Below are 54,694 nucleotides of genomic sequence, written 5' to 3'. Positions count from 1 at the left end.
GAGTTGGTTGCATCAGTTCCGACGGCTCCGCATCCGCTGGGACCGAAACCCACTCGTCCATCAGGCCTTCCTCACCCTTGCCGCAGCGATCATCTGTTATCGTACTTGGCTTAATGAAAGCTAGTTTTGTCCGGTGGCTCTAAATAAGAACCCCCTATAATGAGGAGATTGTCGTGCAAACACAATAAGAACGGCCTGTGGCAAGGAATATGCACTCTGAGATTTCAATCCGTTTTAGAGATGACGTCGACCCATCGCGGATGCTTGTTGGCATGGCAGATTCAAGCGATCCTGAAGAAGTGCTTAAGCAGTCATATCTGAAGTCAGATACAGATCTCTTATCAAATGTGGCCTATTCTCACATTGAGTCATCTTGCTTGTATCTCGCATTCGTTGACGACGATCGTTCATTTCGGGTTCATCTAGAATCTCGACGGGATAGGGGCAATTTAAAGAAACTTGTCCTGAAGTCAGAGGAAGTCGCTGAGCGTTTTTTAGATCAGGCAAAAAGGGCCGGCTATCGCCATAAATCCGTAAGAATCAGTCTCTTTTCCGATGAATATTCTGATGAATATCTCATCACGACAGGACTCCGATTGAGTTTTTTTCTGATTCTATGGAGACGGTTTGCTGATACAATCTATTGGGATGTGGCCATAGCACTTTCTACGACAGTTTTAAGTGTGCTGTTTACGAAACAATGGACAGAAGCTGGCATAGCAGGAATGGCGGCATTTTTATCGATTCTGCTATGGTTGGTAATTGAATTAAAAGTCGAGGGCGAAATATATGATTACGAACGATTCTGAAAACCAATTCATTTCGCTCCTTGGAGCACGTCTCCAAGAAAAACATCCGGGGTTAACAATAGAAGTGCCGGCCTCCGGGGTAAACGTTCCGACGCCAGACTTGATTGTCATAAATCCCAGTACGGGTACATCGTTAGCATTAGAGGTCAAAAGTGGTTTTCAATCCACTCACTTACCCATATCGGCAATATCACAATTGCGTGCACTCCGCAATTCTTGCCAGCTGCAGGGCAAGACCGACGTAGTATTAGTTACCACAGGTGAAATTCCCACCCTCGTTAAGAATGGTCTGGCCAAATCAGGAATCTCAAGTTTTTCTGTACAAACAGCCTATGATGCGGTTGATACTCTTGAGCCGAAATTACGAGAATTGGAATTGGGCTAGGTGTTCAAGTGCTCGTGCCCTACAGCCTTTCTACCGCGTGGTCACATGCGAAGTAACCCGCCGTTCGGCGCGCGATTGATCGGGATCGCGGTGCAACGGGCCCGTAATCAGCCGTGCTCCACGGTCGTACGATAAATACGACCACATCCATTGAAAAGTCACGATGAATCGATTGCGGAAGCCGATCAAAAACATCACATGAACGAACAGCCAAGATGCCCAAGCCAGCACGCCGCCAAATTTAATTCTGCCAAACTGAGCTACCCCCGCCGATCGGCCAATCGTCGCCAGTTGACCCTTGTTGCGGTACTTAAACGGTTGCGGCGGCTGGCTGTGTAGTGCCCGCATAATATTCTTTGCGGCGTGCCGGCCTTCTTGAATGGCCGCCGGAGCGACGCCCGGAACCTGCGAGCCATCCGGCAGCTTCAGACTGCTTAAATCCCCCACCACAAAGGCCTCAGGGTGGCCCGGAATCGCCAGCGTCGGTTCCACGGCAACGCGCCCACAATGATCGACCCGCACGCCCAACATGCGCCCCAGGCGCGAACCGTGGACGCCCGCCGCCCACAACACGGTGCGGGCGCAAATGCGCTGGCCCCCCACAAACACGCCGTGGTCGTCGATGAATGTGACGATTTTTTTCGTCCGCACTTCGACGCCCAGTTTTTCCAACTGCCGCCGGGCCTTATCCGAGAGCTTAGGCGCAAAGGTCTTCAAGACACGGTCTGAGCTTTCCAGCAAAATCACGCGGGCCTGCTTGGGGTCGATGTGCCGAAAATCGTGAGCCAAGGCGTGTTGAGCAATTTCGCAGATCGCGCCGGAGAGTTCCACACCCGTTGGACCGCCCCCCACGATCACAAACGTCAACCACGAGCGCTGCAGTTCGAGGTCGGTCTCGCGCTCCGCCAGCTCAAACGCCGACAGCACGCGGCGGCGAATTTCCAACGCGTCGCCAATGCTCTTCAAGCCTGGCGCGTAGGGTGTCCACATTTCATGCCCGAAATAGGAATGCCGCGCTCCGGTGGCGACAATTAAATAGTCGTAGGAAATCTCTTCGTCGGCCAGCACGACAATCTTGTCACTCAAGTCGACCGATTTGGCCTCGGCCAGCAGCACTTCCACATTTTTTTGATGGCGCAGAATGCGGCGAATCGGCACCGCAATGTCGCTCGGGTTCAGCGCCGCCGTCGCCACTTGATACAACAGCGGCTGAAATAAATGGTGGTTGCGACGGTCGATCAGCGTGATCTGCACCGGTGCACGGCGCAAAGCTCGTGCCGCATTCAATCCGGCAAAGCCGCCGCCAATAATTACGACCCGCGGCAATCCATCAACCATGGCGAGGGAAAATTAAAGTCCGAGTTGGCGGCAAAATTCCTCCGCAGGAAATTCGCTTCCCTCACTCCCCCCCAAGCCGCCAGATCGTTCTCGACATTGCTGCCGGCCGATCTGCCGCCGCCACGCTTCTTTTTTAATCGAGCGCCGCTGGTTTTTCCAGTATTCCGCTTTGAAATTCTGCGGGGCTTAAACTTCTTGTTACAGGCCACTCGCCGACCGGCGTCGCCGGCCGCTCAGCAAATACAAATTCGCCCGCACTTCCAACAGCGGATCGGCGCTGGCTTCGATGCCGTCGACCTGCGGCCGCGGGTCGAAAATGATTTTCTTCAGCTCTGGCTCTTGGTCGTTTTCGCGCTTGCTCAGCGTGACCGTGCCGAATTCAATTTCCTGCCGATTCGCCGGCCAGCGGACGGTGGCATCGTCGGTTTTGTCGCCCGCTTCGGCCAGTTGTACCATCATGCGATACTTCACTGGCCCTTTGGCAATCCGCTGAGTGAATTCATCAAACAAAAAATTGGGCGATTGCTTCGCCGCTTGCTCGTCCGTTAGATATTCATTCCCCGCCTCGGGAAGAATGCGGTACCGGCCAAACCGGCTGGCGCCTTCCGCATTGGTGAATTTAAACGCCGACACGCCAAAGAACGACTCACGCGCAAAGCTGGTCGGAATGGGCTTGGGCATTTGCACAAATGCCAGCGCAGTGGGGTGCGACATCACGAACGCTTCGACCGGCGTGGGATGCGAGGCCGCTGAGAGGCTGGCCGCAACTGCCCGATTCAATTCTAAAAACTCCTCGCCGGTACGGACCGGAAAGCCATCGGCCGAGTGCGCCACAATATCGGTATGCACGTGTTCGGCCAAATAAAACCGAATCGCCATGCCCCGCGGACTGGCAATGTGGGGATCATTATCGGGAACTTCCGGCACGCCGGCAAAGTCCGAAAACCGCACAATCACATTCGTCGTCGGCCGCGCCACATGCGGAGCCCGCGTCAACTGTTTGGCAGCCGCCGTGGGTGTGAACGTGCCGCTGCACATTACCCCCTTGGCATGCACCGGCCGAAAGCCAGGATGCAGGCCGAAAACGTTGTCGAACGATTGCAGCAAATCCTTGATCAGCGGATCGCTCGGATCAGCTTTTCTGCCTATGGTTTGTTTTTCGACGACAACTGGCATCAATCCCTCCTTCGAAATGATTTCGATCTGGAAGTGCGCCCCATTTTTTCCAAAGTGATGGCCCGAGCGCCGCCTGCCGTCTTGCCTTTCGCCTCATTCTCAAATTCAGCCTTGCGGACTCAGTCGTCGGAAATGATTTCCGATAAGAACCAGGTTCGCCGTTCAGTTTCGTCGATCCAAACTTCGATCAGGCTGGCGGTGGCCACATCTTTGTGCTCGTCGCAAATTTCATGGGCTTCACGCAACGAACGCGTCAGGCGCTGATTGTCGTTGCACAGCTCGGCCAGCATTTCGCGCGGTGCGACAAATTCTTCGTTGTTGTCCTTCAACCGTTGATGCTTGGCGATATCGCTGATCGAATGCAGCGTGGTTCCGCCGATTTTCCGGGCGCGCTCGGCAATGGGGTCGGTCATGGCGAAAATTTGGTCCGAATGCTCGTCCAGCAGCAAGTGATAATCGCGAAAGTGCGGCCCGCTCATGTGCCAATGAAAGTTTTTCGTTTTCACATACAGCGCAAACACATCAGCCAGCACCGAACGCAGTGCTTCGCAAATTTCCGACACGCCGCTACGGTTCAAATCTGTCGGTGTTTCCAACGCATGATTTTTTCGCGATTTGGGTTGGGTCGCTGTCATTGGAGCCATGATTCGGATCTCCTATTTGTGGTTTGGTATTGTGTTCCCAATGGGAAAGTTCGTTGTAACCCGAATGGTCGTCGTCCACAACTGGTGCAAATGGTGTACCGTGAAAGTTTCGTATTCAGGGTGAAGCTTTTTTCTAACTCGCAGTTCACAAGGTGACCACAATTTTCCCAATCTGCTGGTTCGATTCCAAGTAGCGATGCGCCTCAACAATTTGATCGAGCGTGAAAGTTTTGGCAATGACCGGCTTGAGTTTGCCGCTGGCCAAGCCGCCCACCACAAAATCGACGCCTCGTTTCAGCCGCGCCGGATCGCTGGTGATTTCCAGCATGACGTACCCGCGAATGGTGATCCATTTGCCCAGCACTTCGAACAGCGGCAGCGGCGTCGGCTCGGTGCTTAGCGCTCCGTATTCAAACAGAATTCCGCTCTTCGACAGGGCAGAAACTAATTTGGCGACCGTTGGCCCGCCCACGGGATCAAATGCCATTCGCGCACCTTTGCCGCCGGTCAAGCGTTTGACTTCCGCGACCAAATCTTGCTCTTCCGTGGCGATGACCTGCGCGGCGCCCAGCTTTTTCAATTCCTCGCGCTTGTTGCTCTTACGGGTGAGCGCAATCGGCGTTGCGCCGACCATGTTCGCAATCTGAATTGCGGCCAAACCGACGCTGCTGGAAGCCGCCGGGATGAGCAACACATCGCCGCCTGCTAATTTGCCGATGTCGATCAATGCGCCGTAGGCCGTCATGTACTGCATCCAAATCGCCGCGGCCTCGGTCCACGACAAATTGGGCGGATGCTTGGCGACAGCCGACGCCGGCGCATTCGCCAATTCGCCATACAGGCCGTACTGATTCAGCGAAAACGACGGAATCGTGCTCACCGCATCTCCCGGTCTCACCTGCGTCACGCCGGAGCCGACGGCCGTGACGGTGCCCGCCGCTTCGTAACCCAGCCGGGCCGGAAGCTTCGGCTCTTCCAAATACTGGCCCAAGCGAAACATCGACTCGGCCCGGTTCAAGCCCAGCGCTTTCACGGCAATTTGCACCTCGCCGGCGGCCGGCGGCAGCACGTCGACATTTTCAATCTTCAACACTTCCGGACCGCCTGTTTGATGGAATCGCACGACGCGCGCCATGAAATTTCTCCTTTGATTTTGCGGAGACTGATCGCAGTTATTTGGCAACGGCGAAATTTATCGCACGCCGCCGGAAATGTAGAACGATTCGCCGGTGATCCAGCTCGAATCGGCCGAGGCCAGAAACACAGCCGCCCCAGCGATATCGCCCGGTTGACCGATGCGGCCCAGCGGCGCTTGGGCTTCGTACTGCTTGCGGAAATCGCTCTCGGTGATTCCGACGGTATGTGTGCCTTCGGTTTCAACCATGCCAGGGTTGATGCTGTTGATCCGAATTTTCCGCGGACCTAATTCCTTGGCCAAAGCGCGGGTGACGGCGTCGACCGCGCCCTTCGTACCACAGTAAACCGCAAAGCCAGGAAAGCCGGTGGTGCTGGCGACCGAACTAAGATTGATGATGCTACCGCCGGCGCCCATGATTTTGGCCGCTTCCTGCGTGGACAAAATCAGGCCTAGCACGTTCAGATCGAACTGTTTGTGGAAATGCTCGGGCGTAATTTCGGCGAGCGGCGCCGTGTAGTAAATGCCGGCGTTATTCACCAAAATGTCGAGTTTGTCGAACGCTTTCTTTGTTTCCGAAAACAGGCGCTTAATTTCTTCAGGCTTGGTGACATTCGCCTGCACAGCCACGGCTTTGCCCCCTTTGCCGGTGATTTCCTTGACGACTTTATCCGCCGCTTCCTTGCTTGAGCTGTAATTGACAACGACGGCGGCTCCTTCGGCCGCCAGGCTTTTGGCAATGGCCGCGCCAATGCCTTTCGATGCCCCCGTAACCACCGCCACTTTTCCAGCCAGCTTACCAGCCATGACGCGGCTCCTTGTTTGAGTGATAGATTCAGAATCTCAAACTCGCTTGACCGAATTGCCGAACGAAGCCAATAAGCATCGACATCGTTCCGCCAACCAATCAATCCGCCTGGCATTCATCTTTCGCGTTTGGCCACGAAAGGCAACCCCTCACACTTCGTACACCATCCGCCCGTGGTGTTGGCTGCGGGAGATTTGCTCGGTGGCGTACAAACCGGCTAACACAAATTCCACACAGCTTGCGCGGACGGCGGGATCGGCGGCGGCGTTGACTTCGAAGGCTTTGTCCCAGGCCGGCGGCACGCGCTTCAACCGTTCGGCGTAGTGCGACGAGGGGAGCATGTCGCCGACTTCAATCTTCACCCCTTCGGCAAAGATCTTGGACACTTCGTCCAGCCCGTGCTTGTCGACGTATTCTTCAAACACGGTTTTAATCGCTTCGGCGATCACGGCGTCGAGCACTTGCCGCTCGGTCATTTGATGGCTCCCCATCAAATCGAGTTCCAATTTGCCCAGCGACGAGGCGTAAATGTGTCCCAAATCGCTGATGCGCGGCACCGCCGGCTTTTCGCCCAGGCGAATGGCCCGCTGCCGGGCGCTGGCCACCAGGGTGCGATAATTGGCGATGCTGAACCGCGCGCTGACGCCGGAATTGTGGTCGATGTATTTGCTCCGCCGCGCGGCCACCGTAATTTGCTCCACAATTTGCTTCATGAAGTACGGAACCACGACGGGAAAATCGCCGTCCAAATTCAGCGCCGCCTCCTGCTCCATAATCGCAATGCCCAAGTCGCGCTCCTTGGGGTAGTGCGTGTGGATGACCGAGCCAATGCGGTCCTTCAACTGCGGAATGACTTTGCCGCTGCGGTTGTACGTGGCCGGGTTGGCCGAGAATAAAATCAGCACATCAATGTCGAACTTCACCGGGTAGCCGCGAATTTGCACGTCGCGCTCTTCCAGAATGTTGAACAGCCCGACCTGCACCAACTCGTCCAGCTCCGGCAATTCGTTGATGGCGAAAATGCCGCGATGCAGCCGCGGAATCAGCCCGAAGTGCAGCGCTTCTTCCGCGCCCATGCTGGTGCCGCCGGCGAGTTTGGCCGGATCGATTTCCCCAATGATGTCGGCGAATTTCGTTCCCGGGGCCAATCGCTCCGCATAACGATCTTCCCGCCGCCACCAGCCGATGGGAACCATTTCTTCCGAGTGGCTTTCTACAAACCGCCGGCACACCACCGTGATCGGTTTCAGCGGATCATCATGCAGTGGGGCTTCAGGAATATCGATGTACGGAATGGCTTCGTCTAGGAACCGCACCAACAGCCGCATCAATCGGCTTTTGGCCTGTCCCTTCTCGCCCAGAAACAGCATGTCGTGCTTGGCCAATAGGGCGATGTTAATTTCCGGAATCACGGTGCTGTCGTAGCCCAAAATGCCCGGAAACAACTCGTCGCCGCTGGCCAGCATCCGCAAAAAGTTATCGTGAATTTCCTGCTTGACAGTTTTCGATTGCCAGCCGCTGGCGCGAAGTTCTTTCAGCGTGCGGGGCTTGGTCAATAGCGGCGATGACGTAGATACGTGCATGATGGTAGATCGTGGTTGCGATGAAGAGTAGAGAATGAAAACGATGGCGATGTCTCGATTATAGCGCGCGATGCTCCGGAGGGAACGGCGTCAGCGCCCGCAACTCATACCCAAGGAAGACCGCTGGGCGACCTTAACGGCGACGGCCAATTTACTGCCGCCGATTTGCTATCGCTGCTCGCCATGCTCCAATCCGGCGGCGGCTCCGCCAATCCAGTGCCCGAGCCATCGGCAGTCGTGCTACTGCTCCTAATGCTCTGGTCATCGAAGCTCTGGCATCCTCCAAAGTGGTATGACCATTGATCGCGCGGCTGATATTTCTGTCGGTCGACGCTATTTTCTTGAAATCGTTCGATATTCCGGATATTATGGCGACTTAGTTACCAGCGTTTGGGTTGCGCAATGCCGGGGGGATTTACAGGGGGAATAGGCTTCTGTGGGATTCTTCCCATTCTCTATCTGCCTTTGAATCAGCCACCGAGGGGAGAGGGTTGCGCTGAATCAGGCGGCGGTTCCAGGCAATTTTTGGGAGGAGAATAGGCGTGAAAATCGATAGCTGTTTGCGGATTTGTTTTCCTTCCGCGGCAATCGCGGCAATTCTGTTGACAAGCTCTTCGGCTTGGCCGCAAAACTTGCCGTCGTTTAACGGCGCCACGGGATACGGCGGCGTTTTCGCCCCGACCACAGCCGACCCGATGCCCGCTGGCGGCTGGCTATCCAACGCCACCGTGTATCACGTGACCACCACGGCCGATACGCTCGACGCCAGTGGCAAGCCGCTGCAGGGCACTTTGCGCGGCGCGTTTTACGATTACAGCGGTTCGGGTGAGCCGAAAGAGCAAATATCGAACGAAGTCGTGGTGTTCGACGTGGGGGGTGTTTTTAATCTCACCAACGGCGAACTGGCCATCAAACAAGTCAACAATATCTATATTGCCGGACAAACCGCGCCCAGCCCCGTGATTGTGTACGGCGATACTACAGAGATCACGCACAGCACGGGCTCGACCAAACAGAACAACAACGTGATTTTGCGGTACATGACCTTTCGCCGCGGATCGGCCACTATCGGGAACGACGATTCGCTGGATTTTGCCGGCGGTGGCGATTCCGCCCAGACCGACCCCAGCCTGGTGTCGACCAACATGATTGTCGATCACGTATCGACCTCCTGGTCTACCGACGAAGATCTGTCGCTGGACGACGGCAATACCGACGTCACGGTCCAATACTCCATCATGGCCGATTCACTCCGCAGCGACCACGCTTACGGTTCGTTGGTTCGGGCCCGCATCAATTCCAACGTCACCTACTCCAACAATTTGTATGCGAATAATCTAAGCCGCAATCCTCGGCCCGGCAGCTACAACAATCAGACCATGAATTTCGATTTCCGGAACAATGTGATTTATAACTGGGCGAATCGAGCCGGCTACACCGGCGGCGCCAGTGATTCCGGCGACCCCACCGAAAACGTGAACATGAACTATGTAGGCAATTACTTGGTCGCCGGACCTTCCACTCCGACGGGCAGCACATCCAGCACCGCCTTTACGCTCGACACTAGCGGTAACGACCCGGTGAACTTGCACGTGTATCAGAGCAACAATGCCATCGACAGCGACCACGGCACGAATCCCGGCGGTGTGCCCAATGGCAGCGACACCGGCTGGGCTATGTTCGCGCAAACCAACGGCACCACAACGACGGCCTTTCCAGCGGCATCGCAGTGGACCAGTCCGATTGGCACAGGCAGTAATACGGGTGCGCCGGCTAACACCGTTGCTGCCCCAAGCATGGCCACGATGACGGCGGCGAACGCTTACAACCAACTGATCCTGAAAAACGGCACCGGCTATGTCGGAAACTTTTGGTGGTCGCGCGATCCCATCGACAGCCGCATCATTAACAACGTGATTAACGGCACCAATCCACCGCAAGGCGTAGCCGCGGCTGCACCGGACCCCACGGAGTTAAGCAATTTGCTCGCCACCCCGACGACTACCCGGCCCGCTGGCTGGGATACCGACGGCGACGGCATGCCCGACATTTGGGAAAAATCGATGGGGCTGAATCCCAATTCCGCCGCCGACGCCACGCAGGATGTCAACGGTTCAGGCTATGTGAATTTGCAGCAGTATCTCGACGAAATCGGCGCTTTTGCCGCCCCAGGGGTGATTACCTTCACCGGGTCCAGCGGCGGAAACTATGCCAGCATCTTGAATTGGCACGTCGCCAGCACGGATTCGTCGGGTGTCAACTGGCAACCGACGCGGCTCGATGCCGCGCAAATTAACAGCGGAATCGTGGTGTCGAATCAGGTGGGCATGCACGCCGGAGTGCTCACGATTGCTAATGGCGCCAGCGACACCGCCCAATTGAATGTTTCCGGCGGCTGGCTGCAGGTGGACAATCAATTGAATATCGGCGGAACCGACACATCGCACGCCACGCTGAACTTAAGCGCCGGCGATTTGACCGCGCCCATTTTGAGCAAAGGCGCCGCCAGCACGTTCAACTTCACCGGCGGCACGCTGCACGCAGGTATCGTCACGTTCAATTTGTTGAATCAAGGTGGCACGCTGGCGCCGGGTTACCGCACCAACGCCGTGACCATTGTGAACGCCACGCCCGTGGCATTAAGTTCCATCGGCGCGACGCACGTCATGGGCAATCTCACACTGCAAAGCGGATCAGTTCAGATCGAAATGGCTTCCGCCTCCAGCTATGACCAGGTGGCAGTGGACGGCTTATTGAGTTTCGGCGGCGCGTTGCAAGTTTCGTTGCTGGGCGGTTACGTGCCGACGGCAGACACGAAGTTCAACATTTTGGATTGGGGCAGCAGCACCGGAAAATTTGCGTCCCTTTCGCTGCCGGCGCTCGGCGGCTCGCTGGTCTGGAGTACGACGCAGTTATACACGTCCGGCGCGCTGGTCGTGGCCAGCCTGAACGCGCTGCCCGGCGATTTCAGCCGCGATCATCACGTTGACGCCTCCGATGTTCTGGCGATGGAAGCGGCGTTGGCCAATCCCGCTGCGTTCCAAGCGGCCAACAGCAGTCTCTCTCCCGCCGATTTGCTGGCGATCGAAGACGTCAACGGCGACGGCAAATTCACCAATGCCGATTTACAAACCCTGGAGAACGATTTGCACTCTGGCGGCGGTTCCATCGACATCGTGCCCGAGCCAGGCTCGCTCGAGCTGCTCGCACTGGCCGCGGTCACGGTAATGCTGGCGCGATGTCGCCGCTTGGCGCCTGTCGGGGCACTTTGAACCGTTTGGTGCGAGATTTCCTAATCGCTGCGAAAGTACATTACGCGCGAAAATTCAATTGTCCCACCACCAGTTGAGGCAAAAACTTGACATCGACGGCGAGGTTTTTGTAGATTATTCGACAGGGGCGCAATCGCAGAGGAGGGCTCCGATGAACCGCATCTTTTCGCTCTGCTGCGTCACTTCGATCGCTTTGGTTAGTGCGGTTGCTGTTCATCAAGCTGCCGCGCAGGATTCATCCGATCAGTCGGCGGGCGGACAAAGCATTGTCGCGAATCCGCCAATCTTTTTGCGCGATTACCGGTTCATTCCCATCGACACCACCGTTCACGTCACAGGCGGCCCGCAGAATTACAATTTGAACTTGACTATCGTCGGCGGTTTCGGTCTGGAAACCGGATACTTGGCCGAGCCCACGCCGGTGGCTTCCTCGACTAGCTCATCGGGGCTGGAGCCGTTTGCCAAGTTCGTCAATGTGCATGGTATTCTGGTCAACCCCATCAGCGCATCGCCGGTACCGGTCACTACGGTCAGCACCACGCCGCTGCCGACGCCAGGCTGGGATTTGGACAAAACGTTAAACCTAAGCGGCCTCACCGGCACGTTCACCCCCGGCGATCCGAACGATTTGTTTTTCTTGGGCGCCGATGGCCAAGGAGTGGCCGAGCGATATGAAGCCACGCTGAGCGACGGCTGGCTGCACCTGACCGGCGGCACGACCGATCCGCCGTCGACGAACGCCGTTTTATACCAAGTGAACGCTTGGGCCCATCTGCTGCCGTTTCCCGATTTTAACGCAGACGGCGTCATTTCTGCCGCCGACGTTGTTGAAATGGAGCAAGCCTTGGCAAACCCCCAGGCCTTCGAAGCCCAAAACGATTTGACGAGCGACGATTTACTTGCCTTGGGCGATGTCAATGGCGACGGCAAATTCAACGGCGCCGATCTGCAAGCGCTGCTGGCCATACTCAAAACCGGCGGTGGTTCCGCCGCTGCTCCCATCCCCGAGCCGGCCGGTTTCACTCTTTTCGTGCTGGCCGTTTCAGGATGGTGTATAATCCGCAGGCGGGTCTGATTTTGGCAACCCAGACAGTTCGCACATTGCAGCAATAACAGCGCAACCTGATATTAAGTCGTCTACCATGGGCCGGGGGGATGGAAAGTGGCAAATATGCTGCGGCGAATAATTCTGGCCTGCGTGCTCCTCGCCGCTTTAGCCTTCCAGGCTCGTGCTGCCTTAGTCGACAGTTATACGTTCGACGATCCCGCGCCGGGCGATCCTTTTACCGAAACCGATCAGGGTTCCAACGCGGTCAACATTTGGATGTTCTATGGTGGTCTGCAACGAGTTAGCCAAGATGCCTTTCCCGGCGGCGGCAATGCCCTGCAAGCCGGCGCCGTTTCGACTCCTCCCGGTCCGCTGAGTCCCCACGCAACATCCCCCGGCAACGACGACATGAAGGCTGGCGTTTCGTTCGCCAGTTCCAGTGTTTCTCCACTCATCGGTACCAAGCAAGTAACAGGCATTACCATCATGGGTTGGTTCAAGCCCACGCAGCCCATCACCGGAACCACTTCGCTCATGGCTTTGCTCCGCGGAGATTCCGGCGCGGACGATACGCCTCACGATGGCCGGGCACTCATGGAAATTGAAAACGTCAGCGGCACCTACCGCATCACAGGCATCGGGCGGCGGCTCGACAGCGACGGCCAGCGACTGACTTACTCCAACCTCGGCATCGATAACACTTCCAATAGCCAAACCAGCGCGCTGCCGTTGAATACGTGGACCTATTTGGCGGCCGTGTTCAACTACGATACCGGCTCCATCACCCTGTATCGCAACGGCGCCGTGCTCAGTTCCACCGCGCCCACCGGCGATTCCTGGCAGCTAACCTCGGGAACCGATCGGACGTCCAACACCGCCTCGTTGGGCATCAAAATTGGCGGACAAATTAACGACGACACCACGCCTTTTACCGGCTTCATTGACGAAGTCCAAATTTACAACGAAGCCTTGTCCGCCACGGGGTCAAACAGCATTCAAAGCATTTATCTGTCCCAAGTGCCGGAACCCAGTACCCTGGTGCTGGCCGCGTGGGGAGGCGCTATTTGCTTGCTGAAAGCCAGGAGATTGTTTTCGTCCCGGTTAAGGACTCCGTTTTCTGTTGCGGCCGAAAGAGTGCGACCATCCCACGCCGAGCATTCCTAGTCCTAGCAGTGCCCATGTTGCCGGCTCCGGCACGGCCACCAATTCGCGAATCATGCCGTCGCTTTTGCTGATGATATAGATTTCGCCATCGTCCCCTTCGATCAAGCGAATATCGGCCCGGCCGCCGCCGTATGCAACGCCGTAAGGATCGTTGCCGGCCGTGACTAAGCTGCTGTCGGCCCCCGGCAACACATCTCCGTCCAGCACACCGTCATTTCGCAAATCGAACGTGGTGTGTACCAAATCGAACAGGCGAATCGGCGCGCCGTTTTGCACGATGTTCAATTCGTGAATGTCCGACATCGGTACCGGCGTATTGGTGCTTTCGTACGCCAACATCGTGGCGTAATCGACGTAAAACAGCCGGGCCGAAGTAATGTCGCCAAATACATATTTTCCGTCGAGCTGCGGAATGCCCGTCCCGCGATACACAAATCCGCTGGAAATTGCGTCGCCATCTTCGTGGCTGTATTGCACGACCGGATACGTGGGAACAATGCTGCCCACGACATTGCCGGGACTAATAGTAATCGGCAGCGTGGCCGGCAACGGTGCGTTGGTGACTTGATTGGTTGTGCTGCTGAGTACCTGATTGCCTTCGATGGTCGAGTAGCCGTAATTTTGCCCCTTGGTGACAAAATTCACTTCTTCGTACGAATTCAAGCCAATGTTGTCGACAATCAATTGGTTGCTTTGTGGGTCCCAACTCAGCCGATGCGGGTTGCGGAATCCGTAGGCCCAAATCTCGCCCTTAGCTCCCGCGGCAATGTCTGCCGGCGTATTAAACGGATTGTCGCTGGGAATGCTGTATGGCCCGCTGGGGTCCGATACCGCATTCGGTTGAATCCGCAACACCTTGCCCAAATAGTTGTTCAACATCTGATCCTGGGCGCGTGTCGTTGTGTTCAGGCTTTCCCCCGCCGCCCCGTCGCCGCTGGCGATGTACATCATCCGATAATCCGCGTCGCCGGGCTTGGCATTCGGATCGAAAATAATGTCGCCCAGCGGATGAATGTTGGAACTGTAAGTTACCCGCAGCATTTCGCGATGGGTCAGTTCAGAAACATCCGCCGGGTTGCCAAAGTCCGCCGGGTTGGTAATCTGCCATTCGTCTAGCACGCCCTGCGAAAAACTGGTTTGGCCCCCCTGTGTTTCCGTGTGCGTGGTGTAAAACTCGCCGTAGCCCGGCTGCGATGGATCGCCGTCGAAATTCGGATCGAATTGAATTGTCACCAATCCGGCGGCCAGGCCCGGATTATTATCGAAATGTGGAAAAATGCTGGCGAAGTTAAAAAACGTCGTGAATTGCCGCGTGGTCTTGTTGAGCGTGTACAAATTCCCGTTCAAATCGTTCACGACATATTCATTGGGATCGGCCGGATCCGATCGCATAAAATTGATCCGTGCCACTTGGGCAGCGGTCCGATCAGTCAGCGATGTGGCCGTGTCCGGAGCCGTGGCGTAATCTTCTATGCCCACGGTAATTTGACCGGGCGCATACCGATCGGTAATTTGCGGCGCGGTGGGATACTGGGCCCAAAGAGAATTGCAACACACACCGGCGTATGTCCAAATAGCGCCCATCATTAATGGGATCACTCGCTGACGCCGACACACCGGCCGCCAGTTCCACTCCATCCGCGCCTCCTTGAAATTGGAAAGAGTCCAATTTCAGCCTGTTCCGAATGTTTCCGTAAACATGCGCCGCCGCATGTTGCCTATGCCGCTCCATGATAGGCGAAACCCCGGCAAACGCAAGAAGAAATTGGCGTGCGCCGGGCGAAAGGCATTGGCCGGGCGACTATTCATACATAGCCCGACTGTGTCAGTCGGGCATTGCCGGCCGTTACCGCTTAATGTCCGGCTCGGCTTGGCGAAATACCTGCCGCACTTGGGGTGGTCAGCGCAGCAACGGGCGCTGCCGCGGCAGTGCCATTTGCAACTGCAGCTCCGGGCACGGGAATCGCTGTCGTCACCGCCGCCGGCAGTTTGATGGTGAAGGCCGTTCCTTTGCCCACGCTGCTATCCACCCGAATCCGCCCGTGATGCGCTTCAATAATGTCCCGGCACATCGAAAGCCCCAACCCGGTGCCACCTTTGCCGCTGGCATCCGGACCGGCTTTGGTCGAAAAAAACGGATCGAAAATCCGCCGCAACACTTCCGGCGTCATGCCGCAACCACTATCGCGGACTGCCAGTTCCACCATGTTTGCCGCCGCGTCGTAACTCAAGCGGATCACAATCCCGCCCCCGTTAGGCATCGCCTGCCGCGCGTTGATCAGCAAATTCAACAGCACTTGCTGAATTTGGTTGCCGTTGGCCATGGCCGCGGGAGCCTGCTCAATTTGCGTCTCCACGCGAATGCGGTATTTGTTCATCTCTCGCTCCAGCAGCAGGAGCGAATCCGCAATCACCCGGGTTAAATCGGTCGGTTCTAATCCGCTCGCGCGATTGCGGGCAAAGCTCAATATGCCGTTTGTAATTTTGGCCGCCCGGTTGGCGGCGGCGAGAATTTTGTCCAGCGCCTTGTCGCGCGTGGCCGTATCTTTGTGCCGCAGCCCCATTTTGGCGTAATTCAAAATCGTCATCAGCACGTTGTTGAATTCGTGCGTGGTGGTGCCGACCAACTCGCCCAGCGCCGTCAGCTTTTGCGCTTGCGCTAACTGCTGCTTCAATAGCGCAATGTGTTGCTCCGGGGTCGGCTGATTGTCCTGAGGTGATAGCGTCATCACGTTCTCCGCCAAGGTACATTTTTCGCGACCGGCAAGGTCGTATCGGGATGCCCGCCCCGCCTGAATTACGCCCTCTGGCTGGCCGGCGCATTTTCGACGCAACTTCCTGCCTTAGATTGAGTTGCGACGTGACCGGCATACACATTCAATGGTATCGTCGGACTCGCCTGGGCAACTGTAATGCAAGCCGCTACAATCCGCGGCCCGCTGCAAGGGAATAACCACGCGCGGCCGTCGATTTTTCTATCCGCTTGCGGTTTAGCATAAAACACGGAGACCCCCATGCTCACCGTCGAACTGCTGGAAGAAGCGCTGGAACTCGCCCGTCGGGCAGGCTACAAGGTGCGGCAAGAATGGCTTGAGGGCTGCGCCGGCGGCGCGTGTGTCCTGCGTGGACAAAAGTGGCTGTTTTTAGATCCCACACTTTCGCCCGCCGAGCAACTGCACGAAGTGCTCAACGCCCTGTGGGCCGATCCCGACGTAGCCTCCATCGACCTGGGACCCGAACTCAGCGAAATCGTCCCCCAGCGCAAAGCCGCATAACGTCTCGGCGCGATTCATAAAGCCGCGACCGTTGGTCGCGCCAGCGCCACAAAAAAATCATCCAAAGTGATTCAGCGCGACTGGCGGTTACGGCTTTATGTACGATACAGCCGCCGCGTCTCAATGTACTTTTCTACCGCCCGAGGCGTGCGATAACGAATGCTCAATCCGGCCGCCATCCGCCGCCGCAAATCGGAACCGCTCAGATCGATCGTTGGCATTTCCACACGGTGCTGCCGGGCAATTTCCAGCCGCGCGGGCGACATCAGGCGTGAGAGGACCGAATCGTCAGGCTCCGGCGAACCGGCCCGGCGAACGACGACGGGAACAGCCAGCGTGCAAATTCGCTCCGGCTGCCGCCAGTTGGGCAAATCGGCCAACGAGTCGGCCCCCATCAGAAAGAACAACTCGCGCTCAGGCTGCTCATCGTGCAATTGCTGCAGCGTGTCGACGGTGTAGCTGACTCCGCCCCGATCAATTTCGCCGGTGTACACGTTGAAGGCCTCGTGCCCGCCGATGCCCAGCTTCAACATTTCAATCCGCTCCGTCGCCGCCGTCAGCGTATGATTTTGCTTATGCGGCGGAATCGCCGCCGGCACAAACCACACGGCATTTAGCCGGCACTGCTCGCGGCAACACTCGGCCAACAACAAATGGCCATAATGCACCGGATCGAAGCTCCCGCCAAATAAGCCTAAACGCATGGTTTTAGCAGTGGTCAGTGGCCAAGAGCAGTGATCAGTGGCCAGTTGTCAGTGAAGACGCCTTTCCCGACCATTCTTATCCAGCAGACATTTGCCGGGCAAGTGACGCTCCCGCAAAAAATTCCGAGCGTCTTTATCCTACCCCTCTGCTACAATGCGGTGCATGAAACTGCCAAGATACAGCCTGCCGCTACAGATTGCAGTCGGCGTCCTCTTCGTCGTCGCAGTTTGGTGGTACCGATGCCAACACAGCTGGATTCGCCAGCGACATGCTTTCCTGTACACTCCTGGCCTTACATTCTCAGGCCCCGCCGATCCTGTTAAGCCGTTTCCTTGGTCACTTAGGATATTCGGTGAACCGCCAATGATGATGATGAGCGTTCCACAGTCACAAATGGAACGTGCAAAAAGCTTGTTTCCAGAAACGGTAATAAACCCGATTCCCGATCCTTAGCGCGGCTCGTTAGGCTTTTTGTGCAGGCCTTTACCTTTTTGTGGCAACTTGGGCTTTTGTGCAAAGCCTTCTCGATACTGTACCGATGGACAGTTATCGCCCCGGCGTATCTAATGTAGTTATAGCGTGCTCCGTCCCGATAGCGGTTGGCCTTCAATCTCCGCTCTCTACAACTGACTACTGACCACCGACCACTGCTCTCCGACCACTGTCCACTGCTCTTCTATGCCCCACCAACAGCCACTGTTCGAACTCGAGCCTGCGCCGTGGGAACTCGATGCGGCCCACGAGCAGTTGGTGGCCACGGTGGTGTTTCCCGGCGGTGTAGAAAAGACATTTGATTACGCCGTGCCCGACGCTTTGCGTGGCCAGCTCGAAGTTGGCCGCCGAGTGCGGGCACCGTTTGGCCGCGCTAATCGAACGCTTACCGGCTACTGCGTGCAGTTGGAAACTAAACGCGATGTCGGCCGGCGATTGAAGCCGCTGAGCGAAGTGATCGATCAGCGCACGCTGCTGCCCGCCACCATGCTGCGACTCACGCAGTGGATGGCCGAGCATTATTTGTGTTCCTGGGCCGAAGCGCTGGAAGCGGTGTTGCCGGCCGGCGTGCGCAGCCAGGCGGGCACACGCAGAATCACGATGTTGTCGCTGGCGCCGGATGCTAAAGAAAAACTCCCGGAAGCGAAGCTCTCGAAAAAGCAATTCGAAATCGTCCGTTACGTCGCGGCCAGCCCGCATCCCTTGGAGCCCCGTCAACTGGCACAGACGCTCAAATGTACCCAAGCGCCAATTACTGCCCTCCGCCGTAAAGGCATTCTGAAAGCCACCACGCAGCGGATCAGTGCCGAATCGCAGCGCGAGCCGCCCGCCGTCCGCCAGCCGCCTTTGAAACTCAATGTCGATCAGCAAGCCGCCCTGCAAGCCATTTTGACTCCGCTCCGCCAGCCGCAGCACGAAACCATCCTCATCCACGGCGTCACCGGCAGCGGCAAGACTGAAGTTTACATTCAGGCCATTCAAGAAGTCGTCAGCTACGGTCGGCAGGCAATTGTGCTGGTGCCGGAAATCAGCCTCACGCCGCAAACCTGCCAGCGGTTTCGTTCCCGCTTCGACAGCGTCGCCGTGTTGCACAGCCATTTGCGTGATGCCCAGCGCCACTGGCACTGGGAACGCATTGCCCGGGGCGAAGTGCAAGTGGTTGTCGGGGCCCGCAGCGCCGTGTTTGCCCCCGTGCCGCATTTGGGATTGATCATCCTCGACGAAGAGCACGAAAGCACCTTCAAGCAAGATAGCGCGCCCCGATACCATGCGCGCGACGTGGCTTTGTGGCGGGCGCGCGAAGAACACGTGCCGCTGGTGTTGGCTTCCGCCACGCCTTCGCTGGAAAGTTGGCATCGAGCAGCGGAGGGGGAGTTTCGGCTGGTCGAAATGCCGCGCCGCGTGTTCAATCGCCCATTGCCGGCCGTGGGCACCATCGATTTGTGCAACGAGTTTCACAGCCGGCACTCCCGCGGCGCCGTTTCGCGGCAAATGCACCAAGCCATCGAAGCGGCCCTGCGCGAAGGCGGTCAGGTCATTCTGCTGCTCAATCGCCGCGGCTTTGCCACACACATTCAATGCCCGGCCTGTGGCCACGTAGTCCGCTGCCCCCAGTGCGATTTGCCGCTGACGCATCATCGCAGCGAAGACATGGCCCTGTGTCATTACTGCGATTATCACGAAAACGTGCCGACCGAGTGCCCGGAATGCCACGCGCACGGCATCCACTTCCGCGGCGTCGGTACGCAAAAGTTGGAAGCGGAAATTCGCGCCCGCTTTCCCGAGGCCACCGTGCTGCGGATGGATACCGACGCCATGAAAGCGCCGGGCAGCCACGACCGGGCCCTCACGGCATTCCGCGAAGGCAAAGTGAAAATTTTGCTGGGCACACAAATGATCGCCAAGGGGCTGGATTTTCCAAACGTCACACTGGTCGGTGTGATCAATGCCGACACGGCGCTGCACTTGCCCGATTTCCGCGCCGCCGAGCGCACGTTTCAACTGGTCACGCAAGTGGCCGGCCGCACAGGCCGGGGCGAAAAAGGGGGCCGAGTGCTGGTGCAAACTTTCAGTCCCGACCATCCGGCCATTCGCGCCGCGGTAATGCACGATTTCCGCGCCTTCGCCGGCCAGGAATTGCCGCTCCGCGCCGCTCACGGTTATCCGCCCACGACAACCATGATTCGCCTGGTGATCCGCGGCGCCTCGCACGATCAAACCAAGGCGTTCGCACAACATTTCAGCGAACGCTTGCGCGAGACCATTCTCCGCATTGGCCCCGATTCGGAAATCCGATTGCTGGGCCCCGCCGCGGCCCCGTTCGCCAAATTGCGCGGGCAGCATCGTTTTCATTTGCAAATGCAAGGGGTCGATGGCGATAAGTTGCGAGCGGTCATCCGTCAGGCGACCGACGGATTGGAAATTCCCGAGCACATGCAATGGATCGCCGATGTCGACCCGCTCGACATGTTGTAATACGTGGCGAACGTTTAGCCCCAGCGGCCACGCCGTAATTATGCCGGGCAACTCACGCCGGGCAGCGTGGGATTGCTCTAGTTCTGCGTTCGCCGCGGCCGTAAAATAAAAGTCGTATTAAAAACCCTCTCGCCCCTAATCCCTCGCCCCTTTTCATGTCTTACCGCGGCGTCAAACGTGTCCTGGGCGAAACTCGGCTGGAGCTAAAATGCCTGGCGCTGTTTGCGGTCTGCCTTCTGACGCTCATCGGCGGCAGCTTCTGGTGGTACGGAAGCCGAACGGAAGGCATCGTAATAAGCAAAGCTCGCAACACGGGGCGTGACTCCGTTCATGCGGCTATTTTGCAAGAACATTGGAAAGCTTTTGATGAAGAGAAATTTAGAGAATTGGATGCCAGTATTGGCCGAAACTCACAAACACAAACTTATTCCTATAGTTTTATTTCGCCTTTCCCAACCGTAGCGAAATGGCAACCACGTGACGAATACGATGCTTCGGTCCTAGAGCAGTTTCCAACCACAATCCCGCTGGAAGCCAATACAACGGATAAAAGCCATTCCAATTCGGACTTACAGGAAGCGGAAATTTCCCCTTTGGAACGACTGCTCCCTGATGAAAAAGGCGAATATCTTTACCAGTATTATCAGCCCGTTTATTCGACTGCTCGCACCTGCACGGATTGCCACGACCAATCGGCAAAAATGATTAGCTTGGGCCTGCAAGCCACTCCGATGCGGGAGGGTGATCTGATTGCGGTGACCAAAATAGAAATGCCGGATGCCACACAAAAGGCACTGAACGAAAACCGCGCCATTTTCCTTGCGACCGCTGTTTTCACCGTCTTTCTGGCGATGTGTGCGGCCTACGCCATTGTCCGCTACGTCATCGTCAAGCCGCTCAAGCACCTCCGCGACATCAGCGACGAAATTGCCCGCGGCAACATGGAAGCCCGGGCGGAAATTCACACCGCCGACGAATTCGAAGAGTTGGGGATGGCCTTCAACAAAATGGTGCGGCATTTGGTCAGCACCCAGGAGGAAATCAAGCACGCCAATGCGGCCCTGGATGTGAAAGTCGACGAATTGGCGCAAACCAACATGCGGTTGTACGAAATGAACCGCTTAAAAAGCGATTTTCTGGCAACCATGAGCCACGAACTGCGGACCCCGCTAAACAGCATTATCGGATTTTCCGAAGTGCTCGATTCCATCAAATCGCTCGACGATAAACAGCGGCGCTACGTGCAGAACATTCAAAAATCGGGCCGCGTCCTGCTCGACATGATCAACGATATTTTGGACTTGGCGAAAATTGAAAGCGGGAAAATGGAAATTCGCCTGTCTGATTTCCGCATCGACAACGTCGTCCAGGCGCAGTGCGATTTCTTCCGTCCACAAACCGAACGCAAAAACATCGATTTGGAAATCGACGTCGAGCCCGGCCTTTCGGAATTGTTTCAAGACCAGGCTAAAGTGCAGCAAATCCTCAGTAATTTGCTCTCCAACGCCATCAAGTTCACGCCCGAGGGGGGCCGCATTACTGTCCGCGCCAGGCACGATCCGGAAAGCGGCGATTTGCTGTTGATTGTATCCGACACCGGCGTCGGCATTGCCGAAGAAGACCAGGTTGTGATTTTCGAAAAATTCCGCCAGGGCACCGCTGTCATGGCGCAGGGAGATGCCATTACCCGCGAACACTCCGGCACGGGCTTAGGCTTGTCGATTGTGAAAGAGCTCTGCAAATTGTTGGGGGGCGAAGTGACGCTGGAAAGCCAAATCGGCCGCGGCAGCACCTTCACCGTGCGCTTGCCCTTCACCTGTGCCGGACAGCCGCAGTTGGACGCCAGCGTAAAAGACAATCTGGAAGAAATGCTGCGCCCCCAACGCCACGAAATGCAGCGTACCCTGGAGCGAGTCGTCACAGCGGCGCCAGGCGCGGAGCAATAATGGGGAAAATGACGAATGTCGAATGTCTAAGTGTCCGATCACCATATACGAGATAAATCTTTCGACATTCGTGCTTCGTCATTCAATCGTCATTCGTCATTTCATTTATCTACGGTAATTTTGCCGCACATGCCCAGCGTCTCCCCGCCACTGCCCACCGTGCATTTGTTTACCGATGGGGCTTGCAGCGGTAACCCCGGACCCGGTGGTTGGGCCTTTGTCTTGCGCCATCCTGAATCCGGCAAGGAATTGGAGCATGCCGGCGCCGAACTGCTGACGACGAACAATCGCATGGAGTTGCTGGCTGTGATCCGGGGCTTGGAAGCGCTGAAAAAACGCTCCCAGGTGGAGTTATTTACCGATAGCGAATACGTCCGCCAGGGCTTGTCGCTGTGGATGCCCAAGTGGAAAGCCAACGGTTGGAAACGGAAAGATTCCCGAGGCAAAATAGGCGAAGTCAAAAATCTGGAATTGTGGCAGCGATTGGACGAACTGACCGGCCAACATCAATTGAATTTTCATCGCGTGGCCGGTCACAGCGGGCATCCGGAAAACGATCGCTGCGACGAATTGGCCGTGGCCGCCTATCAAAAGTTTTTGAGCCAGCGCTAGGCCACGATGGTTGCGCGGCCTGGGACCGCGGGTCCTTCTGTGCGGATTATGCAGCGATTACCGGCAACACGCGTAACTTCTCTGCGCTGCGCACGTTTGGCCGCACTTTGCGGTCGAACCACATCGCCGCACAGGCGTAAAAATTTGACAACAAGCTGTTTATAAGGCAGAGTTCAAACGTCCCTACTTATCACCGCAATTGTCTCGGGTTGCCTCTCTTATCCAGGCCCGATTCGATTGTCAGAATTTCCATTTCCGAATCTTCGCTGAATTTACCAGTCGATACGCCGCCGGTCTTGTCGGCGCCAACACCTTGAGAGCCTTCTTCTATGAGCCACCTTACCAACTTAAATCTGTTTCACACCGCTGATGCGCGGGCACAAAGTCGCACTCGCAGTCAGAGCCGACCGTTTGACGCCGCCAGCCATGCACGGAGCGGAATCATTACGGTGCTCGCCGCCTTTTTAATGGTCATGATGCTGGGCATGGTGGCTTTTGCCGTCGACGTGGGCTACATGATGGTCACGCAAACGCAATTGCAGGCCGCCGCCGATAGTGCCGCCATGGCCGCGGCCGCGAATATGTCGAGCACGCAATCGACCATGACCGCCGCAGCCCAACAGTACGCCGCTTATCACAAGGCGGCGGGCGCGCCGGTCAGCCTGGCTTCGTCGGACGTGCTGTACGGCACATGGAACAGCACCGCGCGCACGTTTACATCCAGCGGCACCACCAGCAATGCCGTGAAAGTGACGGTCCGGCGAGATAACAGCACCGGCGCCAACGGAACGTTTTTTGGCCGCATCTTTGGACTCACCTCGTTCAACATTCCGGTGTCGGCTATCGCCATCGGCAATCCTCGCGACATTTGCTTTGTGGTCGACTTGTCCGGGTCCATGAATGACGACACGGTCACCGGCTATGGCAGCAGCGCCTCCTACCGCAGTTCCGGATACACCAGCGACTACCAGACGATGATGCAGCAGGTGTTCACAGACTTTAATTTTGGAACCTATCCCGGCACCACACAAAAGCCAGGGTCGCCATTGGGCTCCAGCGTCTCGTGGAGCGGTTCGGGCTCTAACGGGTTGTATTCCAAGAGCGGACCGTTGTCGAAGAGCTCCATTTCAACGACCTATCGCATTACCAGCAGCGACTCGACAAGTTCGGCGCAAACCAAGGCATACAAATGGATGATCGACAATCAAGTTGCCTCGATCATGCCCAATGCCAAGCCGACGCCGCTCAGCAGTAACAGCGCCAGTTATAATTATTGGCAATCGTATTTGTCGTACATCACCGCCAACAGCAGCTACGTTGTCGGATATCGTTCCTATGTCTCGTGGTTGATGGACGAAGGAGGCCGTGATCAAACCGTCGATAGTAACGGTGATTACGGCGAGCTATCGACCAAGAGTCCCAATTGCCCCTACCACAGCGAAACCGTCGGCAGCTCCAGCTTTTCATTTCCGCCTCGCGAATATCCAACCCATTCGGAACGCCGCTCCGTCATCGCCGGTATCCAGGAGGTGCAAAAATTTAACAGCCAGATTACCGATCCTAATCAAATGGATTGGGTCTCGATTGTTACCTTCGACAAGGTCGGTGGTGTGAGGACGCTTGTCCCGTTGACCAGTACATACACCACGGCCATGACCAGCGCCGCTTCTATGCAAGCCGTGGGCGAAAACGGCGCTAGCACCGATACGGAAGAGGGTTTGGTCACCGCTTACAATCTGATCAAACCCGCCAGTCAAGGCGGCACCGGCCGCGAAAACACCCAGAAAGTGGTCATCCTGCTGACCGACGGTGTGGCCAACTTGAAAGACAGCAGCAATTCAACGGTTGCCGCATACGAAGCGGCCAACCCAAATACGTACAACGGCTCTTCCAACTATTATGGCGACTCCAGCGACTACCCCAGCGACGCCGCCTTGATGACCGCTGCCGCCATGCAAGCGGGCGTGCCCGACAGCAGCATGACCTCCGGCAACAGCTCGCCCATGCTGGTGTATGCCCTGGCCCTGGGGTTAGCCGCCGATTATGACTTCATGGATCGTATGGCCCGCATCGGCGGGACTGCCGACAGCAACGGCCAGGCCCCTCGCACCGACGGCGATCCGAACGACTATGAAACGCAGATGACCGCCCTGTTGGACAACATCATTGACAATCCGGAAGTCCATCTGGTGCAGTGACACGCGTAGCGCGACATCGTCACGGAGTCGGATCAACGGCTCCGTGGCGAGAATCGCGCGTTTGCTCAGAAAGCGGCGCGGCGGAAACAGCGGTCTGGCTTACTGCAGCGACAGTTCCTGCGTGTTTTCGTCGTAGGCCAACAGATTGCCGAACCGAGCCCAGCGGACGAAGGTTTGAAACATTTTCTCGTGGTTTTCCTGCGGCAACCGTAGAATGATGGTTTCCTCCACGAAATCTTGATCTACCTTGTGCTCAGGCTGCCGCCCGATGGCTTCATAAATTTCCCGGAACAGTCGCAGCTTTAACAACTGTTCGCGCCAGAGGACTTGCCGCTGTTCGGCCGTTCCGTTGAGGAATTTGCGCCCCACGACATCCAGCACAACCATCCGCTTGGGCGTATCGACAAACTCCAACATCTCGGCGGCACGCACGGTTTTGATGATGTCGCCAAATTCGCGATTCGTATCCGCGGCAATCCGGAACAATTCTTCGCTGCCGCCACGGGCATCCAAGTATTCCAACAACCCGACGATTTCGCTCGAAGTGGTTTCCGGCAGCGGCTCCATCGGGGGCAATCCGGAGCGCGACATCACGGGCGGCTGGTCGGGCAGTTCCTTTCCTGTGATCACTTCGTGCAGTTGATCGACCAAAGCGTTGAATTCGTACGAGCGGTAATTTCGCGGCCGGGGCAAGCGGTTTTCCACAATCGTCCGTAGACGGCCCGGGTTGGCTCCCAGCACGACGATTCGATCGGCCATGTACACCACCTCTTTGATGTCGTGGCTGACCATTAAAATGGAGGACGGATTTTTGTCCAGCGCCGCCCAAATGTCGACGATTTCCGCCCGCAAGCTTTCCGCCGTCAGGGCATCGACATGGCTGAACGGCTCGTCCATGAACAACATTTCCGGATCGACCGACAACGCCCGCGCCATGCCGACGCGCTGCTTCATGCCGCCGGAAAGTTCGCGCGGGTAAGCTTCCTCAAAGCCCGCCAGACCAACCATGCGAATTACCCGTTCGGCCTTGGTTTTCGCTTCGTCGGGCGGCACATTGGCGGCGGCCAGCACCACTTCAATGTTTTGCGTCACCGTCAACCACGGATACAGCGCAAAACTTTGAAACACGATTGCGGCACCGGGATTGAGCCCGGCCAGCGGCTGACCGTGATACAACACCTCACCATGCGTCGGTCGAATCAATCCCGCCAAAATCCGCAAAATGGTCGATTTTCCGCAGCCCGAAGGACCCAAAAGAGCCACAATTTCGTTGGGTTGAATCGCCAGGGTGATATTATCTAGCACCAGCAGCGGTTGACCGTTGGGGAGCGTGAACGTGTGCGAAATGCCCCGCGCCTCGCACAGCACGGTGGCCACTTCGTCGACAACCGTGGTGGAACCCATCGAACTCATGTTATCTGCTCACTTCTTCATGCTCGTTGCCTGTCCATCACCCTAGCGTCGCTATTTGCTTAACGAGTACCGCCGCTCCGCCAATTCATACAACCTTCGCCACACCGTCCGGTTAAAAATCACCACGACAATGGCCATTACCAATACGCTGGCCGCGAGCATGGGAAAATCTCGATCGGTGGTAACGCGGCTAATTTGATCTCCCAAACCGCCCGCTTCCAAAATCTGCTCCCTAAATTTTACAAATTCCGCCACGATGCTGGCGTTCCATGCGCCGCCGGCCGCCGTCACCCAACCTGTCACCAGGTACGGGAACACCGCCGGCAGGTAGAGGGTTCGAAAGCGTTGCCAGCGGTCAAATCGGTAACCGCGCGCCGCTTCTCGCAAATCGGCCGGCACGGCCATCGCACCGGCAATGACATTGAACAGAATATACCATTGCGTGCCCAATAACATCAGCAAAATACAGCCCCAATTCAGCGAGACGCGCGCCACTTGCAGTCCGGCAATCACCAATGGAAACAACATCGGCGCCGGGAACGAAGCCGCTACCTGCACAATCGGCTGGAAAATCCGCGACAATTTCGGCGACAGGCCAATCGCCAAACCGGCTGGCAACGCCCACAGCGTCCCCACCGCCGTGGAAACCAACACGCGGGTCAAAGTCAGCATCGCCGCCAAAAACGTTTCGCCCCATTGGTTCAGCGGCACTTGGCGCAACAGGCTGATCAATTTCCATCCGCCGAATGCCAACAGCAACAACAACGACACCAACGCTAACAGCGAAATTGCCGTGCCCCAAATTTGGGGCGCAGTCGATTCCTTCAGCGGCCGCTCAATGTGGACCGGGACCTGCGGCGGCCGATGCTCGCGCCGAAACATCCCCCCGAACAGCTTCTTGCAAACCGAAATTACTTGCGAGCGCCGCAGCCAGTTCAAAAACCAGGAAGTCATCATCGGCTGCTCGCCCCCTTCTTCCACCCGAAATTTTTGCGACCAAACCACGACCGGCCGCCACAGCAACTGGTCCAGCATCACAATCATCAAAAGCATGGCGAGCAAAGCCCACAGCATTGCGCCCACCTGATTGGCGTCCATTGCCGCTTGCATGTAAGAGCCCAAGCCGGGCCGGCGGAAATCATCGTCTTTCAATTGGAAGTTTTCGCAAATCATCAAAAAAAACCAACCGCCCGCCATGCTCATCATGCTGTTCCACACCAATCCCATGGTCGAGAACGGCAACTCCACCCACTTCAGCCGTTGCCACCAGGTGAAGCGATACGCCGTGGCCGCATCTTGCTGATCTTGCGGAACGCTCCGCAGGGAGTGGTAATAACTGAATGTCATGTTCCACGCCTGGCCGGTGAAAATCATCAACACCACCGCCAATTCCAACCCCACGTTGTTGTTGGGAAAGGCCGCATTCAGCGCTAACAACAGCCCCGGCAAAAATCCCAACACCGGAATGCTTTGCAAAATATCCAACAGCGGAATCAACACTCGCCGCGCCCGGGCATCCTTCGCCGCCCAGTACCCATACAGCAGCGTGAACGTGAGCGAAATGACATACGCCAGCAATCCCCGGGCCAGCGAAATCAGCGTATAGCCCGGCAGCGCCCACGGTGAAAGATTGATTTGGACAGTCGCCCGGTGCGGCGCGGTCCATTCGCTGGCCAGGTCGATAATGGCATAAAACACTCCGCCCAGTGCGACCACAACCAGCAAATCGACCCAGCTAAACCGCTGCGAGCCGCGCAGAATGTCCCGCGCGCCTCCCCAAGCCCGTCGCCAAATATCTTGTGGTTCCGGCATGGCAGCGGTCCTGAATATCGTGGTATGCGTTGTGAAGATCGGCGAGGGCGTTTTTGTCAGGCCGCTGCCGCATGTTGGCAGGCCGTGAAAGCGGCCTAATATACGCCAATCCTGATTCTAGGGGCAGGCCTGAACGACACCCGGTCGCCCAGTGTGCGGGCCACGCTCGTTCGGCGGGCTGTTACTTGTCTGAACAACACTCGTCTTGACGATGATTTGCATAGCGCAGTATCTTGTATAGCTCTTCCCCTTCATTCCGAGAGATTCGGTCCATGACTCCATTGAACCACGGGCCCAATGGAAGCTCACCCAAACCGCTAGGCCACGTCGTGGTCATCGGCGGCGGTCCGGCCGGATCGACGGCCGCCACGCTGCTGGCTCAACACGGTTGCCAGGTTACTCTCTTGGAACGCGAACGCTTCCCGCGGTTTCACATTGGCGAATCGCTCATCCCGGAAACTTTTTGGGTGCTGAAGCGCCTGGGCATGATCGAAAAGCTGCGTTCCAGCCACTTCACCAAAAAATACAGCGTCCAGTTCATCACACAGTACGGCAAACTTTCCGAGCCGTTTTATTTTTGGGACAACAAACCCCACGAGTCGTCGCAAACCTGGCAAGTCCGCCGCAGCGAGTTCGACCAGCTCATGCTGGAAAATGCCCGCGAGCATGGCGTCGACGTGCAACAAGGTGTCCGCGTGCTGGAAGTAGTGTTCGAAAACAATCGCGCCGTCGGCGTCCGCGCCCAATTTGAAGATGGCGCACAGGCAGAAAATGGCGGCGTCTCTTCTCCCCCCTCGCCCCTTGCGGGAGAGGGGCCGGGGGTGAGGGGTATCAGCCAAACGCGCGAACTGCACGCTGACGTCATCGTCGATGCCAGCGGTCAAAGCTCCGTCATCATGAGCCGCCTGGGCTTGCGCGAGTGGGATCCAGTCCTCAAAAAAGGGGCCGTGTGGACTTATTGGAAAGGAGCCGCACGCGCCGCAGACAAAGACGCCGGCGCCACGCTCGTCATCCAAGTTCAAGGCAAGCACGGTTGGTTCTGGTACATTCCGCTGCACGACGACATCACCAGTGTCGGCGTGGTCGCGGCCTACGATTACCTCTTCAAAAACCGGCCCGGGAAAAGTCACGAGGAAATTTATTTCGAGGAAGTCTCTCGTTGCCCGGGCCTGCAGCCGCTGCTGGCCGGCGCCACCCGCTGCGACGAATTCCGCGCTGCCAAAGAGTATTCGTACCGTTCCCGCCAAGCCGCCGGCGATGGCTGGGTGCTCTGCGGCGATGCGTTTGGATTTCTCGATCCGCTTTATTCTTCCGGCGTGCTGCTGGCGCTAAAATCGGCCTCGCTGGCCGCCGACGCCATTGCCGAAGGCCTGGCTAAAGGCGACACTTCCGCCGCGCAGCTTGGCAAGTGGGAATCCGATTTCAACCGCGGCATGGACCGCATGCGCCGCCTGGTGTGCGAATTTTACGATGGCTTCAGCTTCGGCCGCTTCGTGAAGCGCCATCCACATCTCAAAGGCCATCTAACCGACTTGCTGATCGGCGACCTCTTCGTCGACGGCAAATTCGAAGAAGTCTTCCGCCTGATGGACGAAATGAAAGCCGAAATGGCCACCGCCGAGTGAATCGTCCGCGCGCCCCATTAGCCCCGGGCTTTGCCCGGGGGTGAAGTGCCGGTTGATATTGGTTGACGGATAGCGCTGCAACCCCCGGGCAAAGCCCAGGGCTAACACCGAACAACCGTGATGTTGGATGATCCGATAGCGCGACGGGTGCCACTACCGTCCTGGCACAAACACCACCACAACGCCGAAGGCGTTTTACAACAAAGCCCAGAGTTGTCCGACAACCCTGGGTAACGTGACGGCCCACGAAACCCACCGACCAATCAATTCCGATGAACCCTGAAAGGGTTCTACAACCGTCGGTCCGACTTCTGCAAACCAAACCGACGAACATTCCGGCAAGTGCAACCCCTTCAGGGTTGTGGCCGACGCGACTATTCCAAGGGGTTTGTCGTTGACCATCACCTCATCACCCAGGGTGGCGCTGCGCTGACCCTGAGCTGTAATGTGCAACGCCTTCGGCGTGTTTTGGCGTAAGGTGCCATGAGAAAGCACCCCTACTGCCTACTCTAGGAAGGGCTGTTGCTTTCACAGGTTTTTATCGGCGCTGCGAATGCTGCAAGTCTTGCGAGGTGTGGAATGATAAGTTAACCGAAATGTGTTGCTTTCCGTTGCACAACACCGTAAACTCGATCTTGGCGATAGCAAGCGCTTTCTGGAGGGAGGGTTCAGTGAAGAGAGGTTCCGCGACGTCAGTTATCTTACGCGCTGTTGCCATGTCGGCGGGGGCGATTTGGTTGCCAACGGCAATGGGCCAGGTTTCGACGAGCGTCACCATCAAGGTCGCCACGCCAATTCTTTACGCGCAGAATGCTGCCACCGCGACGATGCCGGCCACGGGACTTGGCCTGGGTACGTCCGTGTATGCAAATCAATGGGGAAATTCTGCGCTGCCGGGATTGATCGCCGGATCGGGAACGCAAATGCTGAGGTATCCGGGCGGGAGCTACTCCGACATTTACAATTGGTCGTTGGGAACGGCCAACGACGGTGGCTATGCGGCCTCAAATTCAAACATCGGTAATTATTTCAAAGTTCTGGACGGGTCGGGAACGCAGGGGATAATCACAGTGAACTATGGTTCGAATACGACGAACACCATGGGCGCGCCGCCGCAGGAGGCCGCCGCTGAAGTCGCCTATGCGGATTCCAGCGCCAGCATCTATGGCACTGCCAGCGATGTAACGCTCGGTAGCGATGCAGCAGGAGTGAATTGGCAGACGGCAGGATTCTGGGCGAAACTTCGGGCATCGACGCCAGCCCAATACCAAACATGGGCCACCGCTGCCGGGGATTACAATCCCGCGTACTCATTTCTCGCCATCAATCATCCAGCGCCGGAAAACATAAACTATTGGGAGATTGGCAACGAGATCGGCGGCAATGGATACAGCGGCGTTCAGTGGGAATACGACCTGCATGCCCCCTATAACAATGGAAATACGAATGACAATACCGGCCGCAAAGGGAATCCTCTGCTTTCGCCGACGGCCTACGCGCAGAACCTCAATCAATTCGCGACATTGATGAAGCAAGTTGATCCGAACATCAAAATTGGAGCCGGATTTAACGCCGCGCCGAATGATGCCGGTGACAAGGCGATCCTTCAGACCGCGGGGAACAACATCGATTTCGGAATTATACATTGGTATCCGGGCGGCACGCTGCCGGGTACCGTTACCACCGGCTCGGGTTCGCTACCGACAGAAATCAACAATCTTCGAACGAGCGTTCAGAACAACACCACCAAGGGTTACAACGGAATCCAGGTCACCGTAACGGAATTCGCGTATTCGGCCAGCAACGCCACGCCCATCCAAAACTCGCTTTTTGCAGCCGATGCTTATGCGACTGGCTTTGAAAATGGCGTTGTCAACATGGATTTCCAGGAGATGAGCTCCGGGCAGTATCTTGGAGACGGACCGCTGAAACAGGGAGAGGTTTATTACGCGATGCAGATGGTTCACGACTATGCGGGCGCCGGCGGCACGTTTGTTGCGACCTCTTACAGCGACTCGTCCATCCGTATTCACGCCGAAAAACGCGCCGATGGCAGTCTGGCGTTGCTGCTGATCAATGATGGCTCGGCGACTAACAATTCACAGGATCGCAATCTGACGATCTCCCTGACCGGCGGGTCGAAATACTTGAGCAGTGGTGAACTTTATCTCTTTGGCGCCAACAATATCGGCTCCACTGACACGCCGCCGTCGCTGCAGACGCTGACCAATTTGGGTTCTACGTTTTCGGTGACGGTCCCGCAGTCGTCGATGGAAGTGGTTATCCTGGAGCCGGTTTTAGCGGGCGATTTCAATCGCGATGGCCATGTCGACGCCGCCGATATATTGCCGATGATGGCGGCGCTGGCAAATCCAGCCGCCTTCCAAGCGGCCCACACTGGCTTATCGAACGCCGACTTGATGGCGATTGAAGATGTCAACGGCGACACTAAATTCAATAATGCCGATCTACAGTACCTGCTCAACAAGTTCAAATTGGGCGGCGGTCAAACCGACTCTGTTCCCGAACCCAGCACCTTGGTGCTGGCCGTCGTGGCATTCGGCATGTGGTGGTGGCGCTGCAGATATTACTTGGGCCAAAAGCAACGACGCTTGGCTGCTGTTGCTGTGCCAACAACTCGATAGTTCTCGATTCTTGCAATAATCCGCCCTTTTAGAAACTCCGGGTGGTCATTCAAAACCGGCTGCCCACTCGTCGGACTTGTGGCCGTGTGGTTCCTGCAACGGTTACGATATTGCTGCAACACTGAAAGGAATAGCCGCACGGGTGCCACTGCTGGCTTGTCCAGCAGTGCGGATTTCTGTGTTGGCGTCCAATGACAACCGAGACTGCAAGCGGTTTCAGCTTGCAGTTGAAAGCTTCTGTAATCTTTGATTGTCATTTAGATCGTAGGACAATTTGGCTATTCCACTGTTGGGCAAGCCAGCAGTGGCACCCGGCGTCCTAAGCGAATTACCTGAGGCCAGAATACTCCAGCAGCAAAGCCCCAGGAGGGGCTGGATTGGCTCACGCTTGACGCAGGTCGTACTTGCCACCCGCTGCCGCCGAAGGTAATCTGGCGGGGACGTCGGCCTGGGCGGGCAAGCCATTTCCAGCCGCACGTTCGATTTGTCCAGGAGTCGGCGTATGAAGTTTATCGAAATGCGGGGCGCCCAGTTGATGCACCTGCTGGGGCCCGACGAAATCAAGCCGGACGATTTGCGCAAAGCCGGACTGACCGACAAATGTCTGGTGCGCGTCAACTTGCAGGGCGATATTGAAGTCCGCCGCCGCGATCGCTGGGATGTCATCGGCGGCCTGCTGGGCGATTACGAACATCGCATCAAGCTGGAAACCGGACTCGATTGGGCATAGCAACCCGCCCGTCGATTGCAAAGCTTGACGATTGCGCGCCGCTTTCTGCAAATGCTGGCGCGTGAAAGTGGCAAACTTAATCCGCCGGCGAGTTTGTAAAGGTGTATCGGATTCGCTAATAGCGACCCTCGCCCCCCCAAAAAAACGCAAAATCCCGCGTATTACGCCGCAGCCCGGTTTGTGCGCGCGGGCCGGGCATGGTAAGCTGTGGCAGCGCGTAATCTTAGCCGGCAGACGTCATGACGACACCTGCCTTCCTACTGTTCGGCCGGCACTAGGGATTCCTCGAAAGCTGATGGGGTCGGTTGCAACGGCCGCTTTGGATTCCGCGATTGGGAAAGATTCGGCGACTTGGCAGTCGCAGCCCCTCTGGGACTGTTTGATGTCACCAAGTAGTGTAGGTCCCGGGAGAGCTGTTCACCGTGCATCTTGATCATTTGCCTGGATCGTTTTTCGGTCCTTCGAACCTCGTCGATTTGCTGCGCCACCGTTCGGCGCATCAATCCGCCGATACCGCCTTTACCTATTTAGTTGATGGCGAGCAGGACGAAATCACCTGGACCTATGCCGAACTGGACCGCCGGGCCCGGGCCATTGCGGCCTGGCTGCAATCGTTGGGTTTGCAGGGCGAGCGTGCGCTGTTGCTGTATCCGGCGGGGTTGGATTTCATCGCCGCGTTTTTCGGCTGTGTTTATGCCGGCGTGGTTGCGGTGCCGGCCTACCCGCCGCGGAAAAACCGCTCGCTGGAACGCATCGAGGCCATTGCCGACGACGCTGAGGCCAAAGTGGCTCTCACCACCCACGAAGTCATGGGCCGCGTGCAAGGCGTGCTGGACGAAAATCCCGGTTTGAAATCGCTCCATTGGGGCGCCACCGATCAATTTCCCGCCGGCATGGAGCACGATTGGCGCCATCCCGATGTCCACGGCGACACATTGGCCTTTTTGCAATACACCTCCGGCTCCACCGGCACGCCCAAGGGCGTAATGCTCAGCCACGCCAACTTAATTCACAACTCGGCGCTCATTTGCCACGCCTTCGAACATACCCGCAGCGGCGTCGGCGTGTTTTGGCTTCCCAGCTACCACGATATGGGTTTGATCGGCGGCATTTTGCAGCCCATCTATTACGGCAAGCCCAACGTGCTGATGTCGCCCATGTCGTTCTTGCAAAAGCCGCTGCGCTGGATGCGGGCCATTACCAAGTACAAAGGCACGGTCAGCGGCGGGCCAAACTTTGCTTTCGATTTGTGCCTGCGCCGCATTACTCCGGAAGAACGCCAAACGCTGGATCTCAGCACTTGGTCGCTGGCATTCAACGGCGCGGAGCCCATTCGTTCCGAAACTCTCGCCGAATTCACGCGCACGTTTGCCCCCTGCGGCTTTCATCCCGAAGCATTTTATCCCTGCTACGGCCTGGCCGAAGCCACGCTGATGGTGACCGGCGGTTTCAAAACTTCGCTGCCGGTGGTGCGAACCTTCGATGCCAAATCGCTGGAAAACAATCAGGCCGTCGATGCGTTGCCAGATGAAGAAGGCGCCCGCACCTTGGTCGGTTGCGGCGCCGCACTGTTAGATCAGGAAATTGTGATTGTCGATCCCGATGCCATGGTCCGCGTGCCCGACAAGCAAATTGGCGAAATCTGGGTCGCCGGTCCCAGTGTGGCACAAGGCTATTGGCGCCGCGCCGAAGAAAGCGCCAATACCTTCCGCGCGTACTTGAAAGACAGCGGCCGCGGGCCGTATTTGCGCACCGGCGATTTGGGTTTTGTCCACAATGGCGAATTGTTCGTAACCGGCCGGTTAAAAGATTTGATCATCATCCATGGCCGCAACCATTACCCGCAAGATATCGAACAAACTGTCGAACGGGCACACCCGCTGTTGCGGGCCGGCGCCTGCGGTGTATTTACTGTGGAAGTGAGCGGGCGCGAACGGCTGGGCGTCGTGGCCGAAGTCGAACGAGGCCGAAACCGTACATCGGAAGAATTGGAGGAAGTGTTTGCCGCCATTCGCCGCACCGTTTCTGCCGAGCATGAAGTGCCCGTCGACGCCATCGTCCTGATTAAAGCGGGCAGCATTCCCAAAACCTCCAGCGGCAAAATTCAACGGCACGCTTGCCGCAACGGCTTTTTGCGCGGCTCGGATTTAGAAATCGTGGCCCAGTGGCGCGGCTGGGAAAGCGCGGCGGCGGCCGAAGCAGCGCCAACCGCTCCGTCGCCGGCGGCCCCCGGCCCCGTGATCTTGCCGCTGAAAACGCCTGCGGCGCCGCTTCCCTCCCCTGCCCCGCGCACGGCGCTGGAAGCACTTTCCGCCACTCCCAGCAACGGCCATGGCCGGCACGGCAACCTGGCGGATCGCTTGCCGCCGGTTTCGGACGAAACCGCCGCCGTGGTCATGGAACAAATTACGCGCGTGGCAAAGGAACGGGCCAAGGGCCTCACGTTGGAATCCAACATTCTTGAAATGAGCATGGATTCGCTGGAGCGCATGGAAATTATCGCCGCCCTGGAAGAAACGTTCGGCGGTCGTTTCCCCGAAGAAGTGCTCCCCGACATGATTACTGTCCGCGATGTCGTCGCCGCCGTGGAAAAATATCTCGGCAAAACTCCGCGCAAACGTTTAGCCCTCCCCACCGAGGAAATTCCCGCGGCCCATTACAACATCGATCAATTCCCCGAGTGCGTCGTGCTGGAGCAGCAAGGCAAGCTGCTGGACAGCGTCGGCGTCATGAACCCCTACTTCAAAGTGCATGAACGCGTCATCGACGACACCACCGTCATCAACGGTCGCGAGATGATCAGTTGGTCCAGCTACAACTATTTGGGCATGTCCGGCGATCCGGCCGTCACCGCCGCCGCCAAACAGGCCATCGATCAATTCGGCACTAGTGTTTCCGCCAGCCGGCTGGTTTCGGGCGAGAAAACCATCCATCGCCAATTGGAGCGGGCTATTGCCGATTTTCTGGGCGCGGAAGATGCCATCACGTTTGTCTGCGGCCATTCCACGAACGAAACCACCATTGGCCACATGTTCGGCCCGGGCGATTTAATTCTGCACGATGCCCTGGCCCACAACAGCATTATCCAGGGTTGTATTCTCAGCGGCGCGCGCCGCCGGCCCTTTCCGCACAATGATTGGCAAACGCTCGATCAGCTTTTAAGCGAGCTGCGCCACGAATACCGCCGCGTGCTCATCGCCATCGAAGGCGTCTACAGTATGGACGGCGATTATCCCGACCTCCCACGCTTCATCGAAATCAAAAAGCGGCACAAAGCGCTGTTGTATATTGACGAAGCGCATTCGCTGGGCGTCATGGGTCCGCATGGCCGCGGCATTAGCGAGCATTTCGATGTCGACTCCCAGGACGTCGAGTTTTGGATGGGCACTCTCAGCAAGGGATTAGGCAGTTGTGGCGGTTACATCGCCGGCGGCAAGTCGTTGATCCAATACCTGAAATACACGGCGCCTGGCTTCGTATTTGCCAATGGGTTGCCCCCCGCCAGTGCGGCTGCCGCGCTGGCTGCGTTGAAAGTATTGGAGGAGGAACCCGAGCGCGTTTCGCAGCTTTCGGCCAACAGCAAGCTCTTCCTGTCGTTGGCCAAAAGCCGCGGCCTGAATACCGGCCGCAGCAAAGATTCCGCCGTCGTCCCCGTGATTTTGGGAAATTCCCTGCATGCCCTGCAGCTTTCCGAGGCCATGTTCAAACGCGGCATCAACGTCCAGCCGATTATGCACCCGGCCGTCGAGGAAAGCGCCGCCCGCCTAAGGTTTTTCGTCACCGCCAAGCACACCGCAGAGCAAATTCGCACAACGGTGGATGCAGTCACCGAGGAATTGAGAAAAATCGATCCTTCCCATCTGCGGCACAATCCCGCGGCAGATTCCCAGCATGTGCAAATTTGATCCCTCTCAGCCTGTCCCGTAATTATAATGATGTTGCTGAACCGCCGGCGAATGGAAACCCAGGTGATTTTTTTCAGCTTGAAATCCAATTCACGATCTTTCATTTCTGTCGGCACCCGTGTCTGACGTCACGCTAACCCACCGCTTAATTCTCCCGGCCGACACCAATCATCACGGCACGTTGTACGCCGGGTCGCTGATGCGAATCGCGTTGGAAGCGGCTTACTCCACCGCCTTTCGCTTCATCGGACACGATGCCAACCTGTTGTTGCGTCGCGTCCTCAGCATCGAATGTTACAAACCGGTGCCGCAAGGCTCATTCGTGGAAATCCGCGGCCAGATTTTGCACGTGACTCGTGCGTATCTTGTGACTGGACTCATTGCATCGCCGCTTCCTGGACAGACCGGTCCCTGGATGGATGCTCTATTCGGATTCGCCCAAGTGAACGACGATGGTCGCGTGGCGGAGTTCCCGGGCGATTTAACCGCCTCCGCACCCGCCGCCGAATGGCGCAAACTCCACGAACGCATGAAAAAACTGCTCCGCATCCGCGGCCGCAACGGCGGCGATTAAAGAAAAAATCTGCATCGAGGCCTTAACGGATGGAGCCAACCACCATGCCCCGCTTTCGTCTACTGGCCCTCGATATCGACGGCACGCTGGTCAACAGCCGTGACGAACTAACGCCCGCCACGTGTGCCGCCATTCATCGGGCTTGCCAGGCCGGCATTCGGGTCGTGTTGGCCACGGGCCGCCGCTATTCCAAGGCGCTGCATTTGGTCGAGCCGCTGAAGATCGACGTGCCGCTCATTTCTGCCAGCGGCGCGCTCATTAAAGATCCCCTCGATCATCGCACTTTGTTTCGTGCCGCGTTTCCTCCCGGCGTATTGGAAGCAGTGCTTCCCATTGTCGCCGCCGCCTGTCACGATGCCGTCCTGTATGCCGATACGTTTTTGCAAGGCTTCGATTTTTACTGCCAGCGCCTGCTGCTCCCGCCCGGCGAGCAAACCGACTTGGCCGAATACTTTGCCCGCAACGTCGGCTGCGGTCGCCTGTGGCCCAACTTGATGACCGCGCCGCCGCCGGGAGTGTTTGCCGGTTTTGCCATGGCCTCGCGCCCGGCGATGACCGCCCTGGGCCAAACACTCACCCAGCGCTTCGGCAATCAGCTTTACGTTCACATTCTCAAAAGTCCGTTCTACTCCGGCTGGTTTTGCGAAATCGAGCCGGGCGGCGTCAGCAAATGGTCCGCCGTGCAGCACTTGGCGCGCGATTGGGGCATTAGCGATGATGAAATTTGTGCCGTCGGCGACGATGTCAACGATATTCCCATGGTCCGTGGCGCCGGCCTGGGCGTTGCCATGGGCAACGCCGTGGCGGAACTAAAAGCCGCCGCCGACCGCGTCGCCCCCTGCCACGACAGCGACGGCCTCGTCGAAGTCGTCCGCCGGCTGCTGCAGTGAGATTGCCGGCTGGCAAAGCGTTGTCGTGTTGGATTTCTAACCGTTTTCTAACACACTGTGCTTATATTTTTGCCTGGTTCACTTCGAAAAAATCTCACGGTTTTTATGGGAGCGGAATTTGTTGTATGCGAATGAAACATCAAACTCTACGTGTGTTAGCCCGTTGTTTTTTGCTCGCGGCGCCGGCGCTATTGCTGATTCCTGTCACGGCGTCCGCCCAAGATCATTACCTGCCGACCGGCAAACCCGATGCACTGGCGCTCCTTCCGCCGCCGCCGGCTGCCGATTCGCCGGAACAAGCCGCCGATTTGGCGGAAGTTGTCGCCGCCCACAAAACCATCACCCCGGAAGATAAAGCCCGCGCCGAGGCCGAGGAAAAAAAATTCTCCGTCGCCAGTTTTGCCTCGACCATTGGTCCGTCGTTCCAGGTCGATAAGCTTCCCAAAACCACCGCATTTTTCGCCCACGTGCAAAAAGAAACGGAACAAGTTGTCGACGACAGCAAAAATCACTGGCAGCGGCCGCGCCCCTACCAGGTCGATCCGACCGATTTGCACCACACGGAAAAAAATCCCAGCTTCGGCTACCCGAGCGGGCATTCCACGCAAGCCACGGTCATGGCCGCGCTATTGGCCGAGGCCATTCCCGACAAGCACGATGCCATTCTCGCCGAAGGCCGCCAAGTGGGCTGGGACCGCGTCATGCTGGGTCGCCACTACGAAACCGATGTCTTCGCCGGCCGTGTGCTCGGCCAGGCCATTGTCCATCAACTGCACGACAACCCCGCCTTCGAGCACGACTTCGCCGACGTGAAGGCGGAACTTCAGCAAGCGCAATTGCAAGTGGCGCATCATTGAGCGAAAATGCCTTGGTGTTCGATGGTCGATCCACTGGCATAAAATCTGAGGGTGCTGCCATGCGTCGTGTTCTTAGCAGCGCGTGTGGAATTCTCGGGCCCATTTGGTTGCTTCTGGTTGCCAATCCGCTGTGGGCTGTCGATTACGACAAAATCGACCGCACCATTCTCAAAGAGCCGGTTTACCAATCGGGTGTGCCGAAATACGTGCTGCTTCTGTTCGGTCCCACTGCCAAGCGCGTGTGGGTTGTAATCGATGGCGAGACAGCCTTCATCGACCGCAATGGCGATGGCGATTTAACTGCCGCAGACAAACGGTTCGTCGGCGATGGCCCACAACATTGGACACCAAATGTCGAAATTCCCGATCCCGACGGCAAGACAACCTATTTGATTCCAAACATGAGGGTTCGCAGCGATGAAGAAGCTCCCACTGGCCACGTACTTGAAATGAATGCCAGAATCAATGGCCCAGCCAAGTACAAGCAAACGGCGGAGGCCCCACTCTGGAGTAATCCGCAGCAAGCAGCGATTTTGCATTTCAATGGGCCACTTACGATCGGTCCGGATCTGCTTGCGTACAAGCTTGCCCCTTGGGTGAAACTAAAAATTGGGGATCAACCTGCTGATTTTCCTGCACAAGTGGGAACCCTGGACGAAAAGCATGGCTGTTGGGTAATGGTGCGGTCAATGAACGGCGAAAATCCCGAGTTCCGCGGCGTAATGCCGATGGTCGACATTCAATTTCCTTCAAAAACTCCTGGCGATCCACCGGTCCGACAGCGATATCTGCTTGACAATTATTGCTGTCAAATTGACTTCAAAGGCGACGTTAAAGCGCCGCCCGAAGCTGGCCCGGGCATGGCCAAAGTTACGTTTTCCTTTGGCATGTGGAAGGAAGGACACGTCGCGCCCAGCACGGTCGAAATTCCAGTCATCACCGCCGAGCAAGCCAAGCAAGAAGAAGAATCGGAAAAAGCGGCAGACAAACAGACTGATGCCCAGAAGTAGAGACATCGCTGAACTTGAAACTCTGCGGCTGTGTGCCCGACGAATCCGCGAGGACGATTTGGCTGAACTTTGCCGGATGCACCAAAATCCGCAAGTGATGGCCACGCTGGGTGGCCTGCGCAGCGATGAGGAAACACGACAAATGCTCGCGGCTTATATCGAGCAATGGGAAACAAATGGTTTTGGCTTGTGGATGTGGTTTTATAAAACTGACGGGCGATTCGTAGGCCGCGGCGGATTGCGGCCGGTCGTCATCGAAGGCCGTGATGAAATCGAAGTTGCTTATGCCCTGCTGCCGGAATTTTGGAATCAAGGGCTGGCGACCGAAATCGCCCGGGCGAGTGTGAGCGCGGCTTTCAACGATTTGGGAATAAGCGAACTTGTTTGTTTTACACTGCCGACGAATCTTGCCTCACAACGAGTGATGGAAAAAGCTGGCTTCGTTTTCGAGCGCGACATGGTGTGGAAAGATTTGCCCCATGTGTTTTACCGGCTGAAACGCTAAGATGGCGACATGGCAAAAAATGAAAATTCGCCGAAAGTCACAATCGCCGAGTTTCAGCAACTGATCCGTGACATGTATTTAGAGAAGGATGTGGCCCGCGGCATCGATGGCACGTTCATGTGGCTCATGGAAGAAGTCGGCGAGTTGGCATCCGCCCTGCGCAACGGCACGCACGAGGAGCGGCTGGGCGAATTCGCCGACGTGCTGGCCTGGCTGGCCACGATTGCCAATGTGGCCGGCGTCGATTTAACCGAGGCCGTCGCTCGCAAATACGGCTCCGGCTGCCCCGGCTGCGGACAATTCGTCTGCACCTGCGCCGATGCTGAAAAGCCTTAATTCCTGGAGAAACTAGCAATGTCCAAAACGCCGCCGCCGCTTACGATGTTGGCGATTTGTTGCTCGCTCTGTTTCGCCACCGCGGCGAAATGCGCCGATCAATCGACTCCCACCGCCGACGCAATTATCGCGCTGGTCGGTGGAAGCTTATCTAATGCAGGTTCAAAAACAGGGCCGCCGAGCCAAGCCTATCCGGGCGATCCAGGCCAAGTCTGCGTCGACTACGGAACTTATGCACTGCTGATCGAGAATCAAACGGACGTGACGGGCTGCTTCTTCTGGCCTAATTGGAAAGCAGAGGCCTGCGGCGTCATGCTGACCGACTCCCGCGATGACATGGTCAAAAAACTTGGCAACCCGAAAGTCGACCAAATCAGTCACGCCAACAACACGGAAATCATGGAGTATTTTAACGGTGCGACCAAAACCGTCACCCAAATCAAATTCAAAGATGGCAAGTGTACGCGTATTCTGGTTAAAAAGCCCAGTTAATCGAACGCCCTTTGGCCGACTTATTCAGCGACCGTGAATCAACACGACCGCTCACTCCGCATTGGCCATCGCCGCTAATTGGACCACGCTGCGGTCGTGTTCTTTTTCTAAGTATGTGCGGCCTTTTTTCACGTTGATGTGGTCCCACGGCAGGCGGTCGCCGATTTCGGCCGGGCGGTGAACGATTTGGTCGAAATCCAATCCGCAATCGGCCAGCGTTTGCCACCACAGTTGCGGGTTCAAATGTTCGCTCCAGCTATCCAAGCGGGCTCCGCGGCGCCAGGCGAGCTCCACCACTTGCGCCACGCGCCGATCGCCCCGGCTCAATAATCCTTCCAGCAAACTCGTTTCCACGTGATGGCACTTCACCTGCACGGCCCGAATTTTCACGCGGCGCTTGAGATATTGATGGGCCCAGTGGAAATATTCCCGTCGCTGCATGGCGTTCCACTGATACGGCGTGTGCGGCTTGGGGACGAAGTTCGAGACGCTGGCCGTCACTTTGGCGTAACGGCCGCGCACTTCGCGGCCAATTTCGGCGATGGTTTCCGCCATGTCGACGATGCCGTTCAAGTCGACTTCGCGCTCGCCGGGCAGTCCGCACATGAAATACAGCTTGACTTTGTCGATGCCGTTTTTGAACGCCTCGCGGCAGCCGTCGAACAAATCTTGATTGCTGATTTTTTTGCGAATTTGCTCGCGCATGTCGTCGCGGGCCACTTCCGGGGCCAGCGTCATGCCGGAATGCCGCTCGGTGCCGATGAGCGAAGCGACGACTTTGAGCGCCTCGTTCACGCGCAAACTGGGGAAGGCAATGCTCACGCCGAGCGGACCAAACACTTCTTTCATCCGCCGCACGAGCGGCTCGAAGTACGGATAATCGCTGGTCGAGAGCGACAGCAGCGAAATTTCGTTGTGGCCGGTGCGATAGTACGATTCGAGCGCCGATTGCACGATGGTTTCCACTTCGCGAATGCGCAGCGGCCGCTTGATGACCGTGCTTTGGCAAAAACGGCATTGCCAGGGGCAGCCGCGCATAATTTCGATGGCGATGCGGTCGTGCACGCACTCCACGTAGGGCAAAATGGGTGATGTGGGGAGCGGCGCGCCGTCCAAATCGCTGATGACTGAGGGCTCGATGGTTTCCGGCACATCGCTGCGGGTGCGGTTGATGGCGGCGATGCGGCCGTCGGCGAAATACTCCGGTTCGTAAAAGCGGGGCACGTAGACAAATGGAAATTTGGCGGCGAGGTGGGCGAGGAGTTGCTCGCGGTGGCGTTTTGATTCTTCTTTCGGTGCTAAACCGCAAGCGGATGGTGCGTCGCTTTTCAAATTCATCCACTCATCGCAGATCAGTGGCAAACTTGGCTCGCCGTCGCCGGTGACGAAGAGGTCGATGAACGGCGCGATCGGCTCCGGATTTTGTGCGCAGGGTCCGCCGGCAATCACCAGCGGGTGTTCCAAAGTTCGTTCCGTACTGTGCAGCGGAATGCCGCCCAAGTCGAGCATGGTCAGCAAATTGCTGGTGCAAATTTCGTATTGCAGCGTGAAGCCCAGCACGTCGAATTGCGACAGCGGCGTGAAGGTTTCCAGGCTGTACAGCGGCTTGCCGTGCTGGCGGAGCTGGGTTTCCATATCCAAGGCCGGCGTGAAGGCCCGTTCGCACGCCCAATTGTCGCGGGCGTTCATCAGCGTGTACAACACCTGCATGCCGTGATGGCTCATGCCGATGGTGTACAAATCGGGAAAGGCCAGGCACAGTTTGCCGCGCACGGTGCGGTGATCTTTGCGGACCATGTTCAATTCGCTGCCCACGTATTGCGCCGGCTGCATGACGCGGGGCAAAATGAAGCGGGTGACGAAATTTTTTAATTCCGTGTTGAGCATGAGATGGTGCGAGGCGAGGATGGAAAGGCGTGCGACGAGAATCGTTTGGAAAACGGAAAAAACGGAGAAAAACGGCCGAAAAACGGAGCAAAAAACGGTCGAAAAGCGTAATAAACGGTGGTGATTGCCGCGGCGCCTTGGTGGGGAGTAACGCGATGCGTTGTATCAGCCAGGGGGACGGCTGGCAATCGGCACCATTATCTCAAAAGCAGCGCATGCATTTCAAGATAGCTTTTAGGCCAGGCTGCTGAATTCAATTTTCGCCGGCGTGTTGGCAGTGGTGGTGGGACAATTTGAGATTCCGAGAGCCACTTTTTCCGACTGACACAGTCGGGCTATGTTCAAATTGGCCCACTACCTTGGCAGTATCCAATGCTGTTCCGCTGTCAAGGATAACGTAAAATGCATGATTGGATTATCGGGCGTCATTTTTGCGCACTCCCCAATTGCTGTTTGTTCGGTCCCTGAGTTTTTTCCTATGCCCGACTACGTTCCTGTGGCTAAAGTTGGCACGATTCCGGAGGGACAGGGAATTACCGTGACCCTGGGAGAGCGGCTGGTGGCGGTGTTCAATTCTGGCGGGGAATATATGGCCATCGACGATACGTGCCCGCACATGGGGGCTTCGCTGGGCGCCGGCGAAGTGTGCGAAGGGGTGGTGACTTGCCCGTGGCATGCCTGGCGATTCAAAGTGAGCGACGGGACTTGGGCGGACAGCCCGAGGATTAAAATCGACAGTTACGACGTGCGCGTCGTCGGCGAGGAGATTCAAGTGTCCAGCGAGCCGCGGGTAAAAACTTAACCGCGGAGTGCGCAGGGGGACGCAGAGGAAAGAATTTTATAATAAAATCCCTCAGCGATCCTCTGTGTCCTCTGCGGTAACACAATTTGGAAATGGATCTCAAACGGTAATTTTTCCGCCGGGTTCGAGGGCGAAGGGTTTGGCTTTGGTTTGCGCTCGGACTAATTCCGCCCAAGCTTTTACGTTTTGCTCGATCGGCGGCCAAGTATTGTAGTGGCAGGGAAGCACGCACTTGGGCCGGAGCAGCTTGATGGCTTCGATGGAATCTTCAGGACCCATCGTGTAAGTATCGCCGATGGGGAGAATGGCCAAATCGAGGCCGCCAGCACCGTAAAGCTGCATGTCGCCGAACAGGGCGGTGTCGCCGGCAATGTAAAGTTTGGCGCCGTCCAGCGTGAGCAAAAAGCCGGCCGGGTTGCCGCCGTAGGTGCCGTCGGGGAGCACGGAACTGTGATGGGCAATGGTCAATTTCGCGCGGCCAAACGGGAGTGAGGTGGCTCCGCCGTGATTCATGCCGACGGCATCTTTGACCCCTTGTTTCCCCAGCCACTCGGAGATTTCAAAATTGCTGACGGTGGTGGCGCTGGTGCGTTTGGCGATACTAACGGCGTCGGCAATATGATCGAAGTGGCCGTGCGTAATCAGAATGAAGTCGGCCTCTGCCGCGTCGGCTTTAAGCGGCGCGAGTGGATTGTCGTTCAAAAACGGATCGACCAGCAGCGTGTGTTTACCGGTATGGATGGAAAAGCAGGAATGTCCGAGCCAGGTGATTTCGGTGGACATGGGAGGGAGTAAGGGGTGAGTGGTGAGTGGTGAGTGGTGAGGGGTGAGGGGTGAGAAATTTAGTCGTTGAGTTTGCTTGGCGTGGTGTTCTGAGAGGGCAAATAATGTTCCAAGGCGCAGGCGATATCATGCAGTTCGATCAATTGTCCGACGGTCCCTTCATCGACAAGGGGAAGGTTAATCACGGCGGTAAATTGGCCGGCCAGCGAGCGGGCAGTTCGAACTGCAGCCGCGTGCTGGGCAATCAGATCGATCAGTAAGCGAGCTTTGCATTTCTTGCGATCGGCCAAGTCACCGCCGTCGGCCATTTTAATGCACAGCCGGTCGCTACGGCTAGATTGCGGGAGCCATTGGATGAGGAGTGAGTGGTGAGGAGTGAGGGGTGAGGGGTGAGGGGTGAAGGGTGAGGAGTGAGGAAGGTTCGATTTGTTCTGCCAATGGAGCGAGAGCCATGATGCTGGGGTCGATGATGCAGCTTTTGATTCCGTCGCTAATTTTGCGGCGCGCTGCCAGCAAGTGGCGCAGGCCGGCCAAATTGAGCGGGGGATTGTCGCCTGGCGGCGCGGCGGCAAACCGGCGCCACATCGCCGCGGCGCCATGCAGCAATTTCACAATGTCGATGCCCATCACCGAACCGGCCAGCAGCACTCCGGGATGAAAAAAATCAGAAGTGGGAATTACAAAGCCGCGACCGTTGGTCGGGCCTGGAGCGATGCAAGCTGTCCCTTCCCATACAATTGTCGGCAAGCCAATTTGCTTGGCCAGCGACAGCAGTGGAGAAGGTGACGGTCCTACCACAGCGGCCAGTTGCGTTTCCTCAACCGCCGTGGTCGTCGTTTGCAGTGCGTCCCACAGAAAGCTGAATAGCCCGGCAAGCAGTTGAGAACCGTTTTGGCCTGTCTCGTCGGCGTTCGCGCCGCCGTGTTCGTCGATGGCCAACAATCCCCAGCGCTGGTCAATGGTGTGCAACGACCGGCCGTGCGGCAGGATTTCCAGCAGCGCTTGCAAAGCATCGTTGTCGGGCACGGCCGGGGCAAAAAAAATTCGGGGCCGGCCGCCGCGCTGGCCGCGCGATAAACTGTTGTGATATGGGTGAGCACAAGCGGCCAGCAGCGCATGGGCCGCAGTGGTTCGTTGTGGTGGTCCAAGAATCACCACACTGTCGACCGTTTCGCGCAACCGTTTGGCCAGCGTCAATATTTGCCCCAGTAAACTGCTTTTGCGCTGACGGTGATAATCGGCCAATATGTGCTGCGGCCGCACGTGGTTCAATCCTGTTTCAGCTTCAGCGGCCACTGCTTCCAACACCGCAGCCCGGGCTTGCTCCAGTTGCGGGCCAAGCTGCAACCATTGGGCCCGGCCAAAACCCTGCTCGAACGAGAAGGCCGCCGAGAGGTCTAGTTCAATCGGCAGCAACGGGGATTGGGTTCGCGTGGGGCACATTGACTATCACTTCTCCCATCGGAAGGCGGATCGCAAATGCCGAGTGAAATTGCACTTCAAGACAAAATCGGGCCGATTTCCCCTTGCAGGCCCGTAAGTTTGTGTTACGACAATGAAGTGCAGCATACGGCCTGAATAATGATTTGCAACGGTGAGAATTCGCTCATGCCTGACTTCGTACGGGTCACCAAGGTGACGGAATTGGCCGATCCAGGTAAAATGTTGGTGGAGGTGGAAGAGCGGCTGGTGGTGCTGTTCCGCGTTGGCGGCAAGTTTTACGCCCTGGACGACGTGTGTACCCACGACGGCGGCCCGCTGAGCGAAGGAGCGCTGGACGCCACGGCGTGCACCATTGCTTGTCCGCGGCATGGAGCGAAGTTCGATATCCGCAACGGCGCCGCGTTAACCATGCCGGCCACGCAGGCAACCGAAGCCCATGAGGTGAAAGTTGAAGGCGATGAGGTGTTTGTAAAATTGCGCGAATAATTAGCAGCGATTATGATTGGCCCAAGTTGGCGGCTTTGCCGCAGGAGTCCGACGACTAAGTCGTCGGCTTGGGTAGACCGACGACTAAGTTGTCGGCTTGGGGAGACCGACGACTAAGTTGTCGGCTGGGAGAAGGATACTGCGATGCCCATAACCGAAGACGCGGTCCGCGAAACGCTTAAGCAGGTGATCGACCCGGAATTGTTCGTCAACATTATCGACCTGGGGCTGGTGTATGCGGTCAATGTGGAACCGGCGGGCGAGAAGGAAAACATCAAGATCGAAATGACGATGACCAGCCCGGCCTGTCCGGCGGGTCCGCAACTTATCGGTCAGAGCAAACAAGTGCTGGGGGCACTGGCGGGCGTGGGAGAAGTGGAAGTGAAGTTGGTGATGACGCCGCCGTGGTCGCCCGATTTGATGACCGAATCGGCCCGGGATCAGTTGGGCATTTTTTGAAATTCGACGATTTGAGCAGACCGCTTGCGCACCGGGGGGAGCGAAAGCAACCGTAGGCACTTTCAGCGCAGCGGCGCATTTGCGCAAGAGGGCTGAAAGCTGCGGATGGCCCCTTGAACATCTCATGCAAGCCTGCCGGGCGCAAAGGAGCACCGTGATTAAGTTCTATTCATCAGCAGTTCCCCTGGTTGTGGCGTTGGTTCTGAGTTCGCAAGTTGCATTGCCAAAACCGGCATGGGCCGACGACAAAATCAACGCTAAAGTCGACGCCCTGCTTAAGCAAATGACGCTGGAGGAAAAAATCGGGCAGATGACGCAAGTCGATTCGGAGGCCTTGAAAGATAAAAGCGACGTTCAAAAGTACTTTCTCGGCTCGGTTCTTAGCGGAGGCAGTTCCGATCCGCCGCACCACGACAACACGGCCCAAGCCTGGGCGAAGTTTTACGACAGCTTTCAGTCGCCAGCGCTGCAAACGCGGCTGAAAATTCCGATCATCTACGGCATTGACGCCGTGCATGGGCACAGCAACATCGACGGCGCCGTGATTTTTCCACACAACATAGGACTGGGGGCCACGCGCGATCCGGATTTGGTGGAACGGGCCAGCCGCGTAACGGCCGAAGAAATGGCGGGCACGGGCATCAACTGGGCGTTCGCGCCGTGCATTGCCGTGGCGCGCAATCCGCGTTGGGGGCGCACGTACGAAAGTTTTGGCGAATCGCCGGAGTTGGCCGTTTCGTTGGGGGCAGCTTCGGTTCGCGGATTTCAGGGCAAAAACTTGGCCGACCCTACGTCGGTGGTCGCCTGTGCCAAACATTATTTGGGGGATGGCGGCACGACCGACGGTAAAGATCAGGGCAATACCGAGTGCGATGAAGCTACGCTGCGGAAAATTTTTCTGCCGGGTTATCAGGCGGCCGTAAAAGCGGGCGTCGGAACCATCATGGTGTCGTACAGCAGTTGGAACGGACAAAAAATGAGCGGCAACAAATATTTGCTCAGTGATGTGCTCAAGGGAGAACTCGGCTTTTCCGGCTTTCTAGTTTCCGATTGGGCGGCCATCGATCAACTTTCGCCCGATTATAAAAAAGACATTGAAGAATCGATCAATGCCGGGCTGGACATGATTATGATTCCCAACGCGCCCGGCAAGAAGAACAACTACGTGGAGTTCATCAAGGACTTGAAGGAACTGGTCGACGAAGGGCGTGTGCCGCAAAGCCGGATCGACGATGCGGTGCGGCGAATTTTGCGCGTGAAATTTCAAACGCGGCTGTTCGATCATCCGCTGACCGACAGCGCATATACGGACAAAGTGGGCTCGGCGGAGCATCGGGCCGTGGCGCGGCAGTGCGTGCAGGAATCGCTGGTGCTGCTCAAAAACGACAAGCATGCGTTGCCGCTGAAGAAAGACATTCAGCATTTGCACGTGATCGGCAAGGGAGCCGACGACATTGGCCTGCAGTGCGGAGGCTGGACCATTGATTGGCAGGGTAAGCCGGGGCCGGTTACGCATGGGGGAACCACGATTTTGGCGGCGATTCGTAAGGCAGTGGCCCAGGGGGCTAAAGTTACTTTTTCCGCTGATGGAAGCGGCGATGATGGCAAAGGCGCCGACGCCGTGTTGGTGGTGATCGCCGAACAGCCATACGCCGAAGGGATGGGAGACCGGAAGGATTTGAGCCTCAGGCAACATGATTTGGATTTGGTGCAAAAGGCGAAGCAATCGGGCGCGCCGGTGATCACGCTGTTGCTTTCGGGTCTGCCGATGATTCTGGACTCCGCCTTGGATAACAGCGACGTCTTCGTTGCCGCGTGGCTGCCGGGAACGGAGGGAGACGGCGTGGCCGATGTCGTGTTTGGCGATTACAAACCGACGGGCAGGTTGCCGCAAACCTGGCCGCGCAACATGGATCAAGTTCCGCTGCACGCGGGCGATCCCGGCGCGGATAAAGCGCTGTTTCCATATGGATTTGGCTTGAGCTACTAGAGCCCTAACTTTCGCTATCAACAGCAAAGACACTTCGGCCGCCGTCGACGGGCAAACATGCGCCAGTGACAAAATCGTTGTCGATGAAATGCAGCACGGCCAGAACGATGTTTTCCGGGCTCCCCTCGCGCTTGACCAATGTCGCCTGAATGGCTTGCTCGCGCTCGGCGGCCGAGAGATCGGGGGGGAGCATCACGGGTCCGGGAAGAATGCAGTTGACCCGCACGCGCGGATTGCGAGTTCCCAACTCCACGGCAAACGTGCGAGTGAGCGCGGGAATGGCTCCTTTGGACGGAAAATAGGCGGCATAGTTCAGGTATGGCCGAATGCAGGCCCAATCGCCGAAAGTAATCAATGAGCCACCCTCCGGCTGCTTCGTCATGGCCAGACCCACTTGCTGGCAACAGAGAAACGTGCCCAGCGTGTTGGTTTCCAAAAATCCGCGGAGCTCGGCGGCGGTGGTGTCTTCCAATCGCTTGCTTTTCCAGGTGGCAGCGGTGTTGACCAGCACGTCGATTCGGCCGAATTTGGCGAGCGCCTTTTGCACCAGATCGCGAACCGCCTGCTCGTTGGTTAAATCGGCGGCGAAGGCCTCGGCTTCGACGTTGAGGCCGCGCAAATGTTCTACGGTTTCGACAGCTTCGGACGCCGAACTGCGATAATGCACCGCGATGGCATAACCGCGCTTCGCCAAGGCTTCGGCCACATGCCAGCCCAATCGGCGCTTGCCGCTGCCAGTAATCAGGGCGACTTTTTTTGATGCCATCAGGGCATTATCATCGCGTCACGTAAAAATAGTCAATTCAGCGAAAGGGTGCTTTTGACGAGGATGCCGGTGTTTTTGGCACCGGTTCATAGCGCGAGGCGGACCTGCTGCAGATTTACCAGTATGAAACGGCTAGACTCCGATGAATGCCTGGCGGCAATGATGAGGAGCGCTGAAATTTGAACATTTTGAAGCAGTGGCGTTCAAATTCCACTTCATTCAACGCCAGCACAGCAAGCCGGGAAGGACCGAAAATAAATTTCACTTGCGGAATATTACGAATAGTTTAGGATTAGGGTAGGCAAGCACTATTCCTTTCACCCAGAGGGTTCCAGGAGTGTTGACCGAAAGAGAAGTATCCGGGAGCTGGCACGCCCTATTCAAAGGGGGCGCCTACAACGAAGAAACGTTTGTCAAGGCGGAAGAATTGCTCGATGAATTGCGTGCGGAAAGCCCCTTGCGGCACCGCTTGCAGAGCGAGCTCGAAGAGTTGCGAAAGCTCCAAATCGCCCAGAACTAGCAGTTCGCTGCAAAATCGCTGGCGGGGCTTGGCGGCGAAGCTACGTTTGATTCGCGGTAGCTGATTGTGAATGGCCGGCGAGGGGGAGAATACCGCCTTTAGGCCACGGCCACTTTCTTTGGCCTATCTTTCGCCCTGGTCCTAGCGATTGAACGAGACGCCTAGATTTATGCCGTCGGTAAAGAACGCATCGTTCTTATTGGTGTTATTGATCTGCAATGCCGGAAGGACGTAATCGATTCGGCGGCTAGCACGGCTGATGCCGCCACCCAAAATTGCATTGTAGCCAGCTTGCACCGCCACGGCCTTGGTAAGCTGATAGCTTACGCCCACGCGCAGTTCGCCCACGGGCGAGAAAGTTTCGTCGTACTTCCAGCTATTGAAAGCCGTGCCGTATAACAGTAACGGCACGTTGGTGGGATTGGCTGTGGCCAGGGGCAATCCGGAAGCCAATTCACCATTCAAATGGGTAGATTGGAAGTTGACGGCGGCCATAAAACGGAACTCCGTCAAAATGCTAAACCGCGCCACATCGTGGCTATAACGGAAACCGATTTGCGGCCCAAACATGTTGTTGTCGACGGTTGAATCCCAGAAGCTTGTTCCGGGCAATGCTTCGGGGACCAAGGGACCGCTGCCGTCGGCTAAAGCGGTTGTGCTGGCGTCGTTGACGGCGGTCACGCCAAACACATCGCGAAGCAACAGCCAGCGGACGCCGAATAACAGATTCCACACGCCGTATTGGGTCGTCGGATATTGCCAGGTGCGAGTGATTTCCGTCCCCACCATACTGGTTTGGTTAACCGCCGTGATGGTATTGAACAAGGGGACTAAAGGCACTTCATCGCCGAAGTCGGTAAAACCGGCATAGGTTGTGGGGATAATGGTGCCATCAGGAGCTAGATTCGCATTTGGCGTTGGCCCTGAGGTGTTCTTCGGTCTGCCAAATACATTAGGTGTTCCGATCACTAACGGATTCCCGACGTTCAGATCGTCGTCATAAGTATCGTTATTAGTGTCGACGAAGCCCAGCAACAGATGTTGCGGATCGCGGAATACCATGGTCAAACCGGCCGGGTTTTGCACGCCAGCGGCGTTGGTGCCGCTGTTGAACACGTAACTCTGCGTTTGGTTCTGCAGGTTCATAATGCTGACGAGCCAGCCTTTATCGTCTTCTACAAACCCCAATTCAAACCGGTTTCCCCAGGTTTGATCGGCGTGAATAAAACCATTGTCTGCGCTGCTGCTATAAGGCGTCAGGATGGAAGAGCCGACCGGCTGAAGATCTGGATTGAATTGCGCGGGGCCGTTAAAAAAACCTTCCGTGGTCCCCGGCTCACCAATGGCTTGCCGTCTCGGGCCGGAAATGGCCCAATACAGCCGGTCGTACTGAAAGAACATTCCTTCGTTTGGCCGTGGCCAATTCGCGTAAGCACTGAGGTCGGGCGGTGCGAACAGGTCCAAATCGTACCGTATGTTGCTGGGTCCGAATGGGGTCCAATCTTGGGCCCGCGCAGCATTAGCACTGCCACCGACCAGCAAAGCGGTCAGCACCACAAGCCACATCTTGTAACGATCAAGCAGCATAGTTGGTATGCACCTCGAAGATCACAACCACGGTAGCGCAAACCGCTCTCGGAAGAGGTCCGCGCTTTCAGCGTGACGGTAGTATCGGTTGTGCCGTGCGGGAGAGTTGACAAACTTCGGTAAACTTTGCCGGAAATGACGCCTGTAAGGGCAATTTCTGCATAGAATGGGTAAACTGAATGGAGTGCGTTGACGCTATTTGTACTGCTGCCCTGTTATGCCGCTAGCTGTCGCACGATTTGGATAGGCTAGATTACGACGCCAGCAGGAGTCGCTTCGCCCGTATTTACCGCTTCTTATTCGTTCATTCTCGCCCGTGGGCCATTATTTGTGTGGCCCGTGGGTTAGTTGTCTGGCCTCGATTGCGGACATATACTCGGACGGGAGCGTCGCGGGCCATTCCCAGAAGCGCTCCTCAGTTTTAGGCTGGGCCGGCGGTTCATTTGCCGCCAGACATAAGACTGCCTCCATCGAAAAATCTCCATGATGCCGTTCAAATCTCGCAGCTTTCGATTCGCTGCGCCCTCGTTGCCGCTGGCTGTCGTTTTTCTGCTGGCATGCGTTCTGGGTGGACTGGCCATCGCGCCTCGCTGTGTCGCTGGAGAACCTTCCCAGGACAACCATGCGGGTAAATCGAACGCCGACGGTAAAAGCTACGTGCGGGTGAAATACGACGATCACGAAAACCCGCTGGCATTGGAAACGTCTATTGTTCACTTGGTTCCCGACGGGAACGATCGGCCCGGCTTGCAGGTCGATTTGGTCAGCGCGGTACACATCGCGGAAAAGGGCTACTACGACGAGTTGAACAACCGATTCGACCATTACGACGTGGTGCTGTATGAATTGGTGGCGCCCGAAGGGACCGTCATCCCTAAAGGGGGCCTGGAGCGGAATCGGAATTTGCTGTCGTCGATGCAAAACGCGGTGAAAGATTTACTGGAGTTGGAATATCAACTGTCGGGAATCGATTACACCAAGAGTAACTTCACACATGCCGATCTTTCGCCCGAGCAGTTTTCGCAATCGATGAAAGACAAAGGTGAAAGTTTTTGGACCATTTTTATGCGTTTGATGGCGGCGGGCATGGTGGAGCAGGCGAACAACCCGGGCAAATCGAGTGAAATCGACATTATGCTGGCGCTGTTCGATCACGACCGGGCCCTTAAGCTGAAGCGCATCATGGCTGAGGAATTTGCCGACCTGGACACGGTGATGACGGCCTTCAACGGCCCGGACGGTTCGACACTGATCACGGAGCGTAACAAGGCGGCCCTGAGCGTGCTGGGAAAAGAAATTGCGGCGGGCAAGAAAAAAATCGCCATTTTCTATGGCGGCGGACACATGTCCGACATGGAGCCGCGAGCCATTGCCGAATTCCATTTGAAGCGCGCGGGCCAGGAGTGGCTGGAAGCGTGGAATTTGCGGGATAAGAAATAGCGGCATCGCCTGCTGCGGCATGCCTGCTACTGGTCAGGTAGTGGGACAATTTGAAATTCCGACAGCCGTTTTTCCCGACTGACACAGTCGGGCTATGTTCAAATTGGCCCACTACCACTGGTCATCTTTGCTTTACACATTGGCCCTGATGTTCCATACTATGCGCGGCTGAAAGGCTGGAATTGACAGGCGGGACGATTCGCTCAGCCAGCATTGCCGCCTGCGACGGAGTGGCGCGATACGTGTGGCACGGAGTTGCCTTATGCCTCGGCTTTCGATCAACGAAATGACGACCTATCGCTGGTCGTTCGAGGAGGACGTGCGGCACTACTGCGCCGCGGGCATTCCGGCGATCGGCGTCTGGCGGCGAAAACTTTCCGATTTTGGCGAGCAGCGCGGGATTGAGTTGCTCAACCAATCGGGCCTGGCGGTTTCCAACGTGTTGTGGGCCGGCGGATTTACCGGCAGCGAGGGGCATACGTACCGCGAAAGCGTGGATGATGCGGTGGAAGCCATTAACCTTGCCGCCGCGATGCACGCCAACTGTCTGGTCATTTACAGCGGAGCGCGGGCAGGCCACACGCACAACCATGCCCGGCGGCTGGTTACGGCCGCATTGAAAGAGCTGGTTCCGGTGGCGGAAGAATTTGGCGTGGTGCTGGCGCTGGAGCC

General features: G+C 56.9%; 45 protein-coding genes. 28 read left to right on the top strand and 17 right to left on the bottom strand.

The genetic code is table 11. The features are described from left to right. Positions 1 to 272 precede the first annotated feature (272 nt). The gene (locus VMJ32_14010; protein HTQ40136.1) at positions 273 to 809 is read left to right on the top strand and encodes a hypothetical protein; all 537 of its coding nucleotides are present in this window, start codon (positions 273 to 275) and stop codon (positions 807 to 809) included. After that, the gene (locus VMJ32_14005) at positions 790 to 1,194 is read left to right on the top strand and encodes a hypothetical protein (GenBank protein HTQ40135.1); all 405 of its coding nucleotides are present in this window, start codon (positions 790 to 792) and stop codon (positions 1,192 to 1,194) included. Before VMJ32_14010 ends, VMJ32_14005 begins: the two co-directional genes overlap by 20 nt. A gap of 30 nt (positions 1,195 to 1,224) precedes the next feature. On the opposite strand, the gene VMJ32_14000 is transcribed toward VMJ32_14005, so the two are convergent. From VMJ32_14000 to VMJ32_13975, 6 genes are all read right to left on the bottom strand, one after another. Then, positions 1,225 to 2,532 (bottom strand): NAD(P)/FAD-dependent oxidoreductase, encoded by a 1,308-nt coding sequence (locus VMJ32_14000; protein HTQ40134.1) that lies wholly within the window; start codon positions 2,530 to 2,532, stop codon positions 1,225 to 1,227. A 198-nt stretch (positions 2,533 to 2,730) separates the two neighbouring features. Further along, on the bottom strand, positions 2,731 to 3,708 hold the full coding sequence (locus VMJ32_13995) for a catalase family peroxidase (GenBank protein HTQ40133.1): 978 nt from the start codon (positions 3,706 to 3,708) through the stop codon (positions 2,731 to 2,733). Between the two features lie 119 nt (positions 3,709 to 3,827). Continuing rightward, positions 3,828 to 4,352 (bottom strand): DNA starvation/stationary phase protection protein, encoded by a 525-nt coding sequence (locus tag VMJ32_13990; protein ID HTQ40132.1) that lies wholly within the window; start codon positions 4,350 to 4,352, stop codon positions 3,828 to 3,830. Between the two features lie 145 nt (positions 4,353 to 4,497). After that, positions 4,498 to 5,487 carry a zinc-dependent alcohol dehydrogenase family protein gene (locus tag VMJ32_13985; GenBank protein ID HTQ40131.1) on the bottom strand — a complete coding sequence of 330 codons (990 nt, stop codon included), beginning with the start codon at positions 5,485 to 5,487 and terminating at the stop codon, positions 4,498 to 4,500. Positions 5,488 to 5,544: 57 nt separating this feature from the next. Further along, positions 5,545 to 6,294, bottom strand: coding sequence for a glucose 1-dehydrogenase (locus VMJ32_13980; GenBank protein ID HTQ40130.1), 750 nt, complete (start codon positions 6,292 to 6,294; stop codon positions 5,545 to 5,547). Between the two features lie 150 nt (positions 6,295 to 6,444). Further along, on the bottom strand, positions 6,445 to 7,878 hold the full coding sequence (locus VMJ32_13975; GenBank protein ID HTQ40129.1) for a magnesium chelatase: 1,434 nt from the start codon (positions 7,876 to 7,878) through the stop codon (positions 6,445 to 6,447). 542 nt (positions 7,879 to 8,420) lie between these two features. Between VMJ32_13975 and VMJ32_13970 the strand changes: the two genes are divergently transcribed. From VMJ32_13970 to VMJ32_13960, 3 genes are all read left to right on the top strand, one after another. Next, positions 8,421 to 11,150, top strand: a complete 2,730-nt coding sequence (locus tag VMJ32_13970) for a dockerin type I domain-containing protein (protein ID HTQ40128.1) — start codon at positions 8,421 to 8,423, stop codon at positions 11,148 to 11,150. 151 nt (positions 11,151 to 11,301) lie between these two features. Continuing rightward, the gene (locus VMJ32_13965) at positions 11,302 to 12,225 is read left to right on the top strand and encodes a dockerin type I repeat-containing protein (protein HTQ40127.1); all 924 of its coding nucleotides are present in this window, start codon (positions 11,302 to 11,304) and stop codon (positions 12,223 to 12,225) included. A 96-nt stretch (positions 12,226 to 12,321) separates the two neighbouring features. Beyond that, the gene (locus VMJ32_13960; GenBank protein HTQ40126.1) at positions 12,322 to 13,362 is read left to right on the top strand and encodes a LamG domain-containing protein; all 1,041 of its coding nucleotides are present in this window, start codon (positions 12,322 to 12,324) and stop codon (positions 13,360 to 13,362) included. On the opposite strand, the gene VMJ32_13955 is transcribed toward VMJ32_13960, so the two are convergent. After that, complete coding sequence (locus tag VMJ32_13955) at positions 13,300 to 14,919, bottom strand: PQQ-dependent sugar dehydrogenase (protein HTQ40125.1); 1,620 nt, start codon at positions 14,917 to 14,919, stop codon at positions 13,300 to 13,302. The two genes, VMJ32_13960 and VMJ32_13955, sit on opposite strands and share 63 nt — an antisense overlap. Before the next feature lie 296 nt (positions 14,920 to 15,215). After that, complete coding sequence (locus tag VMJ32_13950; GenBank protein ID HTQ40124.1) at positions 15,216 to 16,091, bottom strand: ATP-binding protein; 876 nt, start codon at positions 16,089 to 16,091, stop codon at positions 15,216 to 15,218. Between the two features lie 285 nt (positions 16,092 to 16,376). On the opposite strand from VMJ32_13950, the gene VMJ32_13945 reads away from it, so the two are divergent. Then, positions 16,377 to 16,637: a hypothetical protein gene (locus VMJ32_13945; protein HTQ40123.1), complete on the top strand. Its 261-nt coding sequence runs from the start codon at positions 16,377 to 16,379 to the stop codon at positions 16,635 to 16,637. Positions 16,638 to 16,732: 95 nt separating this feature from the next. On the opposite strand, the gene nadD is transcribed toward VMJ32_13945, so the two are convergent. After that, positions 16,733 to 17,341 carry a nicotinate-nucleotide adenylyltransferase gene (nadD, locus tag VMJ32_13940; GenBank protein ID HTQ40122.1) on the bottom strand — a complete coding sequence of 203 codons (609 nt, stop codon included), beginning with the start codon at positions 17,339 to 17,341 and terminating at the stop codon, positions 16,733 to 16,735. A 679-nt stretch (positions 17,342 to 18,020) separates the two neighbouring features. Here nadD and priA point away from each other — a divergent pair. From priA to VMJ32_13920, 4 genes are all read left to right on the top strand, one after another. After that, a complete protein-coding gene (gene priA / locus VMJ32_13935) occupies positions 18,021 to 20,309 on the top strand; it encodes a primosomal protein N' (GenBank protein ID HTQ40121.1) in 2,289 nt (762 codons plus the stop codon). Positions 20,310 to 20,464: 155 nt separating this feature from the next. Continuing rightward, the gene (locus VMJ32_13930; protein ID HTQ40120.1) at positions 20,465 to 22,255 is read left to right on the top strand and encodes a HAMP domain-containing sensor histidine kinase; all 1,791 of its coding nucleotides are present in this window, start codon (positions 20,465 to 20,467) and stop codon (positions 22,253 to 22,255) included. A gap of 129 nt (positions 22,256 to 22,384) precedes the next feature. After that, the gene (gene rnhA / locus VMJ32_13925) at positions 22,385 to 22,867 is read left to right on the top strand and encodes a ribonuclease HI (GenBank protein ID HTQ40119.1); all 483 of its coding nucleotides are present in this window, start codon (positions 22,385 to 22,387) and stop codon (positions 22,865 to 22,867) included. Positions 22,868 to 23,196: 329 nt separating this feature from the next. Then, entirely contained in the window at positions 23,197 to 25,065 is a 1,869-nt protein-coding gene (locus VMJ32_13920) for a TadG family pilus assembly protein (protein HTQ40118.1), read from the top strand. Between the two features lie 99 nt (positions 25,066 to 25,164). Here the strand turns inward: VMJ32_13920 and VMJ32_13915 are convergent, their stop codons facing one another. Both VMJ32_13915 and VMJ32_13910 read right to left on the bottom strand, forming a co-directional pair. Then, positions 25,165 to 26,478, bottom strand: coding sequence for a nitrate/sulfonate/bicarbonate ABC transporter ATP-binding protein (locus VMJ32_13915; GenBank protein HTQ40117.1), 1,314 nt, complete (start codon positions 26,476 to 26,478; stop codon positions 25,165 to 25,167). A 51-nt stretch (positions 26,479 to 26,529) separates the two neighbouring features. Then, positions 26,530 to 28,290 carry an ABC transporter permease subunit gene (locus tag VMJ32_13910; GenBank protein ID HTQ40116.1) on the bottom strand — a complete coding sequence of 587 codons (1,761 nt, stop codon included), beginning with the start codon at positions 28,288 to 28,290 and terminating at the stop codon, positions 26,530 to 26,532. A gap of 272 nt (positions 28,291 to 28,562) precedes the next feature. Here VMJ32_13910 and VMJ32_13905 point away from each other — a divergent pair, with 272 nt between their 5' ends. From VMJ32_13905 to VMJ32_13855, 11 genes are all read left to right on the top strand, one after another. After that, a complete protein-coding gene (locus VMJ32_13905) occupies positions 28,563 to 29,915 on the top strand; it encodes an NAD(P)/FAD-dependent oxidoreductase (protein ID HTQ40115.1) in 1,353 nt (450 codons plus the stop codon). Positions 29,916 to 31,015: 1,100 nt separating this feature from the next. Further along, positions 31,016 to 32,560 carry a dockerin type I domain-containing protein gene (locus tag VMJ32_13900; GenBank protein HTQ40114.1) on the top strand — a complete coding sequence of 515 codons (1,545 nt, stop codon included), beginning with the start codon at positions 31,016 to 31,018 and terminating at the stop codon, positions 32,558 to 32,560. 502 nt (positions 32,561 to 33,062) lie between these two features. Beyond that, entirely contained in the window at positions 33,063 to 33,290 is a 228-nt protein-coding gene (locus tag VMJ32_13895; protein ID HTQ40113.1) for a hypothetical protein, read from the top strand. Between the two features lie 422 nt (positions 33,291 to 33,712). After that, on the top strand, positions 33,713 to 37,195 hold the full coding sequence (locus VMJ32_13890; protein ID HTQ40112.1) for an aminotransferase class I/II-fold pyridoxal phosphate-dependent enzyme: 3,483 nt from the start codon (positions 33,713 to 33,715) through the stop codon (positions 37,193 to 37,195). Positions 37,196 to 37,313: 118 nt separating this feature from the next. After that, positions 37,314 to 37,769 (top strand): hotdog domain-containing protein, encoded by a 456-nt coding sequence (locus VMJ32_13885; protein HTQ40111.1) that lies wholly within the window; start codon positions 37,314 to 37,316, stop codon positions 37,767 to 37,769. A gap of 44 nt (positions 37,770 to 37,813) precedes the next feature. Then, the gene (locus VMJ32_13880) at positions 37,814 to 38,659 is read left to right on the top strand and encodes an HAD-IIB family hydrolase (protein ID HTQ40110.1); all 846 of its coding nucleotides are present in this window, start codon (positions 37,814 to 37,816) and stop codon (positions 38,657 to 38,659) included. Between the two features lie 131 nt (positions 38,660 to 38,790). After that, entirely contained in the window at positions 38,791 to 39,516 is a 726-nt protein-coding gene (locus tag VMJ32_13875) for a phosphatase PAP2 family protein (protein HTQ40109.1), read from the top strand. Positions 39,517 to 39,575: 59 nt separating this feature from the next. Then, complete coding sequence (locus VMJ32_13870) at positions 39,576 to 40,526, top strand: hypothetical protein (protein ID HTQ40108.1); 951 nt, start codon at positions 39,576 to 39,578, stop codon at positions 40,524 to 40,526. Then, positions 40,513 to 41,031, top strand: coding sequence for a GNAT family N-acetyltransferase (locus VMJ32_13865; protein ID HTQ40107.1), 519 nt, complete (start codon positions 40,513 to 40,515; stop codon positions 41,029 to 41,031). The genes VMJ32_13870 and VMJ32_13865 overlap by 14 nt, the downstream gene beginning before the upstream one ends. Positions 41,032 to 41,040: 9 nt before the next feature. Next, positions 41,041 to 41,367 (top strand): MazG nucleotide pyrophosphohydrolase domain-containing protein, encoded by a 327-nt coding sequence (locus VMJ32_13860; protein HTQ40106.1) that lies wholly within the window; start codon positions 41,041 to 41,043, stop codon positions 41,365 to 41,367. An 18-nt stretch (positions 41,368 to 41,385) separates the two neighbouring features. After that, entirely contained in the window at positions 41,386 to 41,859 is a 474-nt protein-coding gene (locus VMJ32_13855) for a hypothetical protein (GenBank protein HTQ40105.1), read from the top strand. Positions 41,860 to 41,910: 51 nt separating this feature from the next. Here VMJ32_13855 and VMJ32_13850 read toward each other — a convergent pair whose 3' ends face one another. After that, on the bottom strand, positions 41,911 to 43,746 hold the full coding sequence (locus VMJ32_13850) for a TIGR03960 family B12-binding radical SAM protein (GenBank protein HTQ40104.1): 1,836 nt from the start codon (positions 43,744 to 43,746) through the stop codon (positions 41,911 to 41,913). A gap of 478 nt (positions 43,747 to 44,224) precedes the next feature. Between VMJ32_13850 and VMJ32_13845 the strand changes: the two genes are divergently transcribed. Further along, positions 44,225 to 44,548 (top strand): Rieske 2Fe-2S domain-containing protein, encoded by a 324-nt coding sequence (locus tag VMJ32_13845; protein ID HTQ40103.1) that lies wholly within the window; start codon positions 44,225 to 44,227, stop codon positions 44,546 to 44,548. Between the two features lie 99 nt (positions 44,549 to 44,647). On the opposite strand, the gene VMJ32_13840 is transcribed toward VMJ32_13845, so the two are convergent. Genes VMJ32_13840 through VMJ32_13830 form a run of 3 tightly spaced genes read right to left on the bottom strand, consistent with a single transcriptional unit; the run spans position 44,648 to position 46,774 of the window. Beyond that, the gene (locus VMJ32_13840; protein ID HTQ40102.1) at positions 44,648 to 45,331 is read right to left on the bottom strand and encodes a metal-dependent hydrolase; all 684 of its coding nucleotides are present in this window, start codon (positions 45,329 to 45,331) and stop codon (positions 44,648 to 44,650) included. Between the two features lie 59 nt (positions 45,332 to 45,390). After that, complete coding sequence (locus VMJ32_13835) at positions 45,391 to 45,639, bottom strand: hypothetical protein (GenBank protein ID HTQ40101.1); 249 nt, start codon at positions 45,637 to 45,639, stop codon at positions 45,391 to 45,393. A gap of 25 nt (positions 45,640 to 45,664) precedes the next feature. After that, the gene (locus VMJ32_13830) at positions 45,665 to 46,774 is read right to left on the bottom strand and encodes a hypothetical protein (GenBank protein HTQ40100.1); all 1,110 of its coding nucleotides are present in this window, start codon (positions 46,772 to 46,774) and stop codon (positions 45,665 to 45,667) included. Between the two features lie 165 nt (positions 46,775 to 46,939). On the opposite strand from VMJ32_13830, the gene VMJ32_13825 reads away from it, so the two are divergent. The 3 genes from VMJ32_13825 to VMJ32_13815 all read left to right on the top strand — a co-directional run bounded on the left by VMJ32_13825 (position 46,940) and on the right by VMJ32_13815 (position 49,709). Continuing rightward, entirely contained in the window at positions 46,940 to 47,260 is a 321-nt protein-coding gene (locus VMJ32_13825; protein ID HTQ40099.1) for a non-heme iron oxygenase ferredoxin subunit, read from the top strand. A gap of 144 nt (positions 47,261 to 47,404) precedes the next feature. Then, the gene (locus VMJ32_13820; GenBank protein HTQ40098.1) at positions 47,405 to 47,719 is read left to right on the top strand and encodes a metal-sulfur cluster assembly factor; all 315 of its coding nucleotides are present in this window, start codon (positions 47,405 to 47,407) and stop codon (positions 47,717 to 47,719) included. A gap of 154 nt (positions 47,720 to 47,873) precedes the next feature. Further along, positions 47,874 to 49,709 carry a glycoside hydrolase family 3 N-terminal domain-containing protein gene (locus tag VMJ32_13815; protein ID HTQ40097.1) on the top strand — a complete coding sequence of 612 codons (1,836 nt, stop codon included), beginning with the start codon at positions 47,874 to 47,876 and terminating at the stop codon, positions 49,707 to 49,709. A 4-nt stretch (positions 49,710 to 49,713) separates the two neighbouring features. Here the strand turns inward: VMJ32_13815 and VMJ32_13810 are convergent, their stop codons facing one another. Next, positions 49,714 to 50,475, bottom strand: a complete 762-nt coding sequence (locus tag VMJ32_13810) for an SDR family oxidoreductase (protein HTQ40096.1) — start codon at positions 50,473 to 50,475, stop codon at positions 49,714 to 49,716. Positions 50,476 to 50,812: 337 nt separating this feature from the next. Between VMJ32_13810 and VMJ32_13805 the strand changes: the two genes are divergently transcribed. Then, positions 50,813 to 50,995 carry a hypothetical protein gene (locus VMJ32_13805; GenBank protein ID HTQ40095.1) on the top strand — a complete coding sequence of 61 codons (183 nt, stop codon included), beginning with the start codon at positions 50,813 to 50,815 and terminating at the stop codon, positions 50,993 to 50,995. Between the two features lie 141 nt (positions 50,996 to 51,136). Here the strand turns inward: VMJ32_13805 and VMJ32_13800 are convergent, their stop codons facing one another. Next, positions 51,137 to 52,582 carry a BBP7 family outer membrane beta-barrel protein gene (locus VMJ32_13800; GenBank protein HTQ40094.1) on the bottom strand — a complete coding sequence of 482 codons (1,446 nt, stop codon included), beginning with the start codon at positions 52,580 to 52,582 and terminating at the stop codon, positions 51,137 to 51,139. A gap of 483 nt (positions 52,583 to 53,065) precedes the next feature. On the opposite strand from VMJ32_13800, the gene VMJ32_13795 reads away from it, so the two are divergent. Together VMJ32_13795 and VMJ32_13790 are read left to right on the top strand one after the other, a co-directional pair. Then, positions 53,066 to 54,022: a hypothetical protein gene (locus VMJ32_13795; GenBank protein HTQ40093.1), complete on the top strand. Its 957-nt coding sequence runs from the start codon at positions 53,066 to 53,068 to the stop codon at positions 54,020 to 54,022. Positions 54,023 to 54,284: 262 nt separating this feature from the next. Next, positions 54,285 to 54,694: TIM barrel protein (locus tag VMJ32_13790; GenBank protein HTQ40092.1), on the top strand; the 410-nt coding region annotated here is incomplete at its 3' end.

It is taken from the genome of Pirellulales bacterium (assembly GCA_035499655.1).
GTDB lineage: Bacteria > Planctomycetota > Planctomycetia > Pirellulales > JADZDJ01 > DATJYL01.
Note: the sequence above shows the minus strand (reverse complement) of the source record. Positions and strands in the feature narration are given on the sequence as shown.

Excerpts from the sequence above, each read along its gene's own strand:
- VMJ32_14010 (HTQ40136.1), top strand. The coding sequence starts at position 273 with ATGGCAGATTCAAGCGATCCTGAAGAAGTGCTTAAGCAGTCATATCTG.
- VMJ32_14005 (HTQ40135.1), top strand. The coding sequence starts at position 790 with ATGATTACGAACGATTCTGAAAACCAATTCATTTCGCTCCTTGGAGCA.
- VMJ32_14000 (HTQ40134.1), bottom strand. The coding sequence starts at position 2,532 with ATGGTTGATGGATTGCCGCGGGTCGTAATTATTGGCGGCGGCTTTGCC.
- VMJ32_13995 (HTQ40133.1), bottom strand. The coding sequence starts at position 3,708 with ATGCCAGTTGTCGTCGAAAAACAAACCATAGGCAGAAAAGCTGATCCG.
- VMJ32_13990 (HTQ40132.1), bottom strand. The coding sequence starts at position 4,352 with ATGGCTCCAATGACAGCGACCCAACCCAAATCGCGAAAAAATCATGCG.
- VMJ32_13985 (HTQ40131.1), bottom strand. The coding sequence starts at position 5,487 with ATGGCGCGCGTCGTGCGATTCCATCAAACAGGCGGTCCGGAAGTGTTG.
- VMJ32_13980 (HTQ40130.1), bottom strand. The coding sequence starts at position 6,294 with ATGGCTGGTAAGCTGGCTGGAAAAGTGGCGGTGGTTACGGGGGCATCG.
- VMJ32_13975 (HTQ40129.1), bottom strand. The coding sequence starts at position 7,878 with ATGCACGTATCTACGTCATCGCCGCTATTGACCAAGCCCCGCACGCTG.
- VMJ32_13965 (HTQ40127.1), top strand. The coding sequence starts at position 11,302 with ATGAACCGCATCTTTTCGCTCTGCTGCGTCACTTCGATCGCTTTGGTT.
- VMJ32_13960 (HTQ40126.1), top strand. The coding sequence starts at position 12,322 with ATGCTGCGGCGAATAATTCTGGCCTGCGTGCTCCTCGCCGCTTTAGCC.
- VMJ32_13950 (HTQ40124.1), bottom strand. The coding sequence starts at position 16,091 with ATGACGCTATCACCTCAGGACAATCAGCCGACCCCGGAGCAACACATT.
- VMJ32_13945 (HTQ40123.1), top strand. The coding sequence starts at position 16,377 with ATGCTCACCGTCGAACTGCTGGAAGAAGCGCTGGAACTCGCCCGTCGG.
- nadD (HTQ40122.1), bottom strand. The coding sequence starts at position 17,341 with ATGCGTTTAGGCTTATTTGGCGGGAGCTTCGATCCGGTGCATTATGGC.
- priA (HTQ40121.1), top strand. The coding sequence starts at position 18,021 with ATGCCCCACCAACAGCCACTGTTCGAACTCGAGCCTGCGCCGTGGGAA.
- VMJ32_13930 (HTQ40120.1), top strand. The coding sequence starts at position 20,465 with ATGTCTTACCGCGGCGTCAAACGTGTCCTGGGCGAAACTCGGCTGGAG.
- rnhA (HTQ40119.1), top strand. The coding sequence starts at position 22,385 with ATGCCCAGCGTCTCCCCGCCACTGCCCACCGTGCATTTGTTTACCGAT.
- VMJ32_13920 (HTQ40118.1), top strand. The coding sequence starts at position 23,197 with ATGAGCCACCTTACCAACTTAAATCTGTTTCACACCGCTGATGCGCGG.
- VMJ32_13915 (HTQ40117.1), bottom strand. The coding sequence starts at position 26,478 with ATGAGTTCGATGGGTTCCACCACGGTTGTCGACGAAGTGGCCACCGTG.
- VMJ32_13910 (HTQ40116.1), bottom strand. The coding sequence starts at position 28,290 with ATGCCGGAACCACAAGATATTTGGCGACGGGCTTGGGGAGGCGCGCGG.
- VMJ32_13905 (HTQ40115.1), top strand. The coding sequence starts at position 28,563 with ATGACTCCATTGAACCACGGGCCCAATGGAAGCTCACCCAAACCGCTA.
- VMJ32_13900 (HTQ40114.1), top strand. The coding sequence starts at position 31,016 with ATGGGCGCGCCGCCGCAGGAGGCCGCCGCTGAAGTCGCCTATGCGGAT.
- VMJ32_13895 (HTQ40113.1), top strand. The coding sequence starts at position 33,063 with ATGAAGTTTATCGAAATGCGGGGCGCCCAGTTGATGCACCTGCTGGGG.
- VMJ32_13880 (HTQ40110.1), top strand. The coding sequence starts at position 37,814 with ATGCCCCGCTTTCGTCTACTGGCCCTCGATATCGACGGCACGCTGGTC.
- VMJ32_13875 (HTQ40109.1), top strand. The coding sequence starts at position 38,791 with ATGAAACATCAAACTCTACGTGTGTTAGCCCGTTGTTTTTTGCTCGCG.
- VMJ32_13870 (HTQ40108.1), top strand. The coding sequence starts at position 39,576 with ATGCGTCGTGTTCTTAGCAGCGCGTGTGGAATTCTCGGGCCCATTTGG.
- VMJ32_13865 (HTQ40107.1), top strand. The coding sequence starts at position 40,513 with ATGCCCAGAAGTAGAGACATCGCTGAACTTGAAACTCTGCGGCTGTGT.
- VMJ32_13860 (HTQ40106.1), top strand. The coding sequence starts at position 41,041 with ATGGCAAAAAATGAAAATTCGCCGAAAGTCACAATCGCCGAGTTTCAG.
- VMJ32_13855 (HTQ40105.1), top strand. The coding sequence starts at position 41,386 with ATGTCCAAAACGCCGCCGCCGCTTACGATGTTGGCGATTTGTTGCTCG.
- VMJ32_13850 (HTQ40104.1), bottom strand. The coding sequence starts at position 43,746 with ATGCTCAACACGGAATTAAAAAATTTCGTCACCCGCTTCATTTTGCCC.
- VMJ32_13845 (HTQ40103.1), top strand. The coding sequence starts at position 44,225 with ATGCCCGACTACGTTCCTGTGGCTAAAGTTGGCACGATTCCGGAGGGA.
- VMJ32_13840 (HTQ40102.1), bottom strand. The coding sequence starts at position 45,331 with ATGTCCACCGAAATCACCTGGCTCGGACATTCCTGCTTTTCCATCCAT.
- VMJ32_13835 (HTQ40101.1), bottom strand. The coding sequence starts at position 45,639 with ATGGCCGACGGCGGTGACTTGGCCGATCGCAAGAAATGCAAAGCTCGC.
- VMJ32_13830 (HTQ40100.1), bottom strand. The coding sequence starts at position 46,774 with ATGTGCCCCACGCGAACCCAATCCCCGTTGCTGCCGATTGAACTAGAC.
- VMJ32_13825 (HTQ40099.1), top strand. The coding sequence starts at position 46,940 with ATGCCTGACTTCGTACGGGTCACCAAGGTGACGGAATTGGCCGATCCA.
- VMJ32_13820 (HTQ40098.1), top strand. The coding sequence starts at position 47,405 with ATGCCCATAACCGAAGACGCGGTCCGCGAAACGCTTAAGCAGGTGATC.
- VMJ32_13810 (HTQ40096.1), bottom strand. The coding sequence starts at position 50,475 with ATGGCATCAAAAAAAGTCGCCCTGATTACTGGCAGCGGCAAGCGCCGA.
- VMJ32_13800 (HTQ40094.1), bottom strand. The coding sequence starts at position 52,582 with ATGCTGCTTGATCGTTACAAGATGTGGCTTGTGGTGCTGACCGCTTTG.
- VMJ32_13795 (HTQ40093.1), top strand. The coding sequence starts at position 53,066 with ATGATGCCGTTCAAATCTCGCAGCTTTCGATTCGCTGCGCCCTCGTTG.